Annotated in this window: 52 protein-coding genes, 4 tRNA genes and 2 pseudogenes (2 of these 58 cut by a window edge); 20 read left to right on the forward strand and 38 right to left on the reverse strand. The window is 59.0% G+C overall.

Going from position 1 to position 56,394, the window contains the following annotated elements; translation table 11 throughout:
- Positions 1 to 1,869, reverse strand: partial view of a cytochrome c oxidase assembly protein gene (locus tag ACLI1L_RS10290; RefSeq protein ID WP_411707502.1) — the 5' portion only. The gene continues 183 nt to the left of window position 1, outside the view; only the first 1,869 of its 2,052 coding nucleotides appear in the window; it begins with the start codon at positions 1,867 to 1,869; the stop codon falls past the left edge of the window.
- 66 nt (positions 1,870 to 1,935) lie between these two features.
- Here ACLI1L_RS10290 and ACLI1L_RS10295 point away from each other — a divergent pair, with 66 nt between their 5' ends.
- The 3 genes from ACLI1L_RS10295 (at position 1,936) to cmrA (ending at position 4,331) form a co-directional block, all read left to right on the forward strand.
- Positions 1,936 to 2,853, forward strand: a complete 918-nt coding sequence (locus ACLI1L_RS10295) for a LysR family transcriptional regulator (RefSeq protein ID WP_411707503.1) — start codon at positions 1,936 to 1,938, stop codon at positions 2,851 to 2,853.
- A gap of 39 nt (positions 2,854 to 2,892) precedes the next feature.
- A tRNA-Arg gene (locus ACLI1L_RS10300) sits at positions 2,893 to 2,966 on the forward strand.
- Between the two features lie 564 nt (positions 2,967 to 3,530).
- A complete protein-coding gene (gene cmrA, locus ACLI1L_RS10305) occupies positions 3,531 to 4,331 on the forward strand; it encodes a mycolate reductase (RefSeq protein ID WP_198491968.1) in 801 nt (266 codons plus the stop codon).
- Here cmrA and ACLI1L_RS10310 read toward each other — a convergent pair.
- Positions 4,328 to 5,875 carry an alanine/glycine:cation symporter family protein gene (locus ACLI1L_RS10310; RefSeq protein ID WP_198491969.1) on the reverse strand — a complete coding sequence of 516 codons (1,548 nt, stop codon included), beginning with the start codon at positions 5,873 to 5,875 and terminating at the stop codon, positions 4,328 to 4,330. The two genes, cmrA and ACLI1L_RS10310, sit on opposite strands and share 4 nt — an antisense overlap.
- 211 nt (positions 5,876 to 6,086) lie before the next feature.
- Here ACLI1L_RS10310 and orn point away from each other — a divergent pair, with 211 nt between their 5' ends.
- Together orn and ACLI1L_RS10320 are read left to right on the forward strand one after the other, a co-directional pair.
- Positions 6,087 to 6,734: an oligoribonuclease gene (gene orn, locus ACLI1L_RS10315; RefSeq protein WP_005323995.1), complete on the forward strand. Its 648-nt coding sequence runs from the start codon at positions 6,087 to 6,089 to the stop codon at positions 6,732 to 6,734.
- Positions 6,735 to 6,783: 49 nt separating this feature from the next.
- A tRNA-His gene (locus ACLI1L_RS10320) sits at positions 6,784 to 6,859 on the forward strand.
- Between the two features lie 28 nt (positions 6,860 to 6,887).
- Here the strand turns inward: ACLI1L_RS10320 and ACLI1L_RS10325 are convergent.
- Together ACLI1L_RS10325 and ACLI1L_RS10330 are read right to left on the reverse strand one after the other, a co-directional pair.
- Positions 6,888 to 7,844, reverse strand: a pseudogene (locus tag ACLI1L_RS10325) (MsnO8 family LLM class oxidoreductase).
- A gap of 29 nt (positions 7,845 to 7,873) precedes the next feature.
- Positions 7,874 to 9,145 (reverse strand): Ig-like domain-containing protein, encoded by a 1,272-nt coding sequence (locus ACLI1L_RS10330; protein WP_408923414.1) that lies wholly within the window; start codon positions 9,143 to 9,145, stop codon positions 7,874 to 7,876.
- Positions 9,146 to 9,315: 170 nt separating this feature from the next.
- Here ACLI1L_RS10330 and ACLI1L_RS10335 point away from each other — a divergent pair.
- A tRNA-Lys gene (locus tag ACLI1L_RS10335) sits at positions 9,316 to 9,388 on the forward strand.
- 169 nt (positions 9,389 to 9,557) lie between these two features.
- On the opposite strand, the gene ACLI1L_RS10340 is transcribed toward ACLI1L_RS10335, so the two are convergent.
- From ACLI1L_RS10340 to ACLI1L_RS10360, 5 genes are all read right to left on the reverse strand, one after another.
- Positions 9,558 to 10,319, reverse strand: coding sequence for an ABC transporter ATP-binding protein (locus tag ACLI1L_RS10340; RefSeq protein ID WP_347950565.1), 762 nt, complete (start codon positions 10,317 to 10,319; stop codon positions 9,558 to 9,560).
- The gene (locus ACLI1L_RS10345; RefSeq protein WP_198491973.1) at positions 10,310 to 11,365 is read right to left on the reverse strand and encodes a FecCD family ABC transporter permease; all 1,056 of its coding nucleotides are present in this window, start codon (positions 11,363 to 11,365) and stop codon (positions 10,310 to 10,312) included. The genes ACLI1L_RS10340 and ACLI1L_RS10345 overlap by 10 nt, the downstream gene beginning before the upstream one ends.
- The gene (locus ACLI1L_RS10350) at positions 11,365 to 12,528 is read right to left on the reverse strand and encodes an ABC transporter substrate-binding protein (RefSeq protein ID WP_198491974.1); all 1,164 of its coding nucleotides are present in this window, start codon (positions 12,526 to 12,528) and stop codon (positions 11,365 to 11,367) included. Before ACLI1L_RS10350 ends, ACLI1L_RS10345 begins: the two co-directional genes overlap by 1 nt.
- 90 nt (positions 12,529 to 12,618) lie before the next feature.
- The gene (locus ACLI1L_RS10355) at positions 12,619 to 13,896 is read right to left on the reverse strand and encodes a glutaminase (RefSeq protein WP_198491975.1); all 1,278 of its coding nucleotides are present in this window, start codon (positions 13,894 to 13,896) and stop codon (positions 12,619 to 12,621) included.
- Positions 13,897 to 13,946: 50 nt separating this feature from the next.
- On the reverse strand, positions 13,947 to 14,225 hold the full coding sequence (locus ACLI1L_RS10360; RefSeq protein WP_005323988.1) for a DUF3618 domain-containing protein: 279 nt from the start codon (positions 14,223 to 14,225) through the stop codon (positions 13,947 to 13,949).
- A gap of 96 nt (positions 14,226 to 14,321) precedes the next feature.
- Between ACLI1L_RS10360 and bcp the strand changes: the two genes are divergently transcribed.
- Both bcp and ACLI1L_RS10370 read left to right on the forward strand, forming a co-directional pair.
- On the forward strand, positions 14,322 to 14,789 hold the full coding sequence (bcp, locus tag ACLI1L_RS10365; RefSeq protein ID WP_005327287.1) for a thioredoxin-dependent thiol peroxidase: 468 nt from the start codon (positions 14,322 to 14,324) through the stop codon (positions 14,787 to 14,789).
- 258 nt (positions 14,790 to 15,047) lie between these two features.
- Entirely contained in the window at positions 15,048 to 16,034 is a 987-nt protein-coding gene (locus ACLI1L_RS10370) for an HNH endonuclease signature motif containing protein (RefSeq protein WP_411707504.1), read from the forward strand.
- Between the two features lie 21 nt (positions 16,035 to 16,055).
- On the opposite strand, the gene bioD is transcribed toward ACLI1L_RS10370, so the two are convergent.
- Positions 16,056 to 16,715 carry a dethiobiotin synthase gene (bioD, locus tag ACLI1L_RS10375; RefSeq protein ID WP_086588446.1) on the reverse strand — a complete coding sequence of 220 codons (660 nt, stop codon included), beginning with the start codon at positions 16,713 to 16,715 and terminating at the stop codon, positions 16,056 to 16,058.
- On the reverse strand, positions 16,712 to 17,983 hold the full coding sequence (locus ACLI1L_RS10380) for an adenosylmethionine--8-amino-7-oxononanoate transaminase (protein ID WP_394285805.1): 1,272 nt from the start codon (positions 17,981 to 17,983) through the stop codon (positions 16,712 to 16,714). Before ACLI1L_RS10380 ends, bioD begins: the two co-directional genes overlap by 4 nt.
- Positions 17,984 to 18,026: 43 nt before the next feature.
- Between ACLI1L_RS10380 and ACLI1L_RS10385 the strand changes: the two genes are divergently transcribed.
- Positions 18,027 to 19,457 (forward strand): peptide MFS transporter, encoded by a 1,431-nt coding sequence (locus ACLI1L_RS10385; RefSeq protein ID WP_411707505.1) that lies wholly within the window; start codon positions 18,027 to 18,029, stop codon positions 19,455 to 19,457.
- Between the two features lie 131 nt (positions 19,458 to 19,588).
- On the opposite strand, the gene ACLI1L_RS10390 is transcribed toward ACLI1L_RS10385, so the two are convergent.
- Genes ACLI1L_RS10390 through pflB form a run of 5 tightly spaced genes read right to left on the reverse strand, consistent with a single transcriptional unit; the run spans position 19,589 to position 25,298 of the window.
- On the reverse strand, positions 19,589 to 20,737 hold the full coding sequence (locus tag ACLI1L_RS10390; RefSeq protein ID WP_411707506.1) for an SPFH domain-containing protein: 1,149 nt from the start codon (positions 20,735 to 20,737) through the stop codon (positions 19,589 to 19,591).
- A gap of 59 nt (positions 20,738 to 20,796) precedes the next feature.
- Entirely contained in the window at positions 20,797 to 22,035 is a 1,239-nt protein-coding gene (locus tag ACLI1L_RS10395) for an alpha/beta fold hydrolase (RefSeq protein ID WP_411707507.1), read from the reverse strand.
- 11 nt (positions 22,036 to 22,046) lie between these two features.
- The gene (gene pflA, locus ACLI1L_RS10400) at positions 22,047 to 22,916 is read right to left on the reverse strand and encodes a pyruvate formate-lyase-activating protein (RefSeq protein WP_049360991.1); all 870 of its coding nucleotides are present in this window, start codon (positions 22,914 to 22,916) and stop codon (positions 22,047 to 22,049) included.
- Positions 22,917 to 22,918: 2 nt separating this feature from the next.
- Positions 22,919 to 23,170: an autonomous glycyl radical cofactor GrcA2 gene (gene grcA2, locus ACLI1L_RS10405; RefSeq protein ID WP_005323969.1), complete on the reverse strand. Its 252-nt coding sequence runs from the start codon at positions 23,168 to 23,170 to the stop codon at positions 22,919 to 22,921.
- Positions 23,171 to 23,210: 40 nt separating this feature from the next.
- Positions 23,211 to 25,298 (reverse strand): formate C-acetyltransferase, encoded by a 2,088-nt coding sequence (pflB, locus tag ACLI1L_RS10410; protein WP_086588441.1) that lies wholly within the window; start codon positions 25,296 to 25,298, stop codon positions 23,211 to 23,213.
- Positions 25,299 to 25,612: 314 nt separating this feature from the next.
- On the opposite strand from pflB, the gene ACLI1L_RS10415 reads away from it, so the two are divergent.
- Positions 25,613 to 27,523, forward strand: coding sequence for a solute carrier family 23 protein (locus ACLI1L_RS10415; protein ID WP_248099422.1), 1,911 nt, complete (start codon positions 25,613 to 25,615; stop codon positions 27,521 to 27,523).
- Here ACLI1L_RS10415 and ACLI1L_RS10420 read toward each other — a convergent pair whose 3' ends face one another.
- Positions 27,524 to 28,114, reverse strand: coding sequence for a hypothetical protein (locus ACLI1L_RS10420; RefSeq protein WP_239659062.1), 591 nt, complete (start codon positions 28,112 to 28,114; stop codon positions 27,524 to 27,526). It abuts the gene before it with no gap.
- Positions 28,115 to 28,188: 74 nt separating this feature from the next.
- Positions 28,189 to 28,273, reverse strand: a tRNA-Leu gene (locus tag ACLI1L_RS10425).
- 90 nt (positions 28,274 to 28,363) lie between these two features.
- Between ACLI1L_RS10425 and ACLI1L_RS10430 the strand changes: the two genes are divergently transcribed.
- Both ACLI1L_RS10430 and ACLI1L_RS10435 read left to right on the forward strand, forming a co-directional pair.
- Positions 28,364 to 28,786: a hypothetical protein gene (locus ACLI1L_RS10430; protein ID WP_248099420.1), complete on the forward strand. Its 423-nt coding sequence runs from the start codon at positions 28,364 to 28,366 to the stop codon at positions 28,784 to 28,786.
- A gap of 2 nt (positions 28,787 to 28,788) precedes the next feature.
- The gene (locus tag ACLI1L_RS10435; protein WP_411707508.1) at positions 28,789 to 29,133 is read left to right on the forward strand and encodes a DUF3817 domain-containing protein; all 345 of its coding nucleotides are present in this window, start codon (positions 28,789 to 28,791) and stop codon (positions 29,131 to 29,133) included.
- On the opposite strand, the gene rdgB is transcribed toward ACLI1L_RS10435, so the two are convergent.
- From rdgB to clpS, 8 genes are all read right to left on the reverse strand, one after another.
- Positions 29,130 to 29,738: an RdgB/HAM1 family non-canonical purine NTP pyrophosphatase gene (gene rdgB / locus ACLI1L_RS10440; protein WP_284836073.1), complete on the reverse strand. Its 609-nt coding sequence runs from the start codon at positions 29,736 to 29,738 to the stop codon at positions 29,130 to 29,132. The two genes, ACLI1L_RS10435 and rdgB, sit on opposite strands and share 4 nt — an antisense overlap.
- The gene (gene rph / locus ACLI1L_RS10445) at positions 29,732 to 30,460 is read right to left on the reverse strand and encodes a ribonuclease PH (protein ID WP_198491986.1); all 729 of its coding nucleotides are present in this window, start codon (positions 30,458 to 30,460) and stop codon (positions 29,732 to 29,734) included. The genes rdgB and rph overlap by 7 nt, the downstream gene beginning before the upstream one ends.
- A 15-nt stretch (positions 30,461 to 30,475) precedes the next feature.
- Complete coding sequence (locus ACLI1L_RS10450; protein ID WP_248099416.1) at positions 30,476 to 31,237, reverse strand: MBL fold metallo-hydrolase; 762 nt, start codon at positions 31,235 to 31,237, stop codon at positions 30,476 to 30,478.
- Positions 31,238 to 31,309: 72 nt separating this feature from the next.
- A complete protein-coding gene (gene murI, locus ACLI1L_RS10455; protein ID WP_394286507.1) occupies positions 31,310 to 32,089 on the reverse strand; it encodes a glutamate racemase in 780 nt (259 codons plus the stop codon).
- The gene (locus tag ACLI1L_RS10460) at positions 32,089 to 32,742 is read right to left on the reverse strand and encodes a rhomboid family intramembrane serine protease (protein ID WP_023020863.1); all 654 of its coding nucleotides are present in this window, start codon (positions 32,740 to 32,742) and stop codon (positions 32,089 to 32,091) included. The genes murI and ACLI1L_RS10460 overlap by 1 nt, the downstream gene beginning before the upstream one ends.
- 13 nt (positions 32,743 to 32,755) lie before the next feature.
- Positions 32,756 to 33,685 (reverse strand): P1 family peptidase, encoded by a 930-nt coding sequence (locus tag ACLI1L_RS10465; RefSeq protein ID WP_411707509.1) that lies wholly within the window; start codon positions 33,683 to 33,685, stop codon positions 32,756 to 32,758.
- Complete coding sequence (locus ACLI1L_RS10470) at positions 33,685 to 34,221, reverse strand: DUF2017 domain-containing protein (protein WP_248099409.1); 537 nt, start codon at positions 34,219 to 34,221, stop codon at positions 33,685 to 33,687. The genes ACLI1L_RS10465 and ACLI1L_RS10470 overlap by 1 nt, the downstream gene beginning before the upstream one ends.
- A 4-nt stretch (positions 34,222 to 34,225) precedes the next feature.
- Positions 34,226 to 34,552, reverse strand: a complete 327-nt coding sequence (clpS, locus tag ACLI1L_RS10475) for an ATP-dependent Clp protease adapter ClpS (protein ID WP_248099407.1) — start codon at positions 34,550 to 34,552, stop codon at positions 34,226 to 34,228.
- Positions 34,553 to 34,674: 122 nt separating this feature from the next.
- Here clpS and ACLI1L_RS10480 point away from each other — a divergent pair, with 122 nt between their 5' ends.
- A complete protein-coding gene (locus tag ACLI1L_RS10480) occupies positions 34,675 to 36,003 on the forward strand; it encodes a nicotinate phosphoribosyltransferase (RefSeq protein ID WP_049361007.1) in 1,329 nt (442 codons plus the stop codon).
- Between the two features lie 18 nt (positions 36,004 to 36,021).
- Positions 36,022 to 38,001: an ATP-dependent DNA helicase gene (locus tag ACLI1L_RS10485; RefSeq protein ID WP_411707510.1), complete on the forward strand. Its 1,980-nt coding sequence runs from the start codon at positions 36,022 to 36,024 to the stop codon at positions 37,999 to 38,001.
- Here the strand turns inward: ACLI1L_RS10485 and ACLI1L_RS10490 are convergent.
- The 4 genes from ACLI1L_RS10490 to nrdF all read right to left on the reverse strand — a co-directional run bounded on the left by ACLI1L_RS10490 (position 37,967) and on the right by nrdF (position 43,010).
- Positions 37,967 to 38,698 (reverse strand): aminoacyl-tRNA hydrolase, encoded by a 732-nt coding sequence (locus ACLI1L_RS10490; RefSeq protein ID WP_394286722.1) that lies wholly within the window; start codon positions 38,696 to 38,698, stop codon positions 37,967 to 37,969. The two genes, ACLI1L_RS10485 and ACLI1L_RS10490, sit on opposite strands and share 35 nt — an antisense overlap.
- The gene (gene serB, locus ACLI1L_RS10495; protein WP_411707511.1) at positions 38,691 to 39,881 is read right to left on the reverse strand and encodes a phosphoserine phosphatase SerB; all 1,191 of its coding nucleotides are present in this window, start codon (positions 39,879 to 39,881) and stop codon (positions 38,691 to 38,693) included. The genes ACLI1L_RS10490 and serB overlap by 8 nt, the downstream gene beginning before the upstream one ends.
- 101 nt (positions 39,882 to 39,982) lie before the next feature.
- Complete coding sequence (ctaD, locus tag ACLI1L_RS10500) at positions 39,983 to 41,677, reverse strand: cytochrome c oxidase subunit I (RefSeq protein ID WP_023020855.1); 1,695 nt, start codon at positions 41,675 to 41,677, stop codon at positions 39,983 to 39,985.
- Positions 41,678 to 42,020: 343 nt separating this feature from the next.
- Positions 42,021 to 43,010, reverse strand: coding sequence for a class 1b ribonucleoside-diphosphate reductase subunit beta (gene nrdF / locus ACLI1L_RS10505; protein ID WP_086588428.1), 990 nt, complete (start codon positions 43,008 to 43,010; stop codon positions 42,021 to 42,023).
- A 141-nt stretch (positions 43,011 to 43,151) separates the two neighbouring features.
- On the opposite strand from nrdF, the gene ACLI1L_RS10510 reads away from it, so the two are divergent.
- A complete protein-coding gene (locus ACLI1L_RS10510) occupies positions 43,152 to 43,847 on the forward strand; it encodes a FadR/GntR family transcriptional regulator (protein ID WP_086588427.1) in 696 nt (231 codons plus the stop codon).
- Positions 43,848 to 43,902: 55 nt separating this feature from the next.
- On the opposite strand, the gene nrdE is transcribed toward ACLI1L_RS10510, so the two are convergent.
- The 4 genes from nrdE to ACLI1L_RS10530 form a co-directional block, all read right to left on the reverse strand.
- Positions 43,903 to 46,065, reverse strand: a complete 2,163-nt coding sequence (gene nrdE / locus ACLI1L_RS10515; protein ID WP_086588426.1) for a class 1b ribonucleoside-diphosphate reductase subunit alpha — start codon at positions 46,063 to 46,065, stop codon at positions 43,903 to 43,905.
- A gap of 54 nt (positions 46,066 to 46,119) precedes the next feature.
- Positions 46,120 to 46,551 carry a class Ib ribonucleoside-diphosphate reductase assembly flavoprotein NrdI gene (nrdI, locus tag ACLI1L_RS10520; RefSeq protein WP_023020851.1) on the reverse strand — a complete coding sequence of 144 codons (432 nt, stop codon included), beginning with the start codon at positions 46,549 to 46,551 and terminating at the stop codon, positions 46,120 to 46,122.
- Between the two features lie 22 nt (positions 46,552 to 46,573).
- Entirely contained in the window at positions 46,574 to 46,813 is a 240-nt protein-coding gene (gene nrdH, locus ACLI1L_RS10525) for a glutaredoxin-like protein NrdH (RefSeq protein ID WP_086588425.1), read from the reverse strand.
- Between the two features lie 304 nt (positions 46,814 to 47,117).
- Positions 47,118 to 48,023 carry an esterase/lipase family protein gene (locus tag ACLI1L_RS10530; protein ID WP_394286179.1) on the reverse strand — a complete coding sequence of 302 codons (906 nt, stop codon included), beginning with the start codon at positions 48,021 to 48,023 and terminating at the stop codon, positions 47,118 to 47,120.
- A gap of 257 nt (positions 48,024 to 48,280) precedes the next feature.
- Between ACLI1L_RS10530 and ACLI1L_RS10535 the strand changes: the two genes are divergently transcribed.
- Complete coding sequence (locus tag ACLI1L_RS10535) at positions 48,281 to 49,492, forward strand: IS1249 family transposase (protein WP_411707357.1); 1,212 nt, start codon at positions 48,281 to 48,283, stop codon at positions 49,490 to 49,492.
- A gap of 150 nt (positions 49,493 to 49,642) precedes the next feature.
- Here the strand turns inward: ACLI1L_RS10535 and ykgO are convergent, their stop codons facing one another.
- Together ykgO and ACLI1L_RS10545 are read right to left on the reverse strand one after the other, a co-directional pair.
- Entirely contained in the window at positions 49,643 to 49,765 is a 123-nt protein-coding gene (gene ykgO, locus ACLI1L_RS10540) for a type B 50S ribosomal protein L36 (protein ID WP_003847162.1), read from the reverse strand.
- Positions 49,766 to 49,885: 120 nt separating this feature from the next.
- Positions 49,886 to 51,241 carry a sugar porter family MFS transporter gene (locus ACLI1L_RS10545; RefSeq protein ID WP_411707512.1) on the reverse strand — a complete coding sequence of 452 codons (1,356 nt, stop codon included), beginning with the start codon at positions 51,239 to 51,241 and terminating at the stop codon, positions 49,886 to 49,888.
- Positions 51,242 to 51,268: 27 nt separating this feature from the next.
- Between ACLI1L_RS10545 and nadE the strand changes: the two genes are divergently transcribed.
- The gene (gene nadE, locus ACLI1L_RS10550) at positions 51,269 to 52,090 is read left to right on the forward strand and encodes an ammonia-dependent NAD(+) synthetase (protein ID WP_086588422.1); all 822 of its coding nucleotides are present in this window, start codon (positions 51,269 to 51,271) and stop codon (positions 52,088 to 52,090) included.
- Here nadE and ACLI1L_RS10555 read toward each other — a convergent pair.
- Both ACLI1L_RS10555 and ACLI1L_RS10560 read right to left on the reverse strand, forming a co-directional pair.
- Entirely contained in the window at positions 52,087 to 52,812 is a 726-nt protein-coding gene (locus ACLI1L_RS10555) for a fructosamine kinase family protein (protein ID WP_086588421.1), read from the reverse strand. The two genes, nadE and ACLI1L_RS10555, sit on opposite strands and share 4 nt — an antisense overlap.
- A 29-nt stretch (positions 52,813 to 52,841) precedes the next feature.
- Positions 52,842 to 53,216: a DUF805 domain-containing protein gene (locus ACLI1L_RS10560; protein ID WP_244169538.1), complete on the reverse strand. Its 375-nt coding sequence runs from the start codon at positions 53,214 to 53,216 to the stop codon at positions 52,842 to 52,844.
- A gap of 78 nt (positions 53,217 to 53,294) precedes the next feature.
- Between ACLI1L_RS10560 and ACLI1L_RS10565 the strand changes: the two genes are divergently transcribed.
- From ACLI1L_RS10565 to ACLI1L_RS10575, 3 genes and pseudogenes are all read left to right on the forward strand, one after another.
- The gene (locus ACLI1L_RS10565) at positions 53,295 to 54,203 is read left to right on the forward strand and encodes an NAD(P)/FAD-dependent oxidoreductase (protein ID WP_086588420.1); all 909 of its coding nucleotides are present in this window, start codon (positions 53,295 to 53,297) and stop codon (positions 54,201 to 54,203) included.
- Between the two features lie 173 nt (positions 54,204 to 54,376).
- Positions 54,377 to 55,156: pseudogene (locus ACLI1L_RS10570) on the forward strand (IS1249 family transposase); the annotation flags it as partial.
- A gap of 64 nt (positions 55,157 to 55,220) precedes the next feature.
- Positions 55,221 to 56,394, forward strand: a protein-coding gene (locus ACLI1L_RS10575) for an IS3 family transposase (RefSeq protein ID WP_101679514.1) whose coding sequence is annotated in 2 segments (ribosomal slippage) — positions 55,221 to 55,482 and positions 55,482 to 56,394 — 1,218 coding nt in all (it continues 43 nt past the right edge of the window). Because the reading frame shifts where the segments join, the coding sequence is not laid out codon by codon here.

Genomic DNA, 56,394 nt, shown 5'->3' on the forward strand with positions numbered 1-56,394 from the left:
AAAGCCCCACGCAATGCCGCCGCCCACGCGCTGATCTTGGAGCAGATCCTGATCCCACGGCAGGTCCAAATACTGATAGAAGTCGGCACCCAGCACGCTTTGCAGCTGCATGAGATATACACCAGCAAAAAGGTGGAACGGCATGGAAAGGAATAGCACGGCTAAGCGGAATGGCGTAGATCGACGATTGGGAAGCGGGTCCGGCCCGATGATTTCCCAAAAGTAGAAGCAGCCAGAGACGATGAACGCGAAGTTCATAATAAGGTGGCCTGCGTGTTCCGAGATGGCAAATTGATACAGGCTCGGGAACAAATACAACACGTACAGGAAAAATAGGTACTGCACGAGATTGACAAACGGATTGGTAATAAACGCGACGACCTTAGATTGGGTGGCCGCCAGCGCATAGTCATGCAGGCTCGGCTGACCCTTTGGCCCAGGCTCAAAGGCCTCCATAAGCAGGGTCAGTGGCGCACCAAGGACGAGCAGAAGCGGTACCGCCATCGACAAAATCATATGTACCAACATGTGCATCGAGTACATCGCTGGCATATAGAGGCCTAGGCCGGTAGACATCACGAGGGTCATGCCCAGCGCGCCGCTCATAAACCATGCAGTACGTCCCTTGTTCCACGTCAGGCCACGCTTATGCACGCGGTAGACGCAGTAGCCATACGCCGCGGCCAAGAGCAGGCCAATGGTGCCGAACATGATGTCAAAGCGGAACATAGTCCACACGTTGAGCACCGTGGGCTTTTCAAAGAGCTCATAGCCCATCAAAATCTGCATCGAGTTGAGGTTCGGATCGCGCGGCGCTGGGGGCACGGTGCGCCCCAGCGTAATGGCCACGCCAATGGTGCCGGCCATAACCGCTACTTCCACAATGGCGATACGGATAAAAAGGCGCGGATCCTTGCCCAGCTGCGGGATGGTGAGCTCGCGGTGAGCAAGGCCGAAGATTCCCAGCAAAATCGTGAGTACGAACTTAGAGATCAAGATGATGCCATAGGCAGAATCCACCAAATCGGAGATATTCATGCGGATGAGGGTGTTGATCAAGCCAGATACTGCCAGCACCACAATGGCCATGAAGGCAATGCTGGAGTAACGCTTTACCGCAAAGGCGAGATTGGGGCCAAGGCGCCGACCATGGGCGATTAGCGCCATGAGCCCGCCTACCCACAGCATGACAAAGACCAAGTGCCACAGGAGCGAATTGGTGCCATAGTCGTGGTCACCACCAGCCGCGGAATGGCCTTCCATGCCGATGGGCACAACCTGCAAGATGGACAAGAAAAGCAGCACCGGCTGCATCGACCAGCCGCGACCGCACAAGCCAAGAATGCCCACGACAAGGGCGATGAGTACGGAGATTCCCCACACAATGGTGGTAGAAATTTCCGTCAACGCCATCTTCATAGTGGAAGGTTCAAATACCTGGAAAAATGGCGCGCCGGTGAGATCGGACATAATGAGCGGAATTTCCACTAGCCCTACGGCCGCCATACCGAAGGAAGCCCAGGTACCTGTGCGCGCGGCGATGTGGCCGTCGACGGACAAGGGGGCGTCGATAAGCGCAGCGTTGTCTCCACGCGGAGCAATGAGGAACGACGAGGCTAAGAACGAGCCGATGGACAAAGCCATGAGTATCCAAGCCAAGCCGCGAAAGAGCGGCAGGCCAAAGGTGGTAATGCGGCCGGGGTCTGGAATTCCCAGGGCCGCTAGGGAATCGGCGAGGAGGAACAGGGAAATGAAACCAGCGATCAAGCCGGCAATAAGCATCGCCGCGACATAAATTCCCCAGGAAGAACGAGGTTTCTTCCCCGCCTTATTTACACTGTTAACCTGCTCATTTGCCATAGTGCGCATTGTATAGCGCAACCTAGTTCCCCACCTAACACACATTTTGTCTTTACATGTGTCATGATGGAGCTTATGGACACCCGTCAACTTCTTTATTTCCGCGCCGTTGTAGACAATGGCTCCTTCACGCACGCTGCCGAGTCCCTCGACATGACCCAGCCGTCCCTGAGCCTTTCCATACGAAAGCTAGAAAAGGAACTTAATGCCCAGCTCCTTTCGCGCGGGCGCTCCGGCGTCTCCACCACGGAGGCCGGCGATTATGTCTATGAAACGGCCGTCAAGGTTGACGCTTTACTGAGCGAAACCCAGCGCCATATCAGCGAAATCACCGGCGACAAGGCCAGCACCGTTTCCCTCGCCTCCGCCCCCATTTTGAACTGGGAATTTACCCCTTCCGCCCTGGCCGAACTGAAGCGGATTTACCCCACTGCCACTATCTCGCTGGACGACGCCGCGCCAGCCACCGCCATCAAACGCCTGCTGGACGGCCAGGTGGACCTAGCGCTCTTGCCGACGTCCGATCCAAAGGCCTTCATTCGCCGCTACTCCCCCGAGCTCACCGTCCACCAGGTGGCCACGTTCGATTACTCCGTCGCCCTTCCCCAGCGCCTCGCCGAGTTGGAATCCCCCGTCTCCCTCGCCGAGCTGAAGAAGGAAACTTGGCTTGTCCCACCGCGCAGCCGCGAACTTCCGGAACTGGCCGAGTTCTACCACGACCTGTGGAATAGCCGCCCGGGCCTCAAGCCGGAAAAGACCCAGGAGGTCGCCAGCCTCAATAGCGCAATTCCCATGGTCTCCAGCGGACTGGGTGTTAGCATCGTGCCCAATTGCGCACCTACTGTGCAGCCGCACGGCATCATCACCCGCCCCATTGCTGATGACCTGCCGCGCTACTACGCCATCGTGGCCTACCGCACGGATCGCGAGCTGACCGCAGCTGCCCAAGACTTGGTGGACATCCTGCGCTCGCCGCAGCGCACCCTGGCTTAGGTTTCCTCGCCCTCGTGGGCTACTATGAGTGCGTTGTAAGCCCCCATAGCTCAGTGGATTAGAGCAGTGGGTTTCTACCCCATGTGTCGCGGGTTCGAATCCTGCTGGGGGCACCGTGTCATGAGTCGCGACATGTTTGACAGATGAGTCGCGACATCGTTGACAAACCGGCATCTCAGTTGCTTTTGTTCTGGGGTGCCGGTTTCTTTGATCGGGTGGTCAGAGCAAGGGTTCACCGTTCCGAGCAGCAGTACCAAGACGTCGTAAAGAACATTTACGCCTGACGGTCGGAGCCATTTCCCTCTCGGGCTCTAGAAGGTTCCTTAAGTCCTAAATGGCCGCACTTTATTTCGACGCCACTGGATTGCGACCTTGATGGCGTACAGCTTTAACGATTGCCATATTGCGATTAGGACTGTTCATAGTGTCAAACATGTCCCGACTCACCAGTCAAGTATCACCCGACACGGTAAGGTAGCCCTAAGCGTCAAATATGTCGCGGCTGATCTGTCAAGCATCACGACGGTTCCCTCAGGCACAGACTGTCAAATATGTCATGAACTCAGACACTGCTGGGGGCACCGCGCGAAAGCCTTGAGGCGCCGAGTTTCTCGCCGCTTCAAGGCTTTTTGTTTACGCTAGGACTCACCATGCCCCCACTCCGGAAAGGCTTAACCATGTCACTTCCCGCTCCTTCCCGCACGTCCTACGCCCTCGTTACGGGTGCCAGCCAAGGCATTGGCAAGGCCATGGCGCAGGATTTCGCAGCACTGGGATATAACGTCATCCTTGTGGCACGACGCCGCGAGGTCCTGGAGTCCATCGCCGCCGAGCTCGAGCAGCGCCATAATATCGAGGCCATTGCCCTGCCGGCGGACCTAGCGGTAGCTGACGACGTCGCCCGCGTGGCCGAGACCATCGCCACCCGCGAGGTATCGATTTTGGTCAATTCCGCCGGCATCGCCAGCTTCGGCCCCTTCATGGACCAGGATTGGTCGTACGAGACAACGCAGTTCGAGCTCAACGGAACTGCCGTCCACCACCTCACGCGAGCCGCCTTGGCGCAAATGCTGCCTCGCCGCAGCGGCGCTATCTGTAATGTCGGCTCTGCCGCGGGCAATATCCCCATCCCTAATAACGCCACCTACGTTTTCACCAAGGCGGGCGTCAATGCGTTTACGGAGGCCCTACACTACGAGCTGAAGGGCTCCGGTGTCTCGTGCACCCTGCTCGCCCCCGGCCCCGTGCGCGAGGCCACCATCGCAGAGGAAGACCAGTCGATCGTAGACAAGGTGGTACCGGACTTTTTGTGGACCACCTACGAGTCATGCTCCCAAGAAACCATCGAGGCCATGCGCCGCAATCAGCGCCGCGTGGTGCCCGGCCCGCTATCTAAGGCGATGAATACCCTCAGCCAGGTGCTGCCCACCCCGGTGATTGCACCGCTGGTAGGCAGCTTCTACGCCAAGATGGGCTAGGCCCCGGCACCTTCTAAGTCCTTGTCTTTGTCTTTGAGCACGCTGCCCTCGCCGCGTGCTCGTTTGCGCTCTACCCAGAAGTCCGCGTTCTTGATACCCAAAGCTTCTGGGTCGAACTGCGGATCCTTGCCGGCCTTCTTTTGCTTTTCGTAGTCCTTGAGCGCCTTGATGGCGGGAACCTGCAGGAAGAGGATGGCGATGATATTGAGCCATGCCGTCGTGCCGACGCCGATATCGCCCAGCGCCCACGCCGCACCCGGAGTGGTGGTGGCGCCAACCACGACGGAAACAATAATCAGCGCGCGCAGCACCCAAATCAGACCACGGCGAGCCGTGCGGGAGCGGACCCAGCGGTTGAAGTAGGTCAGGTTAACTTCGGACATGTAGTAGTACGCCAGGACTGTCGTAAAGGCGAAGAAGGCAATGGAGACGGCAATGAAGGTTGGGCCCCAACCGGCGAAGACGCTATCGAGTCCGGACTGCACGTAGCCAGGGCCAACCTCGACGCCATCAGGAAGCGAGCCGTTGTAGACCACTTCGCCGTCCTCGGAGCTGCCGCGGAAGACGGTGTACATGTCCGTAGAAATAATCATGAACGCGGTAGCCGAGCAGACGAAGAGCGTATCGACATACACCGCGAAGGACTGCACGAAGCCCTGTTTAGCAGGGTGAGAGACCTCGGCGGCTGCAGCGGACTGCGGGCCGGTACCTTGGCCAGCCTCATTGGAGTAGATGCCGCGCTTAACACCCCACATGATGGCCGCGCCCAGCATGCCGGAGAATCCGGCTTCCATATTGAATGCGGACCTGAAGATGAGTCCGAAGACCTCCGGAATCTGCGAGAAGTTCATGCACATGACCACCACGGAAATCACGATATAAATGAGCGCCATGAATGGCACGACAATGGTGGCGAAGGTCGCAATACGCTTGACGCCGCCAATAATGATGATGGCCAGAATGCCCGCCAAGACGACGGCTGCCCAGGTGGAGTTGATGCCCCAGGCGGTATCGGCCGCGGCGGCCACCGCATTGGCCTGGATTGCCGGCAGGAAGTAGCTGGTAGCCAAGATCATGGCGACGGCAAACACGATGCCATAGACCACCATGAATGGCGCGGCCTTAGTGTGCTTGTAGGCCTTTTCGATGTAATAGGCGGGCCCGCCGCGGTACTCACCGGTGTCCTGGTCCTTCTCCTTGTAAATCTGCGCCAACGTACTTTCGATGAACGAGGTGGACGAGCCCAACAGCGCCACTGCCCACATCCAGAACACGGCGCCAGGCCCACCGAAGGCGATGGCTGTGGCCACGCCGGCGATATTGCCCACGCCCACGCGGCCAGAGAGCGAAACCATCAAGGATTGGAAGGAAGACACGCCATCGGCGGACTTTTCTCCGTTAACGATCTGCTTGAGCATGTCCGGGATGCAACGCACCTGCAGGCCGCGTGTCACCACGGTGAAATAAATACCCGCGCCGAGGCATAAAAACACCAAGACGGGGGACCAAATTACGGTATTGAGGGCATCGAGGAAGTTTGCCATCTGGTCTCTCCTAAGTCTGTCGCACCTCCCGAATGAAGAGCGATTAACCAGAGTATGCCCTAACTCACATCAATGAGTGAGCCAAATCACCGAATAATTTTATGCAGTATGGCGCCACACTTACTGAAAGCCGGCGTTGTCCAGTAGTAATCGCCCCTCCAGGGCAGCCCGGCTCGTACCCCATACAGGGGTAAAAGCACGCGGGAGTAGAATGGGCCGCATGCCACATTCCGACATTGCCGCAAAGCACGACCGCCTCGTTTGGATCGATTTGGAAATGACCGGCCTGGACCCCGAGCGCCATGTCATCGTCGAGGTCGCCGCCGTCATCACCGATGGCAATCTCAACATCCTGGGAGAAGGCATCGATCTGGTCGTCCACGCCACCGAGGAGGAGCTGGCACAGATGGATTCCTTCGTCACCGAGATGCATGCCAGTTCCGGGTTGGATAAAGAAATCTGCGAGTCCACCACCTCCATCGGCGAGGCCGAAGATGCCGTGCTTGCGCTCATCAACGAATACTGCGATCCGGAGCACCCCGCTCCCCTGGCCGGCAATTCCATCGCCACTGATCGCACGTTCATCCGCACCTATATGCCCCGGCTCGATAGTGCCTTGCACTACCGCATGATCGACGTGTCCACCATCAAGGAGCTTGCCCGCCGCTGGCACCCGCGCGCCTATTTCAACCAGCCCGATAAAGGCATGGCCCACCGCGCACTGCAGGACATCATCGAATCCATCCGCGAGTTGGACTTCTACCGCCGCAGCGTCTTTCGCACCGACGAGGGCCCCACCTCCCCCGAGGCGGAGCAGATTAAGGCCGAAACTACCGCAGATTACCAGGCGTTTTTGTAATTTAGGCGGCGTGAGTTAACCTATATCTCGTTGCTTTCACGCAGCGATGGTGGCTGTAGTTCAGCTGGTAGAGCACCAGGTTGTGATCCTGGGTGTCGCGGGTTCGAGTCCCGTCAGCCACCCCAAGTGCCCGAGCCTTACGCTCGGGCTTTTTCAGTTTTCTACCTGCATGCTCGCCAGCAGCTCCTCCGAACGAGCCCGACCAGCAACATCTGGCATATCTCCGGTGACCACAAACTCACTAACGCCTAGCCGCTTGCCGACGCCCCTTAGTTCCTCCCTCACTTCCTCCACCGTTCCCCATACGTCATGGGCCAACGCCTCCTCTATGCGCCGGCGCTGCTGCCCCGTGGGGGCATCCATGTCCAGCTCGCCCGCTGGCCGCAAGGTCGCGAACTCGCCGGTCGATTGCGCTCGCACCTTCGCATAGGCTTCCGGCAACAAGAGATCACGGGCGGCCGCGGACGTCTCGGCAACGGCGATATTGAGCGAAGAGATAATGGGCGGGGCGTCGGCAAGCGCATGTTCGCGATACACTCGCGCAGCGGCCTCCTGCGTGGCTACAGGACCGCCCAGAATGACACCAAGCCCCAACTTTGCCGCCACCATTGCCGAGCGAAAGCCCGCCAAAACATAGAGCGGGGTGCCCCTATACCCAGGCCTGACCGTCACCGCCTCTTCGCCGCGCAGGTAGCACAAGAGCGTGGCTAGCTCCGCCTCGAAGCGCTGCTTCACCTCGGCCGGCTCCCCCTGGCGCAGCGCCTTTCGCACCGGCACGGTAAACCCGACGGAGGAGCCAATCCCTATATCAATGCGCCCGGGATACAGCGCCTCGAGGAGATTAATCTGCTCGGCCACCAGAAACGGCGGGTGATTGAGCAACATAATGCCGGCCGTCCCCACCCGAATGCGCTACGTCTGGGCCGCAACGTGCGCCGCGAGTATCCCCGGCTGACCCGCTGGAATTCCCGGCACACCGTGATGCTCGGCCACCAGAAAACGCTGAAAACCCAACTTCTCTACGTGCCGGGCGTGCTCGGCCACCCGATCCAGTGGGCCGGCTGCCCCGCGGTCCAAAACAGAAAAGCGCATGGCCACCACTGTAGCCATGCGCTTGTGCCTTGTGCGGCCGTTAGGCGCTACTGATTAGCGTCCGCGTTACCTTTCGACCACTCATCCCAGGACATATTCCAGTCACCGAGACCATCCAAGGCGTTGAGCGTCTCACCGTAGGAGTTGAACACGCGCACCACATCGCCACGCTTCATCGTCTCCTGGAACCACTGCGCAGCCTCCGGCGTCACATTGACGCAACCGTGGGACGTATTGGTATTTCCCTGCGCCCACACGGACCACGGAGCGGAGTGGACATAGATGCCGGAATAAGACATTTGGGTAGCCCAGTCCACAGTCGTGCGGTAGCCGCCAGCGTCATGGGCTAGGCCGAAGGTCTCCGAGTCCATGACTAGCTGCGGGTGCTCATCGCCGATAACGTAGCGGCCATTGGGCGTATCGTACTGATAATCGCGGCCAAGCGAGACCGGGATGGCACGCAAGAACTTCTTATTCTTAAAGACCTTCATCGTCTTGGTGACGTTATCAATAATGGCCACCGTGCGGTCACCGATGGTGAAATTCGTCTTGGCGTTTTCACCGCCATAGATTCCCCCACCTAGGTCCTTGCCATACTGGTCCACTTTTACTTCAACCTTAGTGCCCGGCTCCCAGTAATCCTTCGGACGCCAGCGCACCTCCTGGTTATTGACCCAGTGGAAAGCACCTTCCACCTTGGGGTTAGTGCTCACAGTAATGGTCTTTTCAGCCGCCTTCCGGTCCGTAATTGGCACACCGAAATTCACCCCAATAACCTGACCGACGCCGACTTCAGAATCCGGGATAGGGGAAAGCGAGACTTCGGCAACACCCGCTGCTTGCGGAGTGGAAAAACTGAGGTTCTTCTTGTTGCCATCTACATCGGAGGCCACGATGGAATAGGTGTGGTTATAGCCCAGGTCCTCCGCCGTAGACCACGTCTTGGCATCCTTGGAGAGCTTTTCTTTAACTTCCACGCCCATTTCATTGGTCATGGTGACGCTCTTGAGCTTGCCCGTGGTCTCCACGGTGACTGGCTTGGACGGATCTACATCCGTCGCCCCGTCCTTTACGGAGGCTACAAGGCCGCCTTTCTTTTTCTCGGACTCTTTGCCGCCGTCCCTGTCTCCATCCGCATGTGCGGCGGCGGTGGATTCTTGGTCGGCAGCCTGATTCTCGGCTGAGGAATCAGAGGAGCAGGAGGCGGCGGCTAGGGAAATGCACGCAACGCCTGCGGCCGCTACGAGACGGCGCGCGATAGGGAGGGAATTTTTCACTGAGTTGCCCTTAGACACGTAATTGCTGCTTTCAAAGACCAACATAGATTAGCGTCTCCCTTCGCCAATTACCAGAAGCCACTTCAGGCATTAACCAATTTGTTATACACCCTTCAAAAACCGCTTTGACCAGGCGATTTTACACTTTTAAAGAATGGCTGCTAGAGTATCTACTCGTTGCACAGAGAGCCACACGGCAGGAAGTCAACAATGCGCCATTAGCTCAATTGGCAGAGCAACTGACTCTTAATCAGTGGGTTCGGGGTTCGATTCCCTGATGGCGCACAATATAAATCTCGAGGCGTTGTTCTTAGAACGATACCTCGAGATTTTTCTTTTTACGAGCCAGTCCCTGTCACCGCGCTGCGCATGACTTATGTGCTCACAGCGCCAAGAAACCAGACGCCTGATGGCTCACCACTAAAACAGGGCCGGGTGATTACCCGGCCCTGTGCTATCTCACCCGCAACGGGGCAATGAGTGGAGCGCCGCCATGCTGGACGACGTCCGCCTCTACCCCATACACGCCCTCCACGAGCTCCCCCGTGAGAACGTCCGCAGGCCTACCTTGAGCGCGAATATGACCCTTTTTAAGCACCACCAGCTGGTCACACATGCGCGCGGCCAGGTTGATGTCATGGATGGCCACAAGTCCCAGGCTGCCATCGCGCTGCGCTTTGGCACGGACCTCATCCAAGACAAAGATCTGGTGATGGAGGTCGAGGGCGGAGGTAGGTTCGTCGAGAAGCATCAGGCCCGGGTTGCCCACCAACATCTGCGCCACCGCCACCAACTGGCGCTGGCCGCCGGAAAGCTCGTTGAGGTAGCGCGAGGCAATCGCGTCCAGCCCTAGCGAGTGCAGCACCTCGCCGGTGCGCGTAATCGGGTCCTCGCAGGCCTCACGGCGCGCAGAGATCAGCACGGCTTCAAACGCCCGCAGCGCGGCCGTGCTCGTGAGATCCTGCGGCACGTAGCCGATGAGCTGCCGGCGGCGCTTGCCGCGCGGGGCCGTGCCATCGACGCGGAAATCCACGTCTCCGTCGCAGCCGCGGTGCACGCCGGCCAGGGACTTAATGAGCGTGGTCTTGCCGGAGGCATTCGGCCCCAACAATCCCACCAGCTGCCCGCCGTGGAGTTTTTCCACATCCACGGACTCCAGCACGCAGTGTTTGCCATAGGCCGCACTCAGCCCGGAAATAGTCAGTTCTACGTCCACAGTGCCCTCCTTCGGGTCATAACGATGGCAATGAAGAATGGCACGCCCAGAAGCGAAGTAACGATACCAATGGGAATGGCCAGGCCCGGCTTAATCATCAGGCTCACCGCATGCGCTGCACACATCACGGCAGCACCCGCCGCCATGGAGGCCGGCAGGAAGTAACGCTGGTCCTCGCCTACCAGCATGCGGGCGATGTGCGGGCCCACCAAGCCAATGAAGCCGATGATGCCTGCGAAGGCCACGGTCGTCGCCGCGACCAGCGAGACCACGATAAGCACCACTACGCGCAGGCGCGAGGTATTGATGCCCATGGCGGTAGCGCGGGCGTCGCCAAGCCGCAAGGCCGTCAGGCGCCAGCCCAGCACCCACAGGATAGGCAGGGCGATAATGAGCACGGCCGCCAGCACGCCATTGGCCGCCCAGTTGGCGCGAGTCAGAGAACCCATGGACCAATAGACAATCTGCTGCAGCGCCTCGGCCGAAGACCGGTATTGGATAAGCGCCAGCATGGCTTGGAAGAAGAACACCAGGCCGATGCCCAGCAGCACCATAGTTTCCGCCTTAGCGCCGCGAATAACGGCCGCAATCACGATGATCGCAGTGGCTACCGCGGCCGAAAGCCACGCCACCAACGCGAGATTGAACTGCGGCTGCGCAATCAGCTGCCATTTGAGCACGATGGAGCTGGCGCCGCCAAACGCGGCGGCCGCCGAAATGCCCAGCGTGAAGGGCTCGGCTAGCGGGTTATTGAGGATGGTCTGCATCTCCGCGCCGGCCAAGGACAAGGCCATACCGATAAGCACGGCCATCACGGCCATAGGCAGGCGCAGTTGCCACAGCACCGTGCGCGTCTGGTCCTCCAGACCCGCGGGATTCACGATGCCCTTTATTACCTCGCCCGGACTGATATCAATCGCGCCCACAAAGTTGCTGATAATAAAGGCCACGGCCGCAATCAGGGTCAGGCCCGCAACGATGCCTATGCGTTGCCAGGTTAACTTCTTATGTTGCCGCGCGAGGGCGGCTACCTCTGCACCCTCCATTAGTTGGTGCTAAAGAAGGTTCCCTCACCAGAGACCGGCGAGTACTTTTCTTGCGCATCCATCCACTGCTTGGCGACGTCCATATCGGCATACGCCTCCGGGTCGATCCACTCGGCCACCTGCAGCAACGCTAGGTAATTAAACGGCGAATTATAGAATTGGTGCCACATGCTGTGGAAGTGGTGTTCCTTGACCGCACGCAGCTTATCGAAGCCAGCCTGCTTACCCGGCAGCTTAGCCACACTGCCCTTGGCTTCCTTTTCATCGATGCCGTAGCCCACTGCAGCGTATCCGACAGGGTGGCCTTCATCGTCCTTCATCTCAGACCAATCGCCACCGGTGGCGATGATCATATCCGGGTCAGATTCCAGGACCTTTTCCGGGGTGATCGTGCCAGACTCGCCCGGAATGACTTTATCGCCGACATTCTCGCCACCGGCCGCGTTGACCAGCTGGGAGATATTGGAATCGTTCCACGAACCACAGCAGTCGGAAACGCCGGCCGAACGCCAGACGAAGGTCTTTGGCTTATCCTTAACCTTCTCCGCGCGCTCCTCCACCAAGTCCACGGTCTTTTGCCAATCCGCGTTGAATTCCTCCGCGCGGTCCTCTTGGCCAAAGATCTCACCGAAGATGTCCATAGTCTTAGGCGTACTCTCCAGCGGGTCGCGGCGGAAGTCGGTGACCGCATACTTCAAGCCAGCCTGATCCATCTTGTCGGTCAGGCCAGCTTCGCGGGAGGCATCGTATTGATCCAGCGAGAGCACAATGAGGTCCGGGTCTAGGCTCACGAGTTTTTCTACGGTGACATCGCCCTTGGCAAAGCCGCCGATCTCTGGAACCTCGTTTACGGACGGCAGTTCCTTTTCCAGCGCCGCGTAGTAATCCGGCACGGTCTGTTTAAGATCCGTGCCAATGCCGACGACCTTGTCCAGTGGATTATCGGGGTCGAGTACACCGGTAGCAAAAATCGATCGGCCCTCCCCCAAAATCACACGATCGGGAGCCTTATCCAGTTCCACGTCACGGCCGATGATATCGGTGAAGGAGAACTCAGCATCGCCGCTGGAGCCGCCAGTTACTTCCTCAGCTGCGCCGCAGCCGACGAGTGCGGTTGCCGATGCCGCCACAACCGCCATTACCTTGAAGGGGGTATGAGCCATTTTTAGTCCTTGGTCGTTGGATGCCCTCGCAGTTAACGCAAAGGGCCTTACATAGGACATCCTAACCTGATTAAGTAAGGTAACCCAAACCTAAACGGGTTCGCCGTTGATCGCGTAGTCTTCCGGCTCGCCCTTGGGCACCTCGGTTCCGTCCGACATGGTGCGATCTTCTAGCTCTCCATCCGGATCCACGATGGCGATATCGAAGCCAGACTCGCGAATTCGGCGCAGCCCCTCCTTCAGCATGCGCCGGCCCATGCGGTTCGTGCCCGTAATATGCGATAGCTCGAGCACCACCGTGCCCTCGCCAAAATCTGACTCCATCAGCTCGTACAAGATGGTCTCGGCCGCGTTGAAATTGATCAGGCCCTGCAGATAGATCACGGTCAGCTCCGCATCCTGCTCCACCTTGCGCACCGGGTTCACGCCATAGCGCTCGTCCGTAGACATCAGGTGCAGACCCATGTCCTTCGACAGCAGCTTGAACGCATCCACCCCGCGCACTGAGTTGCCTTCCTTGTTCAGCCGCGGCGAGAATGTCGCCACGCCCAACTGGCCCGGCAGCGTGCCCAGCAGGCCACCCGAGACGCCCGACTTCGCCGGGATACCCACCTCGGCCATCCAACGGCCGGCGCCGTCATACATGCCGGCCGAGCTCATCACCGATAGCGTCAACCGGCACACGTCCGCGTCCAAAATTTTGTCGCCCGTCACCGGCTGCACGCCACCGTTCGCCAACGTTGCCGACATCACGGCCAAGTCCCGCACCGTCACCACAATCGAGCACTGCTCAACATACGTTGACACCGCATCGTGCGCCTCGTCCTGGATGATGTCGTAGTTGCGCAACATGTGCGCCAACGAGAGGTTGCGTTCGCTGACATCGAGCTCGGAGGAGCGCATGGCGTCGTCGATAAGCAAATCACGCCCCGCCAGCCGCGAGAAATAGGTGCGCAGACGCTCCACGCGCGCGGCAGGCTCCGAATCCACGCCATTAATCAGCTGCGTGACCGCAATCGCGCCCGCATTAATCATGGGGTTGACCGGCCGGTGATCATCGCGGTTGAGCGAAAGCTCGTTGAAAGCCTCGCCCGAAGGCTCCATACCCACAATCTCACGCACCGCAGATAATCCCAGCTCCTGCAACGCCAGCGCATAAACAAAAGGCTTGGACAAGGATTGCAGGGTAAATTCCACCTCATCATCGCCCGCAGAGTAGACGTGGCCGGTGGTGGTGCACATCGCGGCGCCGAGATACTCGGGCTCTGCCTTGGCCAGCTCCGGAATATAATCCGCCACGGCACCGTCGCGATTATCGCGCACCTTGGTGAGGATTTCCTGCAAATAAAAAGGGATTGGTGTCTTCATCCCAACCCAGCCTACGAAAAAAGTCCCCGCGGTGTGCGGGGACTTCACAATTAGTGGCGCTCGGACAGCAGGCGCTGCAGCTCCTTCAGGTCGCTCTTGCGGCGGCGAGAGCGGAAGACCGAGAAAGCAATCAGTCCAACCACAGCGGCGCCGACGCCGCCCAAGGCCATCTGCACGTTGCGGTCCTGCAGCTTATCGGTAGCCGCGGTCTTAGCCTCGTTGGCAAAGTTCTGCGGCTTGCTGCGCTGTGCCAGCTCGTCCAGGGTGCCGGCCAGCTGGCGGCGGGTGCGCTCGATATCGCGCTGAATGTCTTCAATATTGCGTGCCACGAAGTTCTCCTCTTAACTTAGGTTCGCTCTTAACGGGGTCATTCTACCCCGCCGGCCCAAAAGCGTGCAGCCCGGGCGGTAAGTAAGGTGGAAACTATGACTGAAAACCGTTTGAACGTTGGAGATACCGCCCCTGCCTTTGCGCTTGCCGACGACGCCGGAAACACCGTTTCCCTCGCCGATTACGCAGGCCAGCGCGTACTGGTCTACTTCTACCCCCGCGCCAATACCCCGGGCTGCACCAAGGAAGCCTGCGATTTCCGCGATTCCCTGGAACAGCTCAATGATCTCAATATTGCCGTCGTAGGCATCTCGCCCGATAAGCCAGAGGCGCTGGCAAAATTCCGCGCGGACCATGAGCTGAACTTCCCGCTCCTGTCGGATCCGGATAAGTCCGTCATGACCGCCTATGGCGCGTTTGGAGAAAAGAAGAATTACGGCAAGGTTGTCCAGGGCGTTATCCGCTCCACCTTCTTGGTCGAACCAGATGGCACCATCGGCCAAACGCACTACAATGTCAAGGCCACCGGCCACGTCGCCCGCGTGATGAAGGGCCTAAGCTAGCGCGGCGTCGTCCAGCGCAGTGACGAACGCATTGACCGGGCCGGACTCCTTATCCACAGCCTGGCCGTACGGTACAATTGCGCAACTGCGCGCGATCCGGGGGCCTTTCTAGCACGGTGGCAGCGATCTAGCACCTGCTTGTTTCGCGCCTTTGTGCCATTGCTACCCACCGCAGGCAGTTGACGCTTAAACAAGCTATCCACAGCTGCGGCCGTCTATGACTCGGTTCTACTGCCGGTCCTGTTTAGAGTTGCGGCCATGAGCGCACTGAAGGCTTATGCCTCCCACATAACCTCGGCGATGGATATCCTCGCCGAGGCCCGCGGCATGTCTGAGCGCGCCCTCATCGAGCTGGGTCTACCCGATATAGAAGCCCGCGACCTCCGCGCGCTTGCCGCGGTTTATTTCGGCCCAACGCGCTTCAGCCGGAAGCAACGCCACGCCACCACGGCCGCTCGCCACCATGACCTCATAACGCTCAAGCTGATTGAAAAATATGTCTCCCGCGTGCGCACACAGCGCGATGCGTGGAACTTGCGGGTAGAGCTGTGCCGCCTGCGAGGCCCCGCCTCTGAAATCGCCCGCCGCGCCAAGCAACGCCTCCGCGACCTCCGCCCGCGCCGCACGCCGCCCCGCGAAGGGGTGCAGCTCCTTCGCCGCCCGAATGGCCCCTGGACCATGCGGATTACCGCTCCCTCGGCCTTCCTCGCGGAGTTTGACGCCGCGCTCGACCCCGCGCGCCCACTCGATTCCCTGCGCGATCTCCTTCGCGGCACGGGCGCCCCTTCCGCGCGCACCACAACCAACGTCATCATCCCGCTCAACGCGCTGGACCACATCTTGGACGGCGACGGTGAAGAAGTCACCCTGCGGCTGACTAATGGCGCCACCATTACCGGTGCCGAGTTGGTCGAGCGCACCTTCACCGAGCACGGACTAGCCACCCTTATCCATCCCGTTAAAGGCCCCGTCAACCTGTATCGCACCTCGCGCTACGCCACCGAGAAACAGCGGCAGATGGCCGCGGCCGAAAACCCTACCTGCCCGTGGCCGCCGTGCAACCACCCGGCGGACAAGGCCCAGATCCATCACCTGAAGGCTTGGAAGCACGGAGGACTGACCAATATGGACAACCTCACCGTGTGCTGCCCGTATCACAACGGGGTTAACCAAGATGATCCGAATGCCCCGCCGCTGCGTGGGCGCCTTGCCCGAGTCAATGGCAAGGTACGTTGGGTCCGCTAGCGCTGCCTCTGCGAGGTAGCGCTACTCGGCGTGCTCGACAAAGTCCGCGTAGACTTCCGCGGCTACCCGCGCGAAATCGGCCGGTGCCATGCGCGCCATGCCCTCCGGCAGGCTGCCCCACAACGTACAGCCTGTCACCTCCGGCATCTCCTCCAGGTTCAGGCGCGTAGCCAAGTCCGGATCGGCCGGCAGCGAGCCACCAACTAGCCCGAGCACCTCAATTCCACGGCGTTGTGCCTCGCGCACGGTCAGCTCGGCCGCGTTGAGGCTTCCTAGGTTAAGGGAGGTGACGATGAGGAGCCTATCGGCGACGTCGGCAAGCGTATAGGCGTCCGTTAAACGCACGAGGAGCCCGCCGGCGCCTTCCACGAGCACCACACGGCCGGGTGCGTCAAGGGCGGCAATCCACTCTTTAAGTTCCTGCAGGCTGGGTTGGGGCATGCCGGCCCGGCGCGCAGAAAGATTCGGCGCCAGTGGCTCCGGAAAGCGCACCATCTCTGCTACCTCCACCCCCGCCAGCTTGCCGACGGTCGCCGCATCCCCCTTGCCTTCCGGCTCCCCCGTCTGCAGCGGTTTGGCGTAGATGACCTCGCGGCCGCGTTGCTTGAACGCGCTGGCGAGCGCGGCCGTGGCCACAGTCTTGCCGACGTCCGTATTCGTTCCCGTTACATAAATAATCACTGTCGTCCTCCTGCCACCGCAGCGCGCACGCCGCGGCACATTTGCGCTATTTCATCTGCGGTGCTGATAAACGGCGGCATGATATAAATCAACCGGCCGAACGGACGTAACCACACACCTTGGTCTACGGCTGCGGCCGTCGCTGCGGACATATTTACATCGCGTTCCATTTCCACCACACCTATGGCGCCAAGTACGCGCACGTCGGCTACCCCAGGTTCCTCGGACAGGCCCTCAAACCCTCGTTGCAGCTGCTTTTCGATGCCCGCTACCTGCTCGCGCCAATGCCCTTCCGCAATGAGAGCAGTTGCCTCGGCCGAAACGGCACAAGCGAGTGGATTAGCCATAAATGTTGGTCCGTGCATCAGCGCGCGCGGACTCATCCCCTCGGCTACCTTCGCAGTGGCGAGCGTGGCAGCCATGGTCATAAAACCGCCGGTCATCGCCTTACCAACGCACATGATATCTGGCACAACGCCAGCGGCTTGGGTGGCAAAAAGTTCGCCTGTGCGGCCGAACCCGGTGGCGATTTCGTCCGCGATCAGCACGATACCGTGGCGGTCGCAGATTTCTCGGACCCCGCGGACCAGCTCGTGGTCATGAAAGCGCATGCCACCCGCGCCTTGGACTACAGGTTCAATAATTAGCCCTGCAACTTCTTCCGTGATGCACGCTTCCAGCTCGCGCAGATAGTTCGCGCGCTCGGCCGGGCTAGCCCCGCGAGTAGGCGGCGCCGGGGCAAAAATCTGCCGTGCTAAGGTACCGGTCCACATCGAGTGCATGCCGCCTTCGGGATCGCACACGCTCATCGCCGCGAAGGTATCGCCGTGATACCCCGATCGCCACGTCAACATCTTGGTGCGCTCTGGGTGCCCTGCGCCACGGGCATACTGCAGTGCCATTTTGATGGCTACTTCTACCGATACAGATCCGGAATCGGAATAAAAGACCCGCTCAAAATCACCACGCGTTAATTCCATGAGGTTACGAGTAAGCCGCGCAGCCGGTTCGTGGGTGAGTCCGCCGAACATGACGTGGCTCATCCTCTCGATTTGTTCGTTCGCTGCCGCCTTGAGCCGTGGGTGACTGTGGCCGTGGGCGGCGGCCCACCAGGAAGACATGGCGTCGATAAGCGTGGTGCCATCCGCGAGTGTTAAATAAACGCCGGCGGCCGAGTCCACCACAAGCGTGGGCTCGCCTGGCTCGGCGTAGGGGTGCCAAATGTGGCGTGCGTCGAGAGCGGCAATGTCCTCCGCTGAAATATCCATGATTTTAGGTTTATCACAGACTTTCGGCCGTTATAGTGCTTTTATGACAATTATTAAACATCGTTCAATTCGGCGTTTACCGGTGGCTTTGCCGGCTATCGCCGGAATTGAAATGTGGGAGCGCTTTAGCTTCTACGGCATGCAGGCCATCCTCGCCTACTACCTCTATTCCACCTCCGGCGGACTCGGCATGGACCAAGCGCAGGCCACGGCGCTCGTCGGCGCGTACGGCAGTCTGCTCTACCTGTGCACGTTCGTTGGCGGGTGGGTCAGCGACCGGCTCCTGGGTGCCGAACGCACGTTGCTTGCCGGCGCGGGCCTGCTCATGTGCGGGCACCTTTCGCTGTCCTTGGTGCCTGGTCTGGCGGGCCTCGTGGCCGGACTGTTGCCGCTTGCGCTGGGTTCAGGGCTGCTTAAAACTGCGGCAATTACCATTCTGGGCGCGGCTTTTCCTCCCACGGCCGGCGCACGGGATGGAGCTTTTCAAATCTTTTATCTGGGAATAAATATCGGCGCCTTACTCGGACCGATGCTCACGGGCTGGCTGGCACAAAAGCACGGCTACCATGCCGGTTTCCTCGCAGCCGCAGGCCTCATGTGTTGCGGGTGTGTTTTCTACGGATTATTGCGCCAGCGGGTAGTCACGGGGTTCGATACCCAGCCTCCCAACCCTACCGCCGCGCCAGGCAAGGCCGCGGCGGTAGCTGTGGTGGCTGTAGTGGGCAGCGTCGCGGTCGCGGTGACGGTTCCACCAGACAAGCTGGCTATGCTTTTGCTCTTTGCGACGATCGCGGCCGCCCTCACCCTCTTCGCCAGCATGCTGCGATCCCCGCGGGTCAGCGTGCCGGAGCGGAAGCAGGTTCTGGCGTATATCCCGCTCTTTTTCTGCTCGACGGCCTACTGGACTCTCCAGCCGCAGATTTACGGGGTGCTAGCCGTGTACTCGGATCAACGTGTAGACCGCATGGTCGGCGGGTTTGAGATTCCGGCAGCATGGACGCAATCACTCAATCCACTGTTCATCCTGGCATTGTCCCTACCGCTGGCGGCGAGCATGTCACGGTGGGCATGCTCGCGGCGTGTGCTAATGGCCGTAGGCATCATGGTGGCAGGTTCCGGAATGTTTGTGCTGTTGCCGTTCGTCGGGGGCGGAGAAAATTCAACGCCATTTGTGGTGTTGGCCGTGACCATCTTGTTGATGTCGCTCGGCGAGCTATTCATCGGGCCGGTGGGCATGGCGGCATCGGCCGCGCACGCGCCGCGAGCGTACGCGACGCGCTTTTCCGCGCTGTATTTTCTCACCATGGCCATTGGAACCTCGCTAGCGGGAACGCTGTCGACGCTGTATGACCCTTCCTCGGCAGGTGCGGAGCGGACCTACCTACTTGTTGTCGGAATTGTCCCCGTCGCGCTGGGGCTCATGCTCTTGGTCGGCAGAAAGGACGTCGTGAACGAGGCTTCGGGCAGCGTTTAAGGCATCGACTTGTGAGGCAACCTTGGCCTCGGCGGGGAAAATCTGACACTCGTGGTCGGGTACAACTTCTGCGCGGCGGGTAATACCGCGCTGGGCGGTATAGGCGTCAAAGAGGTTATCGATGCTCAGGGCTAGTCCTCGTTTTTGAGTTGGTCGCGCAGCTGCTGGAAATACTCGCGAGCAGCCTGGGGCTGCGCGGTGGAGTGCTGACCCTGCTGCGACTCTTGCTCACCGCGGTTTTGCTCGGAGCGCTCCTGTTCAGCACGCTGGGAGGCAGCGATGGCTTCGCGCTTGGCACGCTCTGCCTGACGCTTGGACTCGCGCTCGATTTCCTCGGCGCGGGATGGCTTGTGCGGCTGCGGGCGGCGGTACTGAGGCGCCCCCTCGGCGGAGTCGAGGGCGCGGTTGGCCATGAGCACGTCGCGCATGCCGCTGAAGAGATCACCCATGCCCTGCGGGTTGGAGGGCATGTAGAGCACGGAGGCCTGGCCGTTGTGGGAGACATCGACCATCGCGTCGAGGTATTGAGAGACCAGCATGAGCGCCTCGGGGGATTCTTCCACGCCGGCGTCGCGAAGCATTTCGTATTGCTGGGCAATGCCCTCGACGATTTCCTTGCGCTGGTCCGCAACGCCGCGTCCCTGCAGCTTCTTTGCTTCGGCAGCGCCCTCGGCCTCTTTGACCACGCGGATCTTCTCGGCCTCTGCCTGAGCGACGGCCGCCTCGCGCTCACGCTGCGCCGCGTTAATGGAGTTCATGGACTCGCGCACGCGGGAGTCTGGGCGGATATCGGTAACCAGGGTGTTGACAAAGTTCCAGCCGTACTCGGCCATATTATCGCGCAGGGAAGCCGCAACATTGCGAGCAATGGTGTCCTTGGAGGAGAAGGAATCATCTAGGTCCATATTCGCCACGGAAGAGCGAACATTGTCCTGCACGTAGGCCACAATCTGCTGCTCGTGGTTGGAGAGCATGTAGTACGCCTCACGCTCTCGGCCTTCAACTACCTCGTATTGCACGGCCACAGGGATCTGGACGAAGACATTGTCCTTGGTCTTGGTCTCCACCATCACATCCAGCTGGCGCACCTGCAGCGAAATTTTATCGCGCACACGGTCCACCCACGGCAACTTGAAGTGCAGGCCAGCATGCGCCACCTTTTGGAATTTACCCAAGCGCTCCAAGATGGCAGCTTCTCGAGTGCGAACGATGAAATAGCCATCAAAGAGGGTTCCCAAGATAAGCAACAGGATGAGGACTATAACTATGGTGGCGATCAAAATATCTCCCTAAATGTCGTGACAATCACCGATATTTTCGCATAGGAAATAGCGAAACGCTAGTGATCGTCGATAAGCGCAAAAAGCCTGCCCAAGATGGTCGCACCGTCTTCGCGAATGCCGTTGTGCTGAAACTCGTTGCTAATCCACGGCCGCAGGTCCCCCAGGTGGGCAGCGGTAGCCAAGGATTCTTCGAGCGGAACGAAAATATCATCGACATACATGGCCGCGGCCGTGGTCGGCACCTCACCGAGCGCATAGGGCGGGGAGAATTCGTGGCGGGCGAGGCCGTGGGCGGCGTCGGCAAACGCGTGCAGAGCAGGGTCCTCGTCGAACTGCCAGGGAAAGATATGCTCGCCAGTCAACCAGGTGCCGGACTCCGCAAACTCCGGGAATTCCTCGCGCACACGATGCGCCGCCCAATGAGTAACGGCCTGCCCGCCGGCGCCGCCATAGATTGACTCATGGATAGCGGCATAGAGCGGGCCGTCTGCAAAGCTCACGCGCTGGCCGACGTCCACCAAGAAATCGCCGCGCAGCCGCTTCTCCCCTGCCACGGTGCGGAAAGGCTCTTCCAGCAGATAAGCCAGCGAATCAAAACCGGTGCCGCGGCCGAGCTCAATACCGATGGTGCGAAACCGCAGCGAGGACAGGCGCTCTCCGGTGGGAAGGCGCTCATCCGAATTGTCCAAGTGGGAGATGATCTCCTCGATGCTGTCCTGGGCCCACGGGAATTCGCGGTAGAAACGCTGCTGGCGGGCCTTGAGCTTGCTAAAAGTGGCGCGGTAGAGATCGTCTGCCCCCTTCAGCGTGGGGATGCCGCCGGTGAAAAATGCATGCTCCACGTGTTCGGGGGCCTGGGATAGGTAGGCGGTAATGCAAAAGCCGCCGAAGGATTGGCCGAAAAGCGACCACTTCTCCAGGCCGAGGTGCTCGCGCAGGCGCTCGGCGTCGCGGACGATATTATCTTGGCGCAGCAACGCCAAGTGCGCTGCGGTGCGCTCCGCGGCCGGGCTCAATGCATCGATGCGGTGCGATCGGCCGGTGCCGCGCTGGTCCATGAGGATCACGCGGTACCGCTCCAGTGCCTTGCCAATAAGCCCCGTGGGTGTCAGCGGCCGGGGTGCTGGGAAACCAGGCCCGCCCTGGAGGTAAAGCAACGCGGGCAGATCCTCTCCACCGGGCGGGATAATTTCGCGGGCATAAAGCCCAAAAGTCCCGTGGGGATTGGAATAATCCCACGGGACTTCTAGGTGGTGTTCTTTAATTATGTGGCCAAAGCGGCGGTAGTCGGTCATGCCCTCCCAGGCTAGTAGACTTCCAAGCCCTTCGAGCGGAAGACGTCGCGGATTTTCTCCACGTCCTCCGGCTTCGGCGGCTTCGTGTCTGCCAACTGGTAGGTCATATCCAGACCTTCCCACTTGTCCTTGCCCATATTGTGGAAGGGCAAGACCTCGACGCGTTCGACGTTAGATTTCCATCGAGCCACGATATTGGCCACATTTTCCACGTTCTCTGGCGAGTCCGTGAGGTCAGGCACCACTACGAAGCGGATCCACACCGGCTTACCTATCTTGTTCAACCTGTCGCCGAAATCCAGTGTTGGCTGGAGCTGGCGTTGGGTGACCTTGCGGTAAGTCTCCTCGTCGCCCGACTTGACGTCGAGAAGCACGAGGTCGATATTGTCTAGGTCCTCGTCGCGCAAGCGCGCGCCCAAGTACCCAGCCGTATCGATGGTGGTGTGAATACCCGCATCGTGGACTTCCTTAAGCACGCGGCGCGTGAAGGAAATCTGGAAGAGGGGTTCGCCACCGGAGATGGTCAGACCGCCACCGGAAGCTTGGAAGATGGGCTTATAACGCTTGATGCGCTTGACCACATCCTCGACCCGCTCCAGTGTGCCGGTCTTCATCTCCCAGGTGTCTGGATTATGGCAGTACTGGCAGCGCAGTGGGCATCCGGACATGAACATCGTCATGCGGGTTCCCGGGCCATCGACGGCGGTCACGAGCTCCCAAGAGTGCACGAGGGCGATATCGCCGGTACGGCGCGCCTCCATGAGCTCCGGGCGGGTAATGTCATCGAGTTGTGCATTATCTCCCAGGCCCGCAGCTACGCCGCGGACACGCTCTCCTTCTTCCGGAGAGAGGGTGACAACACCAGTAACGCCATCAGCCATGATTAAGAACCCTGGTGGAAGGTGCGGGAGATAACGTCGAGCTGCTGCTCCTTGGTCAGCTTGACAAAGTTGACAGCGTAGCCAGAGACGCGAACGGTGAGGTTCGGGTACTTCTCTGGGTGCTCAACGGCGTCCTCGAGGGTGGACTTGTCCAGCACGTTGATGTTGGCGTGGTACAGACCAGAGTTCATCTGGTGTGCATCGCGGTTTGCCTTCATTGCTGACATACGGTCTTCGAAAGTTGGGGTTGCCATGATTTTCTCCTTTTCGAGATGGTTGAGGGTTGAGTGGTTTTTACTTCTCCATGATGAAGCCGGCATCCAGAACGCCCACCAAGTTATTGATGCGCTCTTCTGGGGTGCGGCCCAATCCGGAAGGAGTAATGGTGTTGGTCAGCGAGATGCCGTCCAAGGCGTCCTTGTAATCCAGCTTGCCAACCGACAGCATGGAAGCAACCATGCCGTGGCTGTCGGCACCGTTTTCAGGGTTAGCGCCTGGGGAGAACGGCGTGCCGGCCTTGTGGCCCGACGGGAAGGCGCCTGTTGCCTTGCCGTAGACCACGTTCGAGGTAATGGTCAGCACGGACTGGGTTGGGATGGCATTGCGGTACATCGGGATGGCCTTAATCTTTTCCATCACGGTGTGGACAATGGTTGCGGCGATGTCATCGGCGCGGTCATCATCGTTGCCGTAGAACGGGAACTCGCCCTCGGTGACGTAGTCCGTAATCAGGCCGGTCTCGTCACGGACCGGGGTGACCTTGGCGTACTTGATAGCAGCCAGGGAGTCGGCGACGATGGACAGGCCGGCGATGCCGCAGCCCATGGAGCGTACGATATTGGAATCGTGCAGCGCCATCTCGACTGCCTCGTAGGCGTACTTGTCGTGAGAGTAGTGGATGATGTTGAGGGCCTCAACGTAGGTGCCAACAACCCAGTCCAGCATCTCTTCGTATTTCTGCCAAACTTCATCGAAGTCCAGCGGGCCATCGCCCTTGATGGGCTCGTAGCCTTCTACGACCTGCTTGCCGGATACCTCATCGCGGCCACCGTTGATGGCGTAAAGCAGAGCCTTAGCGGCGTTCACACGAGCGCCGAAGAACTGCATCTGCTTGCCCACTTCCATCGGGGAAACACAGCATGCAATTGCGGCGTCATCGCCCCACTGCTCACGAATCTGGCGGTCAGACTCGTACTGGATGGAGGAGGTCTCAATCGAGATGTGGGCACAGAATTCCTTGTAGCCCTCTGGCAGTTTCGGATCCCAGAAGATGGTGATATTTGGCTCCGGTGATGGGCCAAGGTTTACCAGGGTCTGCAGCAGACGGAAGGAGGTCTTGGTGACCATGTGGCGGCCGTCGTTGCCGAAGCCAGCATCAGACCAGGTTGCCCAGTACGGGTCGCCAGAGAAGATCTGGTCATAATCGATGGTGCGCAGGAAGCGAACGATACGCAGCTTGAGAACCAGGGAGTCGATGATTTCCTGGGCGTCTTCCTCGGTGATGATGCCAGCAGCGAGGTCGCGCTCGAAGTAGCAATCGAAGAAGGCGGACAGGCGGCCAATGGACATTGCGGCGCCATCCTGGGACTTAATGGATGCCAGGTAGCCGAAGTAGGTCCACTGTACTGCCTCGTGAGCGGTCTTAGCCGGCTTGGAGATGTCGAAGCCGTAGGACTCAGCCATCTTCTTGAGCTTCTTCAGGGCCTTGATCTGCTCGGAGTGCTCCTCGCGGAAGCGTGCCCAGTGCTCAGAGAAGCCAGCGTCTGCGACGGAATCGCGGGAAGCCTGCTTTTCCTCGATCAGGTAGTCCACACCGTAGAGAGCCACGCGGCGGTAGTCACCGATGATGCGGCCACGGCCATAAGCATCCGGCAGACCGGTGATGATGTGTGATGAACGAGCAGCACGGATGCGCGGGGTGTAGATATCGAAGACCGCATCGTTGTGGGTCTTGCGGTAGCGGGTGAAGATCTTCTCCACCTCAGGATCTACTTCCTTGCCCGCTTCACCGATAGCCTGCTTGACCATGCGCCAGCCACCGAACGGCATCATGGCGCGCTTCAGCGGGGTATCGGTCTGCAGACCGACGATTACGTCATCGTCGTCTGAGATGTAACCGGCCGGGAAAGCGTCAATGTCGGTCGGGGTGTGGGTGTCAACATCATAGACGCGCTTTTCGCGCTCGACGGACAGGTAGTTCTTCTCCAGGGTCTCCCAGACGCGCTTGGTCTTTTCGGTCGGGCCCGCCAGGAAGCTGGAATCGCCGTCGTACGGCGTGTAGTTACGCTGAATGAAGTCGCGGACGTTGATGCCCTCGGTCCATGGACCGGACTCAAATCCCTTCCACGCTTCAAACTGTTGAGGCTGCGTTGCGGTAGTCATAATTCCCTTCTTTCGGGCGAATTTCTATCAGGGGTAAATGCCGCTTTTTCGAGCCACAGCACCAAGCCCCTCTGGCCTCAATTGTTGACTACATCAGCGGTAATAACAAGTTCAGCAGACGTTGGAAAGGCTAAATATAAACCGGTCGTGTTGTTTTGCTGGTTAGTGATTTCATGCAGAACGCACGTACGTCTTAGATCGGGGGTGAACTAGCCCCGAACGTGTTCCTCATCACCCCGATTTTTTGGCCGCTACCTGCACGAACCTCTACTGTTAAACCCGTTCAGCTTCGCTTCCGCACAAAGGAGGACTTCGTGGCTTCCCAGCCCAAGCATCCAGTAGATACCGTCCCACCCGCCCCCAAATTAGCTGCCCTAGGTGTGCAGCACGTATTGGCCTTTTATGCCGGGGCGGTTATCGTTCCACTGCTCATCGCCGGCTCGCTTAACCTGGATGCGGAAACCACCATCCACCTCATCAATGCGGACCTTTTGACCTGTGGCATAGCAACGATCATTCAGTCTATGGGCGTCGGCAAGCGCATTGGCGTGCGCCTGCCCATCGTGCAGGGCGTAACCACTACGGCCGTCTCCCCGATTATTGCCATTGGCCTGGGCGCAACCGACGGCGAAGGCGGGGTGGCCTCGCTGCCGACCATTTATGGCGCCATCATCGTCGCCGGCCTATTTACTTTCTTCGCGGCGCCGGTCTTTGGCAAAGTGCTGCGTTTCTTCCCGCCGGTGGTCACCGGTTCGGTCCTGCTGGTTATGGGCACTTCTCTATTGGGGGTTTCGGCCAATGACTTTGTCAATTACGCCGAGGGAGTTCCAGCCACCCGTGACCTGCTCTACGGTTTTGGCACACTCGCGGTCATCATTTTGGTGCAGCGTTTTTCCTCTGGCTTCCTAGGCACCCTGGCCGTGCTCATCGGCCTAGTCTTGGGTACGGGCGTGGCGCTCGTGCTAGGCGACGCCTCCTTTAGCGAAGTCTCCTCCGCCCCCGCCCTCGGTATCACCACCCCGTTCTACTTCGGCATGCCAAAGTTCGACGTGGTGGCTATTTTCTCGCTCATCATTGTCATGATCATCACCATGGTGGAGACCACTGGCGATGTCTTTGCCACCGGCGAGATTGTCAAAAAGCGCATCCGCCGCGATGATGTCGTGCGTGCGATTCGCGCCGATGGCCTGTCCACCTTGGTGGGCGGCGTGATGAACTCCTTCCCCTATACCTGCTTTGCCCAAAACGTCGGCCTGGTCCGCCTGACCAGCGTGAAATCGCGCTGGGTGGCCGTAGCCGCCGCCGGATTCATGATGGTGCTGGGCATTTTGCCCAAGGCCGGTGCGGTCGTGGCCGCCATCCCCTCCCCTGTACTTGGCGGTGCCTCCCTGGCGCTTTTCGCCAACGTAGCGTGGGTGGGCCTGCAGACCATCGCCAAGGCCGATCTTTCCGATGGCCGCAATTCCGTCATCGTCACCTCCGCGCTCGGCCTGGCCATGCTGGTGACCTTCAAGCCGGATATCGCCACCGCCTTCCCGGAGTGGGCGCAAACCTTCGTCTCCTCCGGCATGTCCATCGGCGCCATTACCGCCATCGTGCTTAACCTGCTGTTCTTCCACACCGGGGGTAAGCAGGGCACGCAGGTGTCTCGGGCCGTCGGCAAGAGCGTAAGCCTACAGCAACTCAACAATGCCTCCCGCGAGGAATTCGTCTCCGCGCTGCGCCCGCTGTTTAATAACGAGACGTGGCCGCTCGAACTGGCGTGGGAGTCTCGGCCTTTCAGCGATGTCAATGAGCTGCGCGCCGCCATTCAGGTAGCCGTGCTGACCGCGGATGATTCCCGCCGTGCTGCCCTCATCCACGATTACCCGGCCATGGATGAGCTGCTGCTTGCCGACGCTGACGAAGCCGCCACCATCTCCGCCGACCGCGGCTCCTTGGGGCTAACCGACTTGGATGATGTGCAGACCGAGCGCATTACCGAGCTTTCCGCTGCCTACCGCGAGCGCTTCGATATGCCCTTTGTGGCTTATCTAGATACCAATGACACCGTTGACCGCGTCATTGATGCCGGCGTGCGCCGCTTGGCCAACTCCCCGGAGCAGGAGTACCGCACCGCGCTGGGTGAGATCGTAGAGATTGCCAACGACCGCTTCGATATCTTGCTAGCCGATGCCAACCCGGTCCGTTCTTCTTGGGACCGCAAGTTCACCGAGGTGGACTAGCTAACGGAAGGAAAAATCTACCTCAGCCTCCGGGTCCACGCCGGAAATAATGCCGGTGTAGAACTGCTTGGCCTGGCTTTGGAGGACATCGCGATTATCCGCGATGTCCTTTTTCTTTTTGTCCTCATCCAGAATCTTGGTGATGGTTTCCGCTTTATCGATATCCGGGGTAATCCAGCTCAGCGCGCCATTATCTTCCACCGCGGTTTCGAAGTTCTCATCCGAGTGGCCAATGAAAATGAACTCTGGGATCTGCACGCGGAAGTGGTGCGGGGATTCCTCTTCTACGTGCACCTGGGATCCTTCAATGCCGAGCTTCGCGCGGTAGGAGTACTTGATGTATTGGGTACGCTCACTGCCTGGGACCTGCCAATTCCACAGCGTGCTGGTGGCGGACTCCTCTGATAATCCCTCAATCCCCAAGGAGACGAGCACCACTTGTTCCTCGCGCTCCACGGCCTTGATGACCTTGGTATTGCTCGATTCGGTCTCCACGTCCACCGGTTCCCGGACTTGCCACACCACCACCGCAGCTACCGCCAGGGCGGCGATGAGAATGACAGCGATAAGGGTGGAAAACAGCTTTTTCATAATGCCCATCTTAGGGTGAAATGCGGACGGTGATATGCGAAAACGCCGCCGGCCACGAGGGTCGACGGCGCCTATGGTGCGCCCGGTGAGACTTGAACTCACACGTCATAAGACACTAGAACCTAAATCTAGCGCGTCTGCCAATTCCGCCACGGGCGCGGGGGACTTGACATAGTGTACACGGTGGGCGGGTAATCCAGAAACCAGGGGTGTTCTGTTTTCCGGCCGCTGGTGGGTAGGGTGGAACGCGTGAGCACTCAAGAGGAACAGAAAAACAAGCGCGTGCAGGTGCGATGGTGGCACATCCTCCTCATCGCGTTTTTCGTCGTGCTCTTCCTATTCCTGGCCTATTGGCAGTGGACCCGCTTCCGCTCCGGCTCGGGCACCTTCCAAAATCTGGGCTATGCCTTCCAGTGGCCACTGTTTGCCGTGTTCGTGGTTTATGCCTATCGCACCACGCTGCGCTATGAAAACGAGCGCTTCGCGGCCGAGGAAGAAGCCCGGGATATGGATGACACAGACAAAAAGGCCCCGGCCGACGCTCCCGCACAGCCGCAGGCAGAAACCAAAATTGATGAGGATTTCCTGCCCCAGCGGCCCCAGATGGATGTGGAAACGTTCAACGCCATGAATACCCCGCGCCGCCGGCGCGGCGAGAATGAAGAAAGCTGATTATGACCAATAAAGTTCACCCCGCCCGCCAAGCCCGCATCCGCGGACCCTTGAAGTTTTTCTCCATCGCGGCCACTGTGACCGGTATCTTCTTGATCATCCTGGTCATCCGCATGGTCTGCCAGTACATCATTGGCATGGATATCCCCGAGTGGGCCACCTATATCGCGATCGTGCACGGCATCGCGTACATGACCTACCTGCTGTCCATCCTCATCCTCGGCCCGCGCGCGCTGTGGCCGGTGGGCAAGCTCTTTACCACCGCCCTTGCCGGCGTGGTGCCCTTCCTGTCCTTCTGGATGGAGCACAAGCGCCGCAAGGAAATCGCGGAGGAGTTCCAACTCTAAGAGTTGCGAACAAGCTCCGCGATGGCGGGGACAAGTTGACTAAGAGCGCGGCCGCGATGCGAGACCGCGTTCTTTTCTTCTGGGGACATCTCTGCAGCCGATCGGGACTCGCCTTCCGGCTGGAAGAGCGGGTCATAGCCGAAGCCGTTTTCCCCGCGCGGCTCGCGCAAGAAGCGGCCTTCCCAGCGGCCCTCGGCCACGTGCTCTGCGCCTTCGGGCGTGACGAGCGCGCAGACCGAGACAAAGGCTGCGGCACGGCGCTCATCAGGGACGTCGGCCATCTGCGCCAAGACTAAGTCATTATTGGCCTGGTCATTGCCGTGCTGGCCGGACCAACGGGCGGAAAGCACGCCGGGCATGCCGTTGAGTTCCTCGATGGCTAGGCCCGAATCATCCGCGACGGTGGCAAAGCCAGTAGCAGCCACGCCGGCACGGGCCTTGATGAGCGCATTATCGGCAAAAGTGCGGCCATCTTCTACCGGTTCGGGATAAGGTTCCACGGCGGAAAGCGGGCGCAGCTCGACGCCCTCGATGCCGGCATCAGCCAGAATCCGTTCCAGCTCGCCGAGCTTCTTAGGGTTATTAGACGCGACGAGAATTACCACCCCAGCGCCGCCTTTTGTGCGGCGATAAGCTCGCGGCAGCCCTTCTGGGCTACGTCCAGCATCTCGTTAAGATCCTCGCGGCCAAAGAGTCCGTGCTCGCCGGTGCCCTGGATTTCTACGAAGTCGCCGGATTCTTGCATCACCACGTTGAGGTCGACCTCGGCGCGGGAATCCTCCTCATAAGGCAGATCAAGGCAGATTTCGCCGTCAATGATGCCTACCGAGACTGCAGCGATGGGATCGAGCAGCGGCTCGCCGGGGACGACGCCCTCGGCCTTGAGGTGTGCGATGGCGTCGGCAAGCGCAACATAGGCGCCGGTGATAGACGCAGTGCGGGTGCCGCCATCGGCTTGGAGGACGTCGCAGTCGAGCTGGATGGTGTTCTCGCCCAGCTCCTCCAGGTCCACCGCGGCGCGCAGGGAGCGGCCGACGAGGCGGGAAATCTCGTGGGTGCGGCCTTTGACCTTGCCCTTCATGGATTCGCGCGGCATGCGATCGTGGGTGGCAGAAGGCAGCATGGCGTACTCGGCGGTAAGCCAGCCTTCACCGGAATCGCGCTTGAAGCGTGGCACGCCATATTCCACGGATGCGGTGCACATGACGCGGGTATTGCCAAACTCCACCAGCACGGAGCCGGCAGGGTTGGTAGTGAAATTGCGGGTAATGCGGACGCTGCGCATTTGGTCCAGCGCGCGCCCATCGGCACGAGTAAATTCAGTCATGCCGTCCAGCGTATCTTAGAACTCCATACCCGCGGCGCCGAGGATAATCTCACCGTCGAATTCGGAGCGAGCGGCCTCCAAGGTAGCTTGGGCATCGCCCCACGGTTGGATGTGGATGAGCACGAGCTTGCCCACGCCCGCCTCGCGCGCCGCCCTGCCAGCTTCCGCGCCCGACATATGCATATCCGGTGCCATCCCCTCCGAGCTCGCGCCCCAGGCTGCCTCACAGAGGAAAATGTCGGCGCCCCGTGCGGCGTCGACAAGCGCGGGCGTATAAGAAGAATCTCCGGAGTAAGTGATGGTCTGGCCCGTCTTAGTATGTTCCACGCGCAAGGCATAGGCCTCTACCGGGTGGGTGACCGGGAAGGGAGTGATATATACATCGTCGACAAGCTGGCGCTCGCCCGGCTCCCATGCGCTAAAGGCGAAGGTATCGGACATGTCATCGATGCCATCGACCTCATCGGAAGACAGGCGGCCCAGGTGCGTCGGCGTAGCCTTCGGCCCGAAGCACATATTTCTTGAGGCCGCGGGCGCCGTGGGATGGAAGCGGCGCCACACCATCAGAGAGGGGAAATCCAGGCAGTGATCGGCATGCAGGTGACTAAAAGCCACGTGCGCATCGCAAGGATCCTGCTGCTGTTCCAGCTGCGCCAAGGTGCCAGGGCCCATATCGAGGACGATGGACGGCGCATTATCGAAGGACAGCAAATAGCCGGAGGCGGGGTTCTGGGCGGTGGGGACGCTACCGGAGCAGCCTAAGATGGTCAGCTTCATGGGCTCAATAGTTCCATGAAATCGCCCCGCATGCGTACTCAACGTGCAAACGGGGGAGAAATTTGCACCTACTTATGCAATCCGCGGGCCGAGAAAGCGCGTGGCAAGGCGGGCAAAGGCTTCCGGGTCACCGGTCGATTCAAAGGTGTGGACCGGCTGATTATCTGCGGGGGCCAACATATCGGTTTCCGTGAGGATCCGCATAACGTCCTTGGTGGTTTCCTCCGAAGATGTCACCAGCGAGACATTATCGCCCATAGCTAGCTGGATGATGCCGGTCAACAGCGGATAATGCGTACAGCCCAAGACCAGCGTGTCTACTCCTTGTGCTTGCAGCGGGGCCAAGTAGCCCTCAGCGACGCCGAGGATCTGGCGTCCGGCGGTAATGCCACGCTCTACAAAGGGAACAAAATCCGGGCAGGCGGTAGCAAATGCCTGCACCTTCGGGTTGAGCGCAAAAAGGTCCTGATAGGCGCCGGATTTGATGGTGCCTTCGGTGCCGATGACGCCAATTTTTCCGTTGCGCGTGGTGGACATGGCGCGGCGCACCGCGGGACGGATAACCTCCACGATGGGGATATCGTAGCGTTCACGCGCATCATGCAAGAAGGCGGCGGTGGCGGTATTGCACGCTATGACCAGCATCTTGCAGCCGCGTTCCACCAGCCGATCTGCCACGTCCTGAGAAAAGGCGCGGACTTCTGAGATGGGCCGCGGACCGTAGGGGCTATGGGCAGTATCACCGGTATAGATGACGGATTCGTGCGGCAGCTGTTCCATCACTGCGCGTGCCACGGTGAGCCCGCCCACGCCGGAATCAAAGATGCCAATGGGAGAGGTTGCGGTAGGCATTAGCGCTTCACTGCCTTAACCGGATCGTCCGAGGTAATGGTCATGCCAGCTAGAATGCCGCCGATGGCGCCGAAAAGGTGGCCTTGCCAGCTCACTCCCTCGTAGACGGGCAGCACGCCCCACACCAAGCCGGAATAGGCAAAGCCGAGAACAATGCCCAAAATGGTCTGGATGAGCGAGCGATTGAAGATGCCACGCACAATCAGATATGCCAGCCAGCCATAGACCAAACTGGACGCCCCGATGTGGGAGGTACCGGGGCCACCAATGAACCACGTGCCAAGGCCTGCGACCAGAGTGGTAATCAGGGTAACTTCCCACCAAGCCTTGCGGCCGGACAGGCCGATAAGGAAGCAGAAAATGGCGCCGGGCACCGAATTGGACATGAGGTGCTCAAAGTTTGCATGCAGCAGTGGGGCGGTAAATATGCCCCAGATGCCGTTGAAGTCCAGTGGGCGAATGCCGTAATTAGATAGCTGGCCGCCAAACAGGAAGGCGTTAATAATGTGGACCGCCCACTCCACCACGAGGAAGCCGAAAGCTATAGAAAATCCGGTGGTGATGCGCCCGCTGCGAGTGTAGTTTTTGGAATCGCCACGATTGACCTGGCCTGCGGGCGCCGGCCGGTAGTTAAATGTTCCACCTGAAGTCATAATGCGCCTTATCTTAGTCCAGCAGATCGCGGTACACGCTCAAGCCCAAGCCAGGCTCGGCGGCGGTAACCGCGTTGACAATCGCTTCCTCCACGGCATCGGCGGCAGCGGCGCACAGGGGTGTCATCGCAAGGGCACCAGGATCAGCGGCTGGGTGCTGCGCGGTGGATAAGGCGAAGATGGTGTCACCGTCTAGTGGTGAATGCGCAGGACGCACCGCGCGGGCGATGCCATCGTGGGCAGTCATGGCCAAGCGCTGGGCTTGGGCGGTATTAATGGGGGCGTCGGTAAGCACGGCGCCGATGGTGGTATTGAGCTTGGACTCCGCTGGATGTGGCAACGCGCGGTAGGCAGCAGCATTGACCGCGGTGCTCCCTGGCGCACCGTAGAGCCGGCCGGACTGCGGATCGATGACCTCACCCACAGGGTTGGCGACCATCGCGGCGCTAACCTCGTATTGTCCCACCCGGCGCGTAGCTAGGCCGAAGCCACCCCGCAGCTTGCCGGCGGTAGCACCCACGCCGGCTCCCACCGTGCCCATGGTTTCATCATTGTCCGCCAGCGCGGCTCGGAGCGCGGCCGCGCCCTCTTCCGGCCCAGGTCGGGAAGGCCCGACCAAGAGGTCAAAGATGACGGCACCGGGAACGATGGGTACACGCGGACCGGGTTTTTCCTCGCCGAAGACCGGGAAGCCAATCCCCTGCTCTGCCAGCTCATTCATCACTCCGTCCGCGGCCGCCAAGCCAAAGGCGGAGCCGCCCGACAACACCACGGCGTGGACTCGCTCGACCGTATTATGTGGCTGCAAGAGATCCGTCTCGCGGGTGCCTGGCCCCCCACCGCGCACATCAACGCTGCCGAGGGCCCCGCCCGGACCGCAATAAAGCACCGTAACGCCGGTATCGGTACCGCTATAGTGCCCGATGTTGATCCCATCCAGCATTAGTCAATCAACACCTGTAGCAGCGAATCCTGACAAAAGGCCAGCCATTCCACCAGGCTATCGCGGTCCAACATCAGGTTGTCATCAGAAACATCGCCCGCCGCAACGTAGAGGCGCAGATCGTTTAGGCCGGCAACGAAGGCGTGGGCCTCCTGCTCATTAATGCTGACCTCTACCCCACCGGTAGGGCCGAGGGCAGTGCCGATCACCTGGAGGTTTTCCAACTTGGCGCGCGCGATATCATTCTCGTGCAGCGACCGCAGCAAAGAAGCATCGCCTTCATATTCCTCATCACCAGGCATTTCAAAGTCCGGGAAGAGACGGGCCAGCGAGGGATCTTCCGGGGCCTCGGTATGGCCGGTGGGCATATCCAGCATCTCTGCCAGCTCGTCCTTGGGTGCAGACTGGGCGCGCCCGATGATGGCCTCAGAGACGGTAGCGGTGAGATCTCCCAACACCTCGCGCTCCATCGGCTCAAAGACGGCCGTAATCTTTGGCGCGCGCATAAGGGACTTCTTTTTCTTCCACGGTTGCATCTATTTAACCTGCCTGCTGCATCGTCGCCCACAGACCAGCGATCTGGAGCTTTTTCACGTCCGCTTCAATCTTGTCGCGCTCGCCGCTGGAGACGGCGGCCTTGCCCTCAGTATGGACCTGCATCATGAGTTCATTGGCTCGCTTCTTGTCGTATCCCAAAACGGTTTGGAATACGTAGGACACGTAGCTCATGAGGTTGACTGGGTCATCCCACACGATGCACATCCACGGGAGGTTCTCACTCGTGGCCACATCTACGTCGAGTTCTTCATCCAATTCGGGCGTAGCCATAGGAGAGCTTATGCGGACTACGGGAAATTGCGCCTTCATGCTTTCTAGCCTAACCACTTTTGGGGATTTATTGTGGGCCAGCCCAATCTAGCTGCGGACAATCTAGGTCCAAAGAATCTAAACCTCTGAAAAACACCTAGTCAGTGGGTATTATCACTCACGTGAATGACAAAGCTATTCCTAATGATCGCTCCACCGCTTTACTGACGGATAAATACGAGCTCACTATGCTCCAGGCCGCGCTGCGAGACGGCTCGGCAAACCGCCAGGTCACCTGCGAGGTATTCGGCCGCCGTCTGCCCAATGAGCGCCGCTACGGCGTGGTTGCCGGCACCGAGCGGGTCCTGCGGGCGGTGGAGGATTTCCGCTTTTCAGCCAATCAATTGGCAGAGATGGACTTCCTGGATGAGAAAACCAAGGAATACCTGCGTCACTACCGCTTCTCCGGCCAGATCGATGGCTACCGCGAAGGTGAGCTTTATTTCCCCAACTCTCCTATCCTGACGGTGCGCGGCACTTTTGGGGAATGCTTAATTCTTGAGACCGTCATCTTATCCATTATGAACGCCGATTCCGCGGTGGCTTCGGCCGCCTCTCGTATGGTCACGGCCGCTGACGGCCGCCCCATCATCGAGATGGGTTCGCGCCGCACCCACGAGTATGCGGCGGTAACCGCCGCCCGCGCAGCCTACCTGGCTGGCTTCGAAGCCACCTCCAATTTGGAGGCGGGCTACCGCTACGGCATCCCTGTCTCCGGCACCGCGGCCCACTCCTGGACCTTGGCTCATACGAACCCGGATGGCACTCCGAACGAAGAGGCCGCCTTCCGTTCCCAGATCGAGACCTTGGGCGTGGACACCACGTTACTGGTGGATACCTATGACATCACCAAGGGCGTAGAAACCGCAGTGAAAGTAGGTGGCCCGCAGCTAGGTGGGGTCCGCATAGATTCCGGTGACTTGGGCGCCGTTACCCGCCGCGTGCGCAAACAGCTGGATGATTTGGGCAACCACAACACCAATATCGTGGTATCCTCCGACCTTGATGAGTTCGCTATCGCCGGCCTGCGCGGTGATCCGGTAGACGTCTACGGCGTCGGTACGTCCGTAGCAACCGGGTCCGGCGCGCCCACCGCCGGCATGGTCTACAAGGTCGTAGAAGTAGACGGCATCCCAGTGGCCAAGCGCTCTACTTCCAAGCAGTCCGTCGGCGGTGCCAAGCGCGCGCTACGCACCTACCGTTCCTCGGGCGTGGCGGTGGAAGAGATCGTCTATCCCTTTGACGCGCCCGCGCCAGATACCGGCCAGCTCGATACCCGCGAGATGACCATTCCTCTCATGCGCGATGGACACATCGTGGATGAGCTGCCGGATCTGCATGCCTCCCGCGAGTATTTGGATCAGGCCCGCAAGACCCTGCCGTGGGAAGGCCTGGCGCTCTCCCGCGATGAAGCAGCAGTGCCCACGCGGATGGTGGGCTTTAAAAAGTAGGCCGCTAGACTGTGTGGGGTGAGTGAGCACGCAGATGAGCCCCTAAACCTCGACACGGAAACGCTGCTGGACAAGGCCGTTGCTGCGTTGGGTGGCAGCCAGCGCGAAGGCCAGGTGCGCATGGCCACGGCCGTCGCGGCCGCGCTCGATAAGGAGCGCCACTTAGCAGTGCAGGCCGGTACCGGCACCGGTAAGTCGCTGGCCTACCTAGTCCCGGCTATCCGGCATGCAATGAACTCAGGGTCCACCGTCATCGTCTCCACCGCTACCCTGGCATTGCAGCGCCAGCTGGTGGAGCGCGATCTGCCCCGGCTCACGAAGGCCCTTGCCCCTGTTATGGAGCGCACTCCTACCTTCGCCATCATGAAGGGCCGCAATAACTACTTGTGCATGAATAAGATTGCGGCGACCCCGGATGACCCAGAAGCTCTTATCGACGAATCCGAGATCTCCCGCCGCGGCAAGGCCGTGCGCCGCATCCATGAGTGGGCGCAGGAAACCGAAACTGGTGACCGCGATGACCTCGATCCAGGTGTACCGGACCTGGTGTGGCGGGCGGTGTCGGTAACGTCCAACGAGTGTTTGGGGGCTTCGCGTTGCCCGCACGGGCCAGACTGTTTTGCGGAAGAAGCTCGCAGGGAGGCTGCCGACGTCGATATCGTTGTCACCAACCACGCCATGCTGGCCATCGACGCTATCTCTGAGGCAAATATTTTGCCAGAGCACGACGTGGCCATTATCGATGAGGCCCACGAGCTCGACGGCCGGATCACCTCCGTGTCCACCGCGGAGATTACTACCCGCGCCATCAAGATGGCCGCCAACCGCGCGAAGTCCTTAGGCAATGCCGGCAATCTTTCGGATCTAGCCGAGGAATTTGATGACCTGATGAAAATCCAGGAGCCCGGACGGTGGACCGACTTGGATGAAACTTCGCAGAGCCACCTGCGCGCGCTTGCCGAAGAGTTCCTGCGTGTTAAGTCCCTCGTTTCTCGCGCACCCGAAGGCGAAGCCACCGATGACCCAGAAAAGAACGCGGAGCGCCAGAACTTAAGCAACCACCTCTCCGACCTCGCGCAAGCCGTATCACGCATGCTGGAGGTCTTCGCCACCGATGACCCAGCCAAGCAGGACGACGTAGTCTGGCTCGAACGCGATCCGCGCAGCGACGCCGAAACCCTCGCCGTGGCACCCCTGTCCATCGCCCACATGCTGCGCGAGAACCTCTTTGGGGAACAAACTGTTGTGCTTACCTCGGCCACCCTCGCCCTCGGCGGCCGCTTTGATGCTATGGCCGCACAGTGGGGCATGCCGAGCGGCACCTATGACACCTTGGACGCGGGCACACCCTTCGACCCAGCCAAATCCGGCATTTTGTACACCGCCAAGCATCTGCCCGCTCCGGGCCGCGATGGGCTGTCTAAAGAATCGATCGAGGAGATCTATGAGCTCATCATGGCCGCCGGCGGGCGTACTCTCGGATTGTTTTCCTCCCGCCGGGCCGCGGAAGAAGCAGCCGCCGCGCTCAAGCCGCGTATCCCGTTTGACCTCTTCGTGCAGGGCGAAGATTCCATCGGTGCGCTAGTAGAGAAATTCTCGCTGAAGGAAAACTCCTGCCTCTTCGGAACGCTTACCCTATGGCAGGGAGTGGACGTGCCAGGGCCGGCGTGCTCGCTGGTCATCATCGACCGCATTCCATTCCCTCGCCCAGACGATCCCCTCATGCAGGCGCGCGCCCAAGCAGCCGATGCCGCCGGCCGCTCCGGGTTCATGGAGGTCTCCGCCAATCACGCCGCCTTGTTGATGGCGCAGGGAGCCGGCCGTCTGCTGCGCCACGTGACCGATCGCGGTGTGGTCGCCGTGCTTGATAACCGCCTGGAGTATAAGCGCTACGGCAGCTTCCTCAAGGCCTCCATGCCGCGCTTTTGGCAGACCACTGACGCGAGCACGGTCCGGGGTGCGCTTAAGCGATTGGTCGCCGCAGGGCGCACACGGTAGCCGAGTCTGGCGCAATTTCCGTAAAGCCGGCGTCAACGATGACCACGGCGCCGTCCTGTGCGCAGGCGGTGCGAAAATCCGTCGCGGAAACCTCGCGCACCGAAAGCCGAAAGTCAGTTTCTGCCCAGTCGCGCGCTTCATCCACCGACATCGCAGCGGCCAGCATCATCGAGCCGTGGCCTACCTGTGCCGCGACCTTGCCCGCAGACATGTCGAGGCTGCGGTCGACGTAGATAACGGGGGCATCGCTAAGCGGGGCTCCGGGTTCATCATAGGCAAGGTCGGTGTGGCCAATCTGCAGCTTGGCAATGAGAGGATCCACCTCTGCTACGGCCGAGGGCGCAAAAGCGCGGGCGCGGTCCGCTACGGTCACGCCGGGTAGGCTTTGCACATCGCGCCAAGCTTTATTGCGCGCGCGGCGGGCAATCTTGCGGATGCGGTGGCCATACCACTGGCCCAGTGCCTGAGCGAAGGCGCCGTCCTCGCCCGCACGCTCGTCGAGGCACACTGCCACTACGGCGCGTGCGGCCGCTTCTAGCACCGCCGTACGTGTCGGCGGCTCCTGCTTCGGCAGATTAAGCGCAATCTGCATAGCTTGAATCGTGGCCGGATCATCTGGGTTCTCAGGATCGTCGCGCCAGGAGCGTGAATCACAGGCTTCCACCAAACGCTGATGCGCTCTTTCGAACTTATCCATCAACAACCTCCTCGGCCGGAATACCCAAAATTTGCAGGACCTCATCCAACCGCCGATGGTTCACGGAGGTATCCGCTACTTCTTGCAGCGCCGGCTTAGCATTAAAGGCAATACCCAGCCCCGCGGCGGTAATCATATCGATGTCATTGGCGCCATCGCCTACCGCGACGGTCTGCTGCATACTCACCCCGGAATCCGCAGCGAACTCCCGGAGGAATTCCTCCTTCGCTTTGCGGTCAACCACCTTGCCGGTCACCCGGCCGGTAAGCTTTCCATCTACGATTTCCAACGTATTTGCGCGGACATAGTCCAATTCCATCTCCGCAGCCAGGCCCTCCAGAACTTCAATGAAGCCGCCGGAGACCACAGCGGTGCGGTAGCCAATGCGCTTCAACGTGGCGATGGTTTCCCGGGCGCCCGGAGTCAATTGAATCTCGCGGGCCACCTCATCAATAATGGCGGCATCCAGCCCCTCCAGCACGGCGACGCGCTCACGCAGGGAAGCCTCAAAGTCCAGCTCCCCGCGCATGGCCCGGGCCGTTACTGCGGCAACCTCATCTTCCTTTCCGGCATGAGCGGCCAGCATCTCTATGACCTCGCCTTGAATGAGGGTGCTATCGCAGTCGAAGCACACCAAACGCTTGGAACGCCGACCCAGGCCCGCGGGCTCAATGGCGATATCGATGCCGATCTGCTGCGCCAGCTCCGCTAATGCTTGGCGCACAGGTGCGGCGGAACCATCGAGAGATAGGAAGAGCTCCAGCCCGGTCAACGGAGAGGTCGAAAGCCCGCGGATGCGATCGATATTGGCATCGAAGTTGGCCAGTACGCGGGCAACTTCCTCCATGTGATGGGCGGTAACCTGCGTACCCATGAGGACCACCACATAGCTTGAGCGGGCTCGAGCGGTGGATTCTTCCTCCCGCAGGTCTATGGATACCTGCTGACCGTAAATGCTCAAGGTATTGCGCAGCCCCTGTGCAATTTGCTCGGCGCGCGCACCAGGAATGCGGGTATGGGCAGCGAGGGTAATGCGGCCGGAAAAGATGGCTTGTTCGACGTCGACAAGCGTAGCGTTATGGGACGCCAGAACGCGGAAAAAGGCCGCCGAGACCCCAGGCTTATCCGGCCCGCTGGTGGTGATGACTGCATTGGTATCAGCTTGAGTACTCACGCCGCCCATTATCGCACGTGGGGTACAGAAGATACGCCAGAGCCGCCTCCCATTACCCATTAAGGGCTGGGAGGCGGCTTAAGTCAGGAGTTTGTGCGAGTTACTTCGCTTTAGTGGCTACCCACGTGTGCTTCCTCGCGCATGCGCTGAACCATATGCGGGTAGTGCAGCTCGAAGGCCGGACGTTCGGAGCGGATACGCGGCAGGGACACGAAGTTGTGGCGCGGCGGTGGGCAGGAGGTTGCCCACTCGAGGGAGTTGCCGTAGCCCCATGGGTCATCCACGGTGACAATCTCGCCGTAGCGCCAGGACTTGAATACGTTCCAAATCAGCGGGATAACGGAGGCGCCGAGGACGAAGGAGAAGATGGTGGAAATCTGGTTGAAGACCGTGAAGCCATCAGACTCCAGGTAGTCAGCGTAACGACGCGGCATACCCATGTTGCCTACCCAGTGCTGAACCAGGAAGGTGCCGTGGAAGCCGATGAAGGTCAGCCAGAAGTGAATCTTACCCAAACGCTCATCCAGCATACGGCCGGTCATCTTCGGGAACCAGAAGTACAGACCCGCGAAGGCGGAGAACACAACGGTACCGAACAGGGTGTAGTGGAAGTGAGCAATCAAGAAGTAGGACTCAGCCAGGTGGAAGTCCAATGCCGGGGATGCCAGCATAACGCCGGTCATGCCGCCGAAGAGGAAGGTTGCCATGAAGCCCATAGCGAAGATCATCGGGGTATCCCAGGTGATGTGGCCCTTCCACATGGTGCCGACCCAGTTGAAGAACTTAACGCCGGTAGGCACCGCAATAAGGAACGTCATGAAGGAGAAGAACGGCAGCAGGATAGCGCCGGTAACGAACATGTGGTGAGCCCACACAGCCATGGACAGGGCGCCGATGGCCAGCAGTGCGAAGACCAGGCCGATGTAGCCGAAGACCGGCTTGCGGGAGAAGACCGGAACAACCTCAGAAACAACGCCGAAGAACGGCAGTGCGAGGACATAAACCTCAGGGTGGCCGAAGAACCAGAACAGGTGCTGCCACAGGATGCCGCCACCATTAGCGGAATCGTAGATGTGGCCGCCCAGCTTGCGGTCATACAGGACGCCCAGTGCTGCAGCGGTCAGCAGCGGGAAGATCATCAGCACGATGGCGGATGCGGTAAATACTGCCCAGCTGAATACCGGCAGGCGGAACATGGTCATGCCCGGTGCGCGCAAGGTCAGGATGGTCGTGATCATGTTGATAGCGGAGGCAATGGTACCGACACCGGTAGCGCCCACGCCGACGATCCACATATCGGCGCCAATGCCCGGGGTGTGGACACCATCAGCCAGCGGCATGTACATGGTCCAGCCGAAGTCAGCTGCACCACCTGGGGTGACGAAGCCCAGCAGCATCACGGTGCCGCCCAGCAGGGTAACCCAGAAGCCGAAGGCGTTCAGACGCGGGAAGGCCACGTCCGGCGCGCCAATTTGCAGCGGCAGGATGTAGTTACCAAAGCCCCACACAACTGGGGTTGCAAACAGCAACAGCATCACGGTGCCGTGCATGGTGAACAGCTGGTTGAACTGCTCATTAGACAAGAACTGGAGACCCGGGGTGAACAGCTCCGCGCGGATCAACAGTGCCATAAAGCCACCGAGGAAGAAGAAGCTGAAGGACATGATCAAGTACATGATGCCCAGCTGCTTGTGGTCGGTGGTGGTTAGAAATACCCAAGCCTTTGAACCGGTCTTCGCGTTACCGGTTGGCTCTGGACGTGTAGGGGCGACGTAATCGTCGACCCGTGGCGCCACAGCGGTCATAAAATCCTCCTGATTAACAAAGTGTCTGTGGGCAGGGCCCACCTACACCTAGGTTTACTCGCATTATATTAGGCCATTTTCCCCTGTTCTTTCCAGCTTCCCCCAATGATGAGCCGCACGACCACGCCTCGACACTAACCACATCTTTCACATAGGCCCTGCACGTGGCGCGGCCGCCAATTCCGGCACGGTTTTTCGGCCCCCCAATTACCGTGCTATATGTCACAGACGGGCTGAATTGTGCACCCCCAAAACGCGAAAACACACCCCCGCTCGTTATCAACCTTTCGGTTGAGTTGGAGCAGAAGGTGTGCCGCTAGACCACGCTGATCAGCGAGAATGCTTAGAAGTCCCAGTCATCGTCCGTGGTGTCCTCGGCCTTGCCAATGACGTAGGAGGAACCAGAGCCGGAGAAGAAGTCATGGTTCTCGTCGGCATTCGGCGACAACGAGGACAAAATGGCCGGAGAAACGCGGGTCTCATCGGATGGGAAGAGCCCCTCAAAGCCCAAGTTATTCAGTGCTTTATTGGCGTTATAGCGCAGGAAGCGCTTAACGTCCTCAGTCCAGCCCAGGTCATCGTAGAGATCCTCGGTGTAATCGATCTCGTTGTCATACAGGTCGTAGACCAAGTCGAAGGTGTATTCCTTCAGCTCCGCCTGGCGCTCCTCATCCAGCTGCTTATAGGCCTGCTGGAACTTGTAGCCAATGTAGTAGCCGTGCACGGCTTCATCGCGGATAATCAGGCGAATGATATCGGCGGTGTTGGTGAGCTTCGCGCGGGAAGAGAAGTACATCGGTAGATAGAAGCCGGAGTAGAACAAGAAGGACTCCAGCAAAGTGGAGGCCACCTTCTTCTTCAAAGGATCATCACCCTTGTAATAGGACAAGATGATCTTGGCCTTCTTCTGCAGCTTCTCGTTTTCTTCGGACCAGCGGAAGGCATCGTTGATCATGGGTGTGGACGCCAGGGTCATAAAGATATTGGAATAGGACTTGGCGTGCACAGACTCCATGAAGGCGATATTGGTGTACACCGCTTCCTCATGCAGGGTCTGGGAATCCGGGAGGAGGGAAATCGCACCGACGGTGCCCTGGATGGTATCCAGCAGCGTCAGGCCGGTGAAAACCCGCATGGTGGTTTCCTTTTCCTTCTCCGTCAGCGTCTTCCAGCTGGGAAGGTCATTGGAGACTGGGACCTTTTCTGGCAGCCAGAAATTACCGGTGAGGCGCTCCCATACCTCGAGGTCCTTTTCATCCGGGATGCTATTCCAGTTAATAGCCTTAACTGGCTTTTCATGACTAGAAACGTAGTCATCGTACTCGTGCGACACGCGGCGTCACTCCAATACTAAAAACGACAAATTCAGGTTCCCAGCATACCCAATTCGCCCGCCTTCCAAACCATTGTGCTGGATACCACTTACCTATACTGATCTCAGTTACTTCGGAGCATGCAAAGAAAGGATTTCCGCATGAGTGCCACCCCTCCCCTGCTGGGTTCCGTGGTGGATAGACTCGGCGCCGAGATCGTGGGCGGAGACATCGCCGAGGGCGAGCGGTTTCGTCTGGGGGACGTCGAAAAGCGCTTTGGCATCTCCCGCACCGTGGCTCGTGAAGCCATGCGCACGCTCGAACACCTCGGCATGGTCCGCTCTGGGCGTCGCGTGGGAATCACGGTGCTGCCGATGGATAGTTGGGCAGTATATGACCCGGCGATCATTGGTTGGCGGTTAAATAATGACAAAACCCGCGGGCAGCAAGTGGCACGCCTCAACGAGTTGCGGCTGGGAATTGAACCGGTGGCGGCCCGACTCGCAGCCGGCAATGCCAGCGCCCAGCAGCGGGCGGAACTCCTTCGCCTCGCCGCGCGTTTAGCCGAGCTAGAATCCACTCCTTCCCCGCGCGTGGGCGAGGAACTGGAAACCGATTTGCGCTTCCACACTTTAATTTTGCGGGCTTCCGGCAATGAGATGCTGGCCGCGCTCGCCCCTTCGCTAGTAGCCATGCTCAAGGGCAAGTCCGTCTTTGGTTCCCGCAAGCGCGATCCCATAGGCGGGACCACACAACTGCACATGGAGCTGGCCCGCGCCATTGATGCTGGGCTTGCCGACGCCGCCGAAAGCACTTCCCGCACCATCCTCGACCGCACCAGGGCAGAAAACGGTTAAACGCCTCGATGCACGTCCTTCCCCACGACGTGCATCGAGGCGTTCAACCTACGGTTTAGAGCATGCAGGATACGCAGCCCTCGACCTCGGTGCCCTCCAGCGCCATCTGGCGCAAGCGGATGTAATACAAGGTCTTAATCCCCTTGCGCCACGCATAAATCTGCGCACGGTTGACATCGCGGGTGGTTGCGGTGTCCTTGAAGAAGAGGGTGAGCGATAGACCTTGGTCCACGTACTTGGTGGCTACGGCATAGGTATCGACGATCTTCTCGAAGCCGATCTCATAAGAGTCCTTGAAGTACTCCAAGTTGTCATTATCCATGTGCGGCGCCGGGTAGTAGACGCGACCGATCTTGCCTTCCTTGCGGATCTCAATCTTGGAGGCAATCGGGTGGATGGATGAGGTGGAGTTATTGATATAGGAAATCGAGCCCGTCGGTGGCACTGCCTGCAGGTTGCGGTTATACAGTCCGTACTTGGCCACGTCCTGCTTCAACTCCTCCCAGTCCTGGGCGGACGGAGTGTGGATCGATGAGGACTCGAAAAGCTCCTGGACCTTCTTGGTCTTCGGCTTAAACTCTTCCGGATCATAGCGGTCGAAGAATTCGCCGGAGGCGTACTCGGACTGCGGGAACTCCTTAAAGTACTCGCCGCGCTCGCGGGCAATCTTATTAGAAGCACGCAATGCCGCATACAGCACGGCCGCGAAGTAGGCATTAGTGAAATCCAAGCCTTCTTCGGAGCCATACTCGATGTGCTCGCGGCCCAAGTAACCGTGGAGGTTCATCTGGCCCAAGCCGATAGCATGGGACTCGTCGTTTCCGCGGCGCACAGACGGCACGGAATCGATGGACGTCTTATCCGCCACAGCGGTCAGGCCACGGATGGCAGTCTCCACCGTAGTGGCGAAGTCCGGCGAATCCATGGTCATCGCGATATTCAGCGAGCCCAGGTTACAAGAGATATCGCTGCCCAGCTCCTGGTAGGTCAGATCCGCATTGAATTCGGAAGCGGAGTTAACCTGCAGGATCTCCGAGCACAGGTTGGACATGTTGATCCACGAAGTCTTTACCGGGTTAGCGCGGTTCACGGTGTCCTCGAACATGATGTACGGGTAGCCGGATTCGAATTGCAGCTCTGCCACGGTCTGGAAGAAGTGACGGGCGTTGATCTTCTTCTTACGGATGCGTGGGTCTTCCACCATCTCCTCATAGTGCTCAGTAACGGAGATGTCACCGAAGGCCTTGCCGTAGACGCGCTCTACGTCATACGGCGAGAAGAGGTACATATCGTCATTGCGCTTGGCCAGCTCGAAGGTGATATCCGGCACGACGATGCCCAGCGAGAGGGTCTTAATGCGGATCTTCTCGTCCGCGTTCTCACGCTTGGTATCCAGGAAGTCCATGATGTCTGGGTGGTGCGCATTGAGATAGACCGCACCAGCGCCCTGGCGGGCACCAAGCTGGTTGGCATAAGAGAAGGAATCCTCCAGCAGTTTCATTACCGGGATAACACCGGAAGACTGGTTCTCAATGTGCTTAATGGGCGCGCCGGATTCACGAATATTAGACAGCAGCAGGGCCACGCCGCCGCCACGCTTGGAAAGCTGCAGCGCGGAGTTGATGGAGCGTCCAATGGACTCCATATTGTCCTCGATGCGCAGCAGGAAGCAGGACACGAGCTCGCCACGCTGGGCCTTGCCGGCGTTGAGGAAGGTTGGGGTGGCCGGCTGGAAACGGCCGTTCATAATCTCGTCCACAAGGCGCTCTGCCAAGCCAGTATCACCGTCTGCCAAGAATAGGGCGGTCATGGAGACGCGATCCTCGAAGCGCTCGAGGTAGCGGCGACCATCAAAGGTCTTCAGCGTGTAGCTGGTGTAGTACTTATACGCGCCCAGGAAAGACTTGAAGCGGAACTTATAGGAATAAGCGCGCTTGAAAAGCTCCTTAATAAAGGAGAAGTCATACTGCTCGATGACTCGTGGGTCGTAGTACTTGTTATTAATCAGGTAATCGATCTTTTCTTCCAGATCATGGAAGTAGACCGTGTTTTGATTAACGTGCTGCAGGAAGAATTGGTTTGCGGCCTCGCGGTCTTTATCAAACTGAATCTTGCCGTTTGCGTCGTAGAGATTCAGCATCGCGTTGAGAGCGTGGTAGTCCAACTGCTCTTCCGGCTTTACTGGCTCGGCGACGGTCTTCCCCAATTGCGTACTCACAGCTGACAAGGCCTTTCTTAAAAATCAGGATCTTTATTTAAGTCGTGGTGGGTGCTAGGCCGCGGCCTCGAGCCCAAGCTCGGCGGCGTTAGCCATTAAGCCTTCACGACAAATTTTTATATCGTCATCGTTTCCCAGCAACTCGAAACGATATACATAGGGCACTTTACATTTGGCGCTGATGACATCACCAGCCTTGCCAAAGTCGGCGCCAAAATTGCTATTACCACCCGCGATTACCGCGCGAATGAAACTGCGGTTGTGCTCATCATTAAGGAACTTAATTACCTGTGAGGGCACGGGACGGGAATTTTGGTGGCTAATGGACGCGCCCCCGCCATAGGTGGGGCACACCAAGACATAAGGTTCGTTGACCTTGAGGGGCTCCTCCGTGCGGCGCAGCGGAATGCGCGCGCTGGGAAAGCCCAGTTTTTGCACGAACCGGTGCGTATTTTCCGTTGCGGAGGAAAAATACACGACCAACATCGCTACTGGCCTCCCCTACCCCTTAGGCGGATGCCGCTAGGGAAGCCAAGCCCTTGATACGGTCTGGGCGGAATCCAGACCAGTGTTCACCGTTGGCCTCAACTACTGGGGCCTGAACGTAACCCAATGCCATTACGTAGTCGCGAGCCTCGTCGTCGGCAGAGATATCAACTAGGTTGTACTCGAGTCCGGCACGATCGAGGGCCTTCTTGGTGGCGTTGCACTGGACGCACGCTGGCTTGGTGTAAACGGTGATAGACATATAGATCCTTAAAGCTCCTGCATTGAAAACTCGTCAGAACGGGGAGCGTTTTCCCGCTCATTCGGGCGCTTCCTGCGCCGCTCTGAACAACATCAACGACACTATACTTTGGGGGAAATACCCGCAACCAACACAATATGTAGTAGTTACAGGCATGGTATTCCCAGGATGGCACACCCCCAGGCCCCACATGTTGACTACACCCAAGGACAGCCATGAAACTACATCAATGAGATTCCTGCGGGTTTACCTGGAATTCACCGTTTTGTGTGTCAAAGTTCACATTTAGGTGCCGTGTCCCGCTTTAGGAACCGACCGTCGATAACTCCCCGGAGACACAGGTCGACGGCTGCGGCCCCTCCCCCGGGGCGCGCTTCAGGCCAAAAATGACCTGGCTCAGCGCCGTGCGGTCAGTCGGCAGCTTATCGTGCCGAGGAGCCACGCCGCAGACCTCACCAAGGTTGAGGTTTACCACATCGGCGCCGTCAACGGCCGCCAGCTGCGAAGAGCTATTCGGAGTTACCGTCTTATCCGCCGGCGAGTAGATGGAAGTGTAGAGCACGCCTGGCGCGGTGTCCGGCAGCGCATTGAGCCTTTGCATAAATTCCGAACCCACCACCTGTTGGATGCCGGCCGTGCTGGCCAAGAAGGCGGCGAGGCGGGGTGCGAAGGCGATGAATTTGGCCAGACCTTCGCCCTGCCCACCCAGCGTGGTGCCGTGGAAGTTGCCGCCTAGAGCCACAGCCCGAGCGACGTGCTCAGCCCCGCCGTACATTTGGGTATAGGTCTTAATATGGGTACCGCCCTGGGAATGGCCTACCAAGTCCACTTTCTCTGCGCCGGTTACCGCTCGGACATAGTCCACGTGCCGCGCTATTTCCTCGGCCGCATCATCCAAATCTGAAATGGCCTTCGTTGAGGGAGAGGCATTCTGCAAAGAAACATCATCCGCTCCATAATCAAAGGCCCATACGCACGCGCCCTGATCCTTCAACATCGGAATCAAGCTTTTCCACACACCCGCATTGTTATAGGTGCCATGCAGTAGCACCACCGGCTCAACAATCTGGCCAGAAGGCACACAGGAAGGGTCATTGATCCCAAAGGACTCTGGAACAGAGGATTCCCACTCCGACTGAGAGGCATTAGCAATAGGGGCGGATAGCCCAAGGGCTGCAGCAGCAAGCACAGCAACAATTCGCCGGGACATTATTCTTCTTTCTCACGACACATAACGGCGATTTGATTATATTCATACATGTCTCTTTATTCCCCGTGGCCCTGGAGAAAATTAGGCTTAAGGGACATTTCGTGTGGATAACCCGATGCGGATTCCTGGGGCAGCCTTGGGCGATGCCGCGATCTTGTTTTTGATTTGGTTCCAACAGCCTGATCGGTGAAATTAACACCAGGCAGTCCTAGGTCTGTGGTAAGAAAGCTGCTACTGATGCGGTAAAGCCAGTTTCTATGGCTAATAGGAACCGGCCGTCGTGTGACATGTGCGGCCACGGACTGGTTAAGAACGGCAAGACAGCTGCAGGAACCCAACGCTGGCTGTGCCCGCAGTGCCAAGCATCGTCGATTAATACTCGCGCGCACACCAGCGAGATTCGGCACTTTAACATCTTTATCGACTGGATCCTGTCCGGCGAATCCGCAGACCATCTCACCACACGTCTCGGGGTAACACGGCGCACTTTAACCCGGTGGTTCACACTGCTGTGGTTTATCACCGTGCCAACAGCAACAGATCCGCATCGCGTGTATGACCAAGTCTTTATCGACGGCACCTACTTTCACAAGAAATGCCTGCTTGTAGCCTGCACCCAAACACACGTCATCGCCTGGCATTGGTGCTTGCGCGAAAGCTCGTATGAGTACCTGAAACTGCTCGACAAAATCGCGCAACCACTCGTTGTCACCACCGACGGGGCAGGTGGAGCCTTAAAAGCACTACGGGCTAAATGGCCCGATGTGACCATTCAGCGGTGTCTTGTTCACGTCCAGCGCAACACCTTCGCCGACATCAGTCGCAATCCGATTCATCCAGCACATAAAGCAATCCGGAAACTGGGCTACATGCTCGTTACGGTACACAGTCCCGACGATGCTGCACGGTTTACCACTGCAGTCCACCACACTCGCATCACCTTTGCTGATTGGCTTAAAGAGCGAACCTATCGCAGCACCATACCGCCAGGCCAAGTACCCAAATGGGTCAGCCCTAACCAGAAATGGTGGTACACCCACCGCAACGCCCGCAGGGCCCTCAAACGGTTAGAAAAACTCATCCACGCAAAACAACTATTTGTCTTTCTTACCCCGCCTGATGGTGTCACCCAAGACTTAAAAGCCACCACGAACCTGCTGGAAGGCGGCATCAACAAACAACTTAAAGACTTAGCAGGCAATCATCGTGGCATGTTCGATGAGCATCAGCGCATCACCATGGACTGGTGGCTTTTCACCCACACCGAAGACCCTGTACCGCCACTGGATATAGCCAAGCAACAAGACTTCGGACGCCAAGGAGAAAAAGCCGCACGCGCAGCCTGGGCGAAAGAAGAACTTAAACGACACGGCCACCCAGACGGGCGACCAGCCACATACGACACCCACATCGACAGCGAATGGAACCCCAGCTTAGGCATAAGAAAAGGCTGGGCCGGACGCGCCTAAATCCACACGAAATGTCCCTTAACGCGACACGCCGCAAATCCACACGAAATGTCCCTTAAGCCGAAAATTATCCCTTGTGCCATAATTCACCCATAAAAAAATCCGCCCCACTCCGGATAGCCGGAGGGAGCGGATGGAATCGCGAATCAATTAGCCCTGACGAGCCTTGAAACGGGGATCCTTCTTGTTGATCACGAAGACCTTACCGTGGCGGCGAATAACCTGGGCGCCCGGCTTCTTCTTCAGCGACCGAAGGGACTTACGGACCTTCATCGGGCGCTCCTTTCGTTATGCGCAATCTACATGCGGTTGAATAAGTAAAGCACGGACTGGGAATCCCCAGCCATGACACGAGGAAAAATTTTACCTCACACGGCCGTCAATACCAAAACACTAAGGCTTGACGACTGCGGACTCGCGCTCGTAGCGCGACTTCATCTCCTCGCCTACCTCATCCAGGCTACGTCCCATTGTCTCTGGAACCAAAATGCGGGTATAGGCAATGGCGATGAGACCAAAGACTCCAAAGACCATAAACGCCACCGGGCCAGTCAGCCACTCCACTAGCGGCAAGAAGTACTGCGCCACGGCCCAGTTGGTGGCCCACAACGATAGCCCCGCAATGCCCATGCCTAGACCACGTACCTGCAGCGGTACTAGCTCGGAGATAAGCAGCCATGTCGTGGGTGAGACCGCCGCCTGTTGGAAGGCGATAAACAGCGCCATAAATACCAAAGACACCATGGCCATAGCGGTGGAATCCTGGGCGTGGGAATAGGCGAAGGAAAGAATGAATAGCGAGACCACGTTGCCGGTCAGGCCGATAAGCAATAGGCGCTTGCGCCCAATGCGGTCTACTACTTTCAGGCCAACCCAGCAGGCGAGCACGGATACCGTGCCGATAACGATGGAGGTGTAGACCGAATTGGCCGTAGAAATCCCCACCTGATTCATCATGGTCGGCGCGAAGTACACGATGGCGTTCACACCGGTAATTTGCTGCGTTAGCCCCATCAGCATGGCCAGCAGCACCGTAATCTGCATCCACCGGTTGGCGGTAAGCTCCTTCCACTCAGACCCGCTGGACTTGCGCGCGGTCTCCTGCGAAGTCAGCTCCGAGATATCCATTCCAGCGCGCCCGGCAATTTCTTGGGCACGAGCCATCTTGTCGTTCGTCGCTAGCCATACCGGCGTCTCTGGCAGAAACACCATTCCGAGCGCCAACGCTAGTCCTGGCACGGCGGCCAAGCCCAGCATCCACTCCCAGCTGCCAGTAGAGGCCAGCGCGGAGTTGACCAGGTAGGCCATCAACTGCCCCACCACAATCGCGAGGGTATTGAGCGAAACCATGCGCCCGCGCACCTTGGCAGGCACGATCTCCGCGATGTACATGGGGGACACGATGGAGACTGCACCCACGGCAAAGCCCAAAAAGGTGCGCGCCGTTGCCAGCATTCCCACCGAGCCGGAAAGCGCACACCAGATGGAACCCAACACGAAAATAATGCCGCCTGCAATCAGCGTGAAGCGGCGCCCATACCTATCGGCGATGCGCCCGGCCGTCAGCGCCCCTACTGCAGCCCCCACGAGCAGCATCGAGGTCACCCAGCCCTCTTGGTGCGCGCTCATGTCGAATGCGGGGCTAATAAAAAGCAAGGCACCGGACATCACTCCGGTGTCGTATCCAAAAAGCAGCCCGCCTAGGGCCGCTATGCCAGCTACTACCTTGACATAAACTTCCTTATTCACAGCACAATATTGTGTCAGGCGGCTACCATGAACGTCATGTCGAACGATGCCGAAAACCTGCAGCAAACCATCATAAAAGCCCTGGGTGTGCGCCCCTTTATCGATCCAGAAGCCGAAGTCCAGCGGCGCGTGGATTTCTTGGTTGACTACCTGCGCACCACCGGCGCTAAAGGCTACGTGCTGGGTATCTCTGGCGGCCAGGATTCCACCTTGGCGGGAAAGCTCGCGCAATTGGCGGTGGACCGCGTCGACGGCGCGGAGTTTTGGGCCGTGCGCCTGCCTCACGGCGTGCAGGCCGATGAGGACGATGCCCAAATTGCCCTGGATTTTATCCAGCCCGATCACCGCCCCACCGTCAATATCAAGCCGGCCACCCTGGCCCTCGACGAGCAGGTGGCGGATGCTATGCAGCTTGCCGACGTCACCGATTTCAACCGCGGCAATACTAAGGCCCGCCTGCGCATGACCGCCCAGTACGCCATCGCCGGCGAGGTCGGCGCCCTCGTCATCGGCACCGATCATGCGGCGGAAAACGTCACCGCTTTCTTCACTAAGTGGGGCGATGGCGCGGCAGACCTCCTCCCCTTGGCCGGACTCAATAAACGCCAGGGCGCCGCCCTCCTAGAGCACCTCGGCGCCCCGCGCTCTACCTGGGAGAAGGTCCCCACCGCGGACTTGGAAGACGATAAGCCCCAGCTTCCCGACGAAGAAGCCCTCGGCATCACCTACGCCCACATCGATGACTACCTGGAGGGCAAGGCGGTTCCCGACGCCGCCCGCGAACGCATCGAAACCTTATGGCGCCGCGGCGCTCATAAACGCATCATGCCGCAGGGGCCAAACCTTTAGGCCAGTGCCTCCAAGGTTGCGGCAGCCGCACGCTCCAGCGGCCGGTTATAGCTAGCGCCGTGCGTAAGCGCATGCACCGCTAGTGGATGCAGCTGATGCATAGGAATCCACTTCTCGATATCCTTCGGCGCACCATAGCCCTGGAAAATTTCTTCTAGGTATGGTGCCCCGAAAAGGGCCAGCATTCCCAAATCCGTATGCGGATGCCCGCCGTGGGCAGCGGGGTCAATCATGATGCCGCCATCGGAACCAAAGAGCAGGTTTCCCGCCCACAGGTCTCCGTGGATGCGAGCCGGCGCCACATCCCAACTGCGCGCGGCGATGGCATCGCAAGCTCGCCTTACCAAATCCAACTGCGCCGAACTAATCCCAGCCAGTTCCGCAAACGGCAGCACGCGCTGCTCGACGTAGAACTCACCCCAGTTATCCGTCGGGATGCAGTCTTGCTCGATGCTGCCGATGAAGTTCTTTCCCTCCCATCCGGCAGGAGGTGCGCCAAACGCTTCGGCTCCTGCGCGGTGCATGCGAGCCAACTCCGCACCAAACTTCCGAGCCGCCTCCGGCGTGGGCATGACCTCGTCCACGCGCTCGGTAACGATCTCTAGCCCGTCGGCGCTTACTACGTTGACCACCGCGTCGGTAGCTTCCCCAAGCCACCGCAATCCTGCCGCCTCGGCGCCAGCTTGATCTGTGTCGCGTACTCGCTTTGAAAAAGTCTGCATGGCGCCCAGCCTAATCCGGCAAGGAAATTTTAAAGCGCTCCGCGCTCCCGCGTGGGCAAACACATCATGAATAGAAGCGCTAGCTCACCGAACACGGGGATAAACCCGATCAAGCATAAGAACCCCGTTCTCCCAGAATCGTGCAACCGCCGGAAAATTAAGGAAACGACCGGCATAGCAAGAAATCCTTTTACAACAGGCTTGATATTCACGCCATAATGCTGATCGATGGCGTTAATGGGCACTGAAATCAACACTAGAAAGCCAAATACCCACCAGAACTCACTCACAGACGCTCGGCCCAGGAAGTTGAAGTATCGAATAAAGAACCTGCCCACTGCCTGCGCAGGAGACGCCCCGTAGAGCGCATCGCGTGTAAAGAACCCCGTGGATTCGTAAGTCATAACGCGCGGGCCCCTTCGACGTTGACTGCATATACTCGGCTGCGAACCATGCTACCCACTTCCCATAAAGGATGAGCAATGCAATCAGACGTCATCATCATCGGCGGAGGTTTTGCCGGCACCGCCGCTGCCATCACTTTGGCCCGCGCTAACCGGAATGTTCAGTTAATCGATTCCGGCACTCCCCGCAATCGCTTCAGCGAACATTCCCACGGCATCCTCGGTCTCGATGGCGTGGCTCCCACCGAGCTTCTCGAACGCGGCCACGCGGAATTGCAGAAATTTGGTGGAAATATTTCCCACGCCACGGTGGAAAGCCTCTCCCGGCCTTCCGAGCAAGCCCCGTGGCAAGTGAGACTCACCGATGGCACGCTTTTAGAATCCCGCCATGTCCTCGTTGCTACTGGTCTCACAGACAAGCTCCCTGAGGTCCCTGGTCTTAGTGATTTATGGGGAACGCGCATCTTTCACTGCCCTTATTGCCACGGCCATGAAGTCAAAGGGAAGAAGGTTGCGCTCATTGGCGGCGCGAATCCGCCTTTTACTATCCGCATTAGCAAACTGCTTTCCAAGTGGACGAGTGCTCTGACCTTCTACTCCAACGGCCTTGAGCTCACCGATCTTGACCTCACTCAGCTCGCCGGATTGGGCGTAGAGATAAACGATGCAAAAGTGACACAAGTCCAACCGGATCAGGCATCACCTACCAGCGTAGAAATACATAGCGCCGATGGAGTAAGCATCTACGAAGCATGCTTTACTGGGCCCGATTTTCTGCCCAACGATGCACTGCTACGGGACGCTGGTTGCGAATCGGCCAATGGCTGGGTCAGAGCAGAACGTGGCCAAACCTCAATATCGCGCCTATGGGCAGCCGGCAATGTAGTCAGCTCGCCGGATCAGGTCTCCCAGGCGATGGGTAGCGGCGCCGCCGTAGGCATTGCTATCGACCAGTGCATGCTTGATGAGGACTTAGCAAAACTATAGGCACCCAAGACAGGGATATGCGACAGAAAGTGTGTCTGTGAGGGTGGGGTCCACGCAGGTAAAGAGGTAAAACTGGGGCGTTTATAATCCTCACAGCGATATAAACGCCTAGGCAACGGTCAATCCACGATCCAATGCGGAGTCTGTGGTAGGCGTGCGTGTTGTCTTAGGGGATGAAGAAAAACAGACCACGTTGCCCTGTGTGCACTGGGGCAATGAAGAAAAACGGCACCACGACCAAAGGCACAACTCGATGGCGTTGCACCTCACCGACGTGCGGGGCATCCACGACAAAGACCCGTCCAGACCGTCAACTATCCGCAGATTTCAACACCTTCATCGACTGCATCTGCGGCGGCGCCTCAGTAACGCACGTCGCTGCTAGCCACAACATCAGCCGGCGCAGTGTGGAACGACGATTCCACACCTTCTGGTTCATCGACATCCCTCACCACATAGACAGCTTCCGCATCTACGACCAGATTTTTATAGACGGAACCTACACCGGATCCGGGTGCCTTCTGATTGCAGCCACACGCTTTCACGTCCTGAACTGGGTATGGGCCACACACGAAACCGCACAGGCCTACCAGCAACTACTTCAACCACTCCAGCCACCACTGATGGTGGTCCTCGATGGTGGTACTGGCGCCTACAGTGCGATCTGCCAACTGTGGCCACAAACGACCATCCAGCGCTGCCTTGTCCATGCCCAACGCGTCGTACGCAGGCATGTCACCTCCCGGCCACGCACCGAGGCGGGCAAAGCAATCTACGTACTTGCCTGCGACCTCACCCATGTCGATAGTCTCGACAAAGCAGCGCAATGGACAGCTAAGCTGCAACAATTCCATGACGTATATCGCCGCTGGATGGATGAAAAGACCTTCAACATCTACACCGGCAAACGAGAATTTACCCATATCCGCGTCAGACGAGCCTTCAACAGCTTGTCACTGAGGTTACCCTCGTTTAGTGGACACCCTATTTGTACGGATCCTGTGTCCGTAGGAGAGGATGTTCATTGTGAGTCAACAGCGCAAGAAGTACACGCCGGAGTACCGGCGTGAAGCCGCGAACCTTGTAATCGAGTCAGAGCGCCCGATCGCTCATGTGGCTAAGGAGATTGGCGTCTCCGCCGGGCTTTTAGGCCGGTGGGTCAAACTCGAGCGTGAACGCCGAGGGGCCTCGGATGGGATGAGTGAGGCGGATCTTCGTGCTGAGAATGCTCGTCTGCGCCGTGAGTTGGCGGAAGCCAAGATGGATAATGAGTTTTTGTCAAAAGCGACAGCCTTCTTCGCCGCGAAGCAACGCGAGCAGAAAAGTTCGAATTGATGCAGCAGGAGAAGGCAAACTACAGCATCAAACGCATGGCACGGCTATTAAAAGTGTCTCGGTCTGGATACTACAAATGGGCTGATACGCAGCAGAAGCGACTATCTGGCGAAAATGATCGTGCTGCATTTTACGATGGCGTTGACCGCAAGATTCATCAGATCTGGAAAGACTCCGATGAGGTTTATGGTGCTCCCCGGATCACCGCAGAACTTACCGAGCGCTACCAGATCACCCTGAATCGCAAGACTGTGGCTAAGCGGATGCGCATGATGGGCATTGAAGGGATTTCACCGCGTGCCTTTGTCCCGGTGACAACGATTCAATCCAAGCGTAAGTCAGCTCTTCCTGACCTGGTCAAGCGCATGTTTGATACTGGTGAGCTCAACCGAGTGTGGATGTCGGATATTACCTACCTACGCACCAGCGAGGGATGGTTGTACTTGTGTGCGGTCCGCGACGGCCATTCCCGCAGGGTGCTGGGATGGGCAATGGATAGCGTTCAAGATACATGCCTGGTCGAACGGGCCCTGCGGATGGCACATACACTGCGCGGTGACGTTCCTAATGGGCTGGTGTTCCACGCTGACCGCGGAACGCAATTTACCAGCGAGAAGCTCTGGGAAGTCTGCCATAACCTGGGCATTGCTCAGTCTGTGGGGCGTACTGGTGTGTGCTTTGATAACGCGATGGCTGAGTCGTTCTGGTCGACGCTTAAAACCGAGTTCTACGACCGCAAGCGTTGGCCAACCCGTGATGCCGCGCGCAAGGCCGTTGCCTACTGGATGGAAGTCGTTTACAACCGTCGGCGCCGGCACTCTGCACTAGGGATGGTCAGCCCCGTCGACTTCGAAAA

It is taken from the genome of Corynebacterium sp. LaCa117 (assembly GCF_046717765.1).
GTDB classification, from domain to species: domain Bacteria; phylum Actinomycetota; class Actinomycetes; order Mycobacteriales; family Mycobacteriaceae; genus Corynebacterium; species Corynebacterium kefirresidentii.

What these genes read in the sequence shown, in the direction of transcription:
- ACLI1L_RS10295 (WP_411707503.1), top strand. Translation starts at nt 1,936, where the DNA reads ATGGACACCCGTCAACTTCTTTATTTCCGCGCCGTTGTAGACAATGGC.
- cmrA (WP_198491968.1), top strand. Translation starts at nt 3,531, where the DNA reads ATGTCACTTCCCGCTCCTTCCCGCACGTCCTACGCCCTCGTTACGGGT.
- ACLI1L_RS10310 (WP_198491969.1), bottom strand. Translation starts at nt 5,875, where the DNA reads ATGGCAAACTTCCTCGATGCCCTCAATACCGTAATTTGGTCCCCCGTC.
- orn (WP_005323995.1), top strand. Translation starts at nt 6,087, where the DNA reads ATGGGCCGCATGCCACATTCCGACATTGCCGCAAAGCACGACCGCCTC.
- ACLI1L_RS10345 (WP_198491973.1), bottom strand. Translation starts at nt 11,365, where the DNA reads ATGGAGGGTGCAGAGGTAGCCGCCCTCGCGCGGCAACATAAGAAGTTA.
- ACLI1L_RS10350 (WP_198491974.1), bottom strand. Translation starts at nt 12,528, where the DNA reads ATGGCTCATACCCCCTTCAAGGTAATGGCGGTTGTGGCGGCATCGGCA.
- ACLI1L_RS10355 (WP_198491975.1), bottom strand. Translation starts at nt 13,896, where the DNA reads ATGAAGACACCAATCCCTTTTTATTTGCAGGAAATCCTCACCAAGGTG.
- bcp (WP_005327287.1), top strand. Translation starts at nt 14,322, where the DNA reads ATGACTGAAAACCGTTTGAACGTTGGAGATACCGCCCCTGCCTTTGCG.
- ACLI1L_RS10370 (WP_411707504.1), top strand. Translation starts at nt 15,048, where the DNA reads ATGAGCGCACTGAAGGCTTATGCCTCCCACATAACCTCGGCGATGGAT.
- ACLI1L_RS10380 (WP_394285805.1), bottom strand. Translation starts at nt 17,983, where the DNA reads ATGGATATTTCAGCGGAGGACATTGCCGCTCTCGACGCACGCCACATT.
- ACLI1L_RS10385 (WP_411707505.1), top strand. Translation starts at nt 18,027, where the DNA reads ATGACAATTATTAAACATCGTTCAATTCGGCGTTTACCGGTGGCTTTG.
- ACLI1L_RS10395 (WP_411707507.1), bottom strand. Translation starts at nt 22,035, where the DNA reads ATGACCGACTACCGCCGCTTTGGCCACATAATTAAAGAACACCACCTA.
- pflA (WP_049360991.1), bottom strand. Translation starts at nt 22,916, where the DNA reads ATGGCTGATGGCGTTACTGGTGTTGTCACCCTCTCTCCGGAAGAAGGA.
- grcA2 (WP_005323969.1), bottom strand. Translation starts at nt 23,170, where the DNA reads ATGGCAACCCCAACTTTCGAAGACCGTATGTCAGCAATGAAGGCAAAC.
- pflB (WP_086588441.1), bottom strand. Translation starts at nt 25,298, where the DNA reads ATGACTACCGCAACGCAGCCTCAACAGTTTGAAGCGTGGAAGGGATTT.
- ACLI1L_RS10420 (WP_239659062.1), bottom strand. Translation starts at nt 28,114, where the DNA reads ATGAAAAAGCTGTTTTCCACCCTTATCGCTGTCATTCTCATCGCCGCC.
- ACLI1L_RS10435 (WP_411707508.1), top strand. Translation starts at nt 28,789, where the DNA reads ATGACCAATAAAGTTCACCCCGCCCGCCAAGCCCGCATCCGCGGACCC.
- rph (WP_198491986.1), bottom strand. Translation starts at nt 30,460, where the DNA reads ATGACTGAATTTACTCGTGCCGATGGGCGCGCGCTGGACCAAATGCGC.
- ACLI1L_RS10450 (WP_248099416.1), bottom strand. Translation starts at nt 31,237, where the DNA reads ATGAAGCTGACCATCTTAGGCTGCTCCGGTAGCGTCCCCACCGCCCAG.
- murI (WP_394286507.1), bottom strand. Translation starts at nt 32,089, where the DNA reads ATGCCTACCGCAACCTCTCCCATTGGCATCTTTGATTCCGGCGTGGGC.
- ACLI1L_RS10460 (WP_023020863.1), bottom strand. Translation starts at nt 32,742, where the DNA reads ATGACTTCAGGTGGAACATTTAACTACCGGCCGGCGCCCGCAGGCCAG.
- ACLI1L_RS10465 (WP_411707509.1), bottom strand. Translation starts at nt 33,685, where the DNA reads ATGCTGGATGGGATCAACATCGGGCACTATAGCGGTACCGATACCGGC.
- ACLI1L_RS10470 (WP_248099409.1), bottom strand. Translation starts at nt 34,221, where the DNA reads ATGCAACCGTGGAAGAAAAAGAAGTCCCTTATGCGCGCGCCAAAGATT.
- clpS (WP_248099407.1), bottom strand. Translation starts at nt 34,552, where the DNA reads ATGAAGGCGCAATTTCCCGTAGTCCGCATAAGCTCTCCTATGGCTACG.
- ACLI1L_RS10490 (WP_394286722.1), bottom strand. Translation starts at nt 38,698, where the DNA reads ATGGATAAGTTCGAAAGAGCGCATCAGCGTTTGGTGGAAGCCTGTGAT.
- serB (WP_411707511.1), bottom strand. Translation starts at nt 39,881, where the DNA reads ATGGGCGGCGTGAGTACTCAAGCTGATACCAATGCAGTCATCACCACC.
- ctaD (WP_023020855.1), bottom strand. Translation starts at nt 41,677, where the DNA reads ATGACCGCTGTGGCGCCACGGGTCGACGATTACGTCGCCCCTACACGT.
- ACLI1L_RS10510 (WP_086588427.1), top strand. Translation starts at nt 43,152, where the DNA reads ATGAGTGCCACCCCTCCCCTGCTGGGTTCCGTGGTGGATAGACTCGGC.
- nrdI (WP_023020851.1), bottom strand. Translation starts at nt 46,551, where the DNA reads ATGTTGGTCGTGTATTTTTCCTCCGCAACGGAAAATACGCACCGGTTC.
- nrdH (WP_086588425.1), bottom strand. Translation starts at nt 46,813, where the DNA reads ATGTCTATCACCGTTTACACCAAGCCAGCGTGCGTCCAGTGCAACGCC.
- ACLI1L_RS10530 (WP_394286179.1), bottom strand. Translation starts at nt 48,023, where the DNA reads ATGTCCCGGCGAATTGTTGCTGTGCTTGCTGCTGCAGCCCTTGGGCTA.
- ACLI1L_RS10535 (WP_411707357.1), top strand. Translation starts at nt 48,281, where the DNA reads ATGGCTAATAGGAACCGGCCGTCGTGTGACATGTGCGGCCACGGACTG.
- ykgO (WP_003847162.1), bottom strand. Translation starts at nt 49,765, where the DNA reads ATGAAGGTCCGTAAGTCCCTTCGGTCGCTGAAGAAGAAGCCGGGCGCC.
- nadE (WP_086588422.1), top strand. Translation starts at nt 51,269, where the DNA reads ATGAACGTCATGTCGAACGATGCCGAAAACCTGCAGCAAACCATCATA.
- ACLI1L_RS10555 (WP_086588421.1), bottom strand. Translation starts at nt 52,812, where the DNA reads ATGCAGACTTTTTCAAAGCGAGTACGCGACACAGATCAAGCTGGCGCC.
- ACLI1L_RS10560 (WP_244169538.1), bottom strand. Translation starts at nt 53,216, where the DNA reads ATGACTTACGAATCCACGGGGTTCTTTACACGCGATGCGCTCTACGGG.
- ACLI1L_RS10565 (WP_086588420.1), top strand. Translation starts at nt 53,295, where the DNA reads ATGCAATCAGACGTCATCATCATCGGCGGAGGTTTTGCCGGCACCGCC.